We start from the raw sequence: 57,671 nt of genomic DNA, 5'->3' as shown, positions 1-57,671 counted from the left end.
GAATTCTACAGGCGAGATATGCCCCAACTTGGGATTATACCAACGTACCAATGCTTCAACCCCGTAAATAAGCCCTGTAGCGACATCGATTTGTGGCTGATATAGCACATCTAGTTCATTTTTTTCGATCGCTAAATGTAATTCAGATTCCAGTAACAGCTCGTGTTTAACCTGGGTATTGATGGCATTATTAAAGAATAAATAATTGCCCTTTTGCTGTGACTTGGATTTATACAAGACAATATCAGCCTTACTAATCAGTTGCTCACTAGCACTCCCGTCATCTGGGTACATTGCCACCCCGATACTGCAACTTGAATGAATCGATTTACCATTAATGACAAAATGATTTTTGAAAATTGCACATATGTGCTTAGCTTTTGTCTCAGCTTCGGCTAAATCAGCGAGCATCGGAAAGCAAAAAATAAATTCATCGCCACCAAATCGAGCCACACTGTCGCCGGGAGATAGCATTTGGTTGAACGTGATACCAAGTCTGGTGAGTAGTTGGTCGCCAACTGAATGACCATACAAATCATTTATTTTCTTAAAATCATCGAGATCGACAAACATAAGTGCTAATTTTTTATCGTTTTTCTTTGATAGAGCAATGCCTTTTTCTATGTAGGTATCAAACAATACTCTGTTAGGTAGTTTGGTTAATGAATCGTGCAAGGCTTGGAATTGCAGTTGTTCTTTAATTTGATTTAATTCAGAAAAGTCATCACTTATTTTATTTTCATATGAGGCAAATCGACGGCCTAAATAATTAGCGAAAAGAAGTGATAGCGCCACAAAAAAGACGGTAACAAATGAGCTCAGCCATAAAATTTTGGTTAGATCTTGCCTATTTTGCAGGCCAATCGCTGTTTCACGTGTGGTAAGGTAATCTTCAATTTCATTGACATACACACCTGAACCTATTGCCCATTGCCAGTCTGAGAATCCCATAATATAACTGATTTTTTCTGCAGGTCGGTTCGTGCTTGGCATCATCGCGCTAATATACTTAAGAAATCCACTGCCTTGTTCGGCTACGTCGATGATCTGTTTTGCGTTGGAACTACTCTGCTCATTAAGTGTATTGTATCTGTTGGTATTTTTAACTTCGTCGTTGTAATGGGATAAATAATTACCCTGATAATCGATGACAAAAATATAGCCATTACTGCCATAACGGATATTGGAAATGCGATGTAATAGACGCTGCTTAATGTCATTTTCGACATCAATAACATATTCACCTGTGCCTATAAACCAGTCGTAAGGTGCAAATCGCTTACTAAAACCAATTTTTTCAAATTCTTGATCTTTATTTTGCGGTTTCACAAACCACCACCGCGTAAACCCTTCACCTTTCGCGGTCATTAATTTCGCTATATCGCGAAGAATGTAATTGCCTCTTTCATCTTGGATATCAGATTTATCGGTACCCTCAAAGTTTGGCAGGGTAGGATGCATGACATTAAAGCCATTAGTTTTATAAATGAAATAATAACCACGTCCTTGGTTAAAGCGAATACTTCTTAAGGCGTCACTAATTAACTTGGTGACTTGCGCTTCAGGCTTATCTTTGTTTGCTTCATAAATCGTCGTGGCGATACGGTGAGCCTGATAAACACGTGCTTTAATGGATTCTTTTAATAACCTTTCGGTGTTACTTTTTTCGTAATGGATTTGTTGAAAAACTTGTTTAACTTGATATTTTGCCTGTTCTTGTTCTTTTTCTATAAAATCTTGGCGCAGGGACACGATATCTTTGTTCAGCTTGGTTTGGTTATTGTTAATGACAATAACGTTAACCAAAATAGCGAAAATAATGACAATAATAGGAGGGATTATTTTTATCAACCGCAGTATTTTTAGATCATGAGTCATTTATATTTAATAGCTTACGGTTAATTAGTTGAAGTTAGCAATATAATAAAAACACTGGGAGAAATAAAGTAGTACAGCCCCAAAAATACTTTAAAGCTGTATTTAGTTTGTTTATTTCGTTTCAAGTATTAAAAATAGCATTTTTATTATGGTAAACGATTGGATTAGACGTAGGCTAAGTCACCTTCGTCATTAGCATTTGTACATCATTACTACTCGGTTGCTGAAAAGCCTGCAGCCCGAAAGAAGGTAATACCGAAAAGATATGATCAAAGATATCAGCTTGTATGTCTTCATAAAAAGCCCAGCGGATCTCGTCGGTAAAGATATAGATCTCGATGGGCATGCCTTGCGTGGTAGGCGCTAACTGCCTTACCAATAATGTCATGTCTTTACGTACCTTGGGGTGCTGTCGTAAGTATGCTAATAAATAAGCTCTGAATGTACCGATATTAGTTAAACCACGGCTATTGACCGCGTGTTCGTCATCACTAAACGGTAGATTGAAGGTGTTGATATCCACGCTTTTATCAGCCAGGTAATTTTTTAATAAATGCACGTGGCTAAGACGTTGGGTATCTTCTTTGGTTAAAAAACCAATACTTTGGATATCGATAAAGACACTGCGTTTGATACGACGTCCACCGGACTCACTCATACCACGCCAGTTGGTAAATGCATCTGACACTAACGCGTAAGCGGGGAGCATGGTGATGGTTTTATCAAAATTACGCACCTTCACGGTAGTGAGTGATACTTCCTCTACTGTGCCATCTGCACCGTATTTATCCATTTGAATCCAATCGCCTCTGGTCACCATTTGATTCGTGGCTAACTGAATACCAGCGACAAAGCCTAAAATGGTGTCTCTAAATATCAGCATGATGAAACCTGTCGCGACACCTAAACCACTTAAAAAATAAATGGGTGATTGGTTGGATAAAATCGACACGGTGATAATGGCTGCAACAAAAAATAAAAACAGTTTAATTAGCTGGATGAAACTGGTGATAGGTAAGCGTTGAGTCGCGCTATGTTCATCGGCTATTTGCGCTATCGCATTTAACACGGAATATATCGCTCGTATCAATAAAATCACCAAAAGGGCGGTCAGCAGACGGCCTATGATTTCGGTGAAATAAGGTGACAATACGGTAAACAAAGGTCGCAGTATTTCTATGATTAATAGCGGAACTAATAAGGCGAATTTTTCTAATACGCCATGTGCAACAAAGGTATCATCCCAAGTAACTTTAGAGCGGATAGACATCAACTTCATCGCTTTAATCACGACGCGCTTGACAACTAAATAGGATATGCCTGCGAGCGTTAAACATAGCACTACTAATATAAGGTTGTAAGTATTTGAATCTGCCTTGTTTAATGTATCGCTATCTGCGAGCCATTGCGAGATGGCTAATCTTAATTCTTGATCCAATGTAAATATCCTTGGTTAATTCCAGTGTGAGGTCATGAAGTTAGTGCGTACTGATGGTAGGCAATCGACTCTTTTTTATCAAGTATTTATATTACCCTGTAGTTACTACTTAATAAATACAGCGCTATTTGGAGCTGGCTTGTGACTTATCGCCTAATTGATAAAGAACATAAAAATAGCTATTACTTCACTAAAAACAGTTTTGCTAATAGCAGAAAACAATTTTATAACATACATTAAACAGGTTTTTATCATTCTGAGAGGGAAGGCACATAACATGGCAATGAAGCTTATTTTAATTATTTTGTTTGGACTCGCACCTGCAACGTTTGCATTTGCGTCAGGTGGTGGGGAAATTATAGATCTCACTACGTCCAGAATAGGCTATTTTGCTATCATTATTTTTACCTGCGCATACTTGCTGGTAATGGCGGAAGAGCATTTACATTTACGAAAATCGAAACCTGTACTCGTCGCAGCTGGTGTCATCTGGGCACTCATTGGTTGGCACTATGCTAACCTTGGCATGTCCGATGTTGCTGAGGCCGCGTTTAGGCATAACCTGCTAGAATATGCAGAGTTATTACTATTCTTACTGGTAGCGATGACTTACATCAATGCGATGGAAGAGCGTCAATTATTTGATGCATTGCGCAGTTGGATGTTAAGTAAAGGCTTGGATTTAAGAGGACTGTTCTGGTTAACGGGTATTTTGGCATTCTTCATCTCGCCGATTGCCGATAACTTAACAACGGCTCTACTCATGTGTGCAGTGGTATTGAAAGTTGCAGGGGAAGATAAGAAATTTATTAATCTCGCTTGTATTAACATTGTTGTTGCCGCGAATGCGGGTGGTGCATTCAGCCCATTTGGTGACATTACAACGTTAATGGTATGGCAAAAAGGCATGGTTGCATTTAATGAATTTGCCGCGCTATTCTTACCTTCTGTGATTAACTTTATCGTACCAGCGACGATCATGACGTTCTTCATTCCTAAAAATGCCAAGTTATCAGGCGTACAAGAAACGGTTCATACTAAACGTGGTGCCAAGCGTATTGTGTTGCTATTTCTACTGACTGTTGCATCCGCAGTTGCTGCGCACAGTGTGCTACATATGCCGCCAGTACTAGGTATGATGACAGGTCTAGGTTATCTACAATTCTTCGGTTACTTCTTACGTAAAACATTACCAATTTCGTTAGAGCGTAAACGCGCTAAGGCAGAACTTGCTCAGGATGAAAAAGCCTTGCAGCAGCTTGGTAGTGTCGTGCCGTTTGACGTATTCCACAAAGTGGCTAAAGCGGAGTGGGATACCTTGTTATTCTTCTACGGCGTGATTATGTGTGTGGGTGGTTTAGGCTTTATGGGTTACTTAAGTCTGGCATCTGGCATCATGTATGGCACGTGGGATACGACGATGGCTAACGTGGCTGTGGGTGTTTTGTCGGCGATTGTTGATAATATTCCGGTGATGTTTGCGGTATTGAGCATGCAACCTGACATGTCATTAGGACAATGGTTGTTAGTGACGCTAACAGCGGGCGTGGGCGGTAGTTTACTGTCTATCGGTTCTGCGGCTGGTGTAGCGCTAATGGGTCAAGCACGTGGACTGTATACGTTTGCAGGTCACTTACGTTGGGCTCCAGTGATTGCACTGGGTTACATCGCTTCAATTCTTTGTCATCTATGGCTGAATAGTGCGTTGTTTTAACTAACACGTTTAAACACTGAGCTTGTTACGTAAGCAACAAGCTCAGTATTCCTTAATACCTACTTTTCATATTAACTTCTTAGATCCTCTTTACTATCCATTGTATTACCGGCTTATTGATATACCGCTCTATCCTCATATCAAGCTGCTCGCTAAACCAATGCGTTGCCAAATAGACATAGATCACACTTATTGAATAATTAATTTTATAGATATTTATATGAATGTTGCTATATTCCGGCCGGTCTATATTGAAAGGAAATTGTGATGAAGAAATGTTTTATTATTATATTATTGGCTTCCCAAATGTCTGGCTGTGTTGCGCTCGGTGTCATCACTGCAAACACAGTGATGGATTATAATGCTAGCCTAGACACTGGGAAGTAAACAATTACTAGCTATTTTTATCGAGTTCATCAGACTGCGTTTGCACGGCATATTGTAACTGCTCTTCAAGCTCATCATGCTCAGGTTTGTCTTTAATCGACGTGCTTAGTTCGCTGTCATCGAACACGTCTGAATCTTGTAAAATCTCAACCATATCAGAGGCGATATCGGGTACAGAATCAATCATCGTGGTGGCGATATCGGCAGCGTATTCAGGGATCGTTTCAGCAACTTGGGTGACGTAGTCATTTACCGCACTTTCAATGTTCGCTGTGGCATCACCTGATGTGGCTTGTTCGCTTTCAATTAGATTGCTCACGTAAGCTTCGGCAACTACATTTGATGACTCAGGGTATGCTTCAGATACAGCGAGGGCGAAGTCGGCTGATTGCGTTGGTGATACATCGGTTAAACGGCTGTATAGCTCGGTTGCTGTTTGCTCTGTGGCGGCCGCTGCACGATCGACTGGACGCATATCATCTAACGAATCAGATAAGCTTGTCATGTATTGGTCGGTCATTTCCAGCAATTCATCTTGGTGCTCTTCAACCATATTTTCGGCTGCGATCTCCATCATATTAATCCCGTTATCTGGCATTGAATTGGCGATGGCAACAATAATGTCAGTAAATTGGTCGGGGCGCTCCGTGGTGATCCAGTCAACTAATTCGTCCGCTTGTTCTGGTGAGGCATTGGTGAGAGCCTCGGCAATGTGTATGCTCATTTCTGGCGCGGCGGCGGTGATGGCGCGGTACAAACGGCTGATATCAATTTCGTCAATGGTACTGAGTGCCGCGGCTAAGTTTGAGGCGTCATTTGGGTCGCGCATCGCTAAGGTTTTGGCCATGTTCACGGCAGCTGCGGGATTGTTTGCTGCTAAACTAATCGCCACTTCAACTTCTGATGTTTGTTCAAAAGAAGGCTGGGAATATTGAGTTCGAGGATCCAGTTCAGATGCCACACCGGAAGGGGTTTGCATAATGAAATTTTCTTGCTCATCGCGTGGTAGCGCTGTCTGCTTAAACATATTACCTAAGATAAATACCAGTAGCGTCAGTGCCGTAATACTCATGAATGAGAATAATGCTGCACTGCCAAATATGTTCATCGCAATAGAGGCGAGATTGGGACCGAGAATACTACCCAGTGCATAAATCAGTAGTAAGGATCCCATTGCCGCTAAAATCTGTTCTCGCAATACTTTATCAAACGTTTCTGACATGCTCATTGGATAGAGGCAAGCGGTTAAGCCCATGACAACTGCAATGACTAATAAGGTGAGGTTAAATTGTGACGAATTAATTAACTGTGGCACTACTAGTGATAATGCTGCGATGGTTAATACCATGGCGATCATGGTTTTACGACGGTCGAAGCGGTCTGATAAATACGCGATTGGATATTGAAAAACAATAGCACCAAAAATAGATGCGCCCATAAAAATGGATAAGCTGAAACCTTGAATACCGTTGTCATTGGCAAAAATAGGCAGCATATTAACTAAACCCGCATAGAGAAAACCGCCGTAAAAACAACAGATAACTCCAAGTGGCGATAGTTTAATGATGGTCATTAAGGACATGGACTGACTGTCTTCAATCTGTGGCCCCAGTTGCTTGCTGATCACGATAGGGGTGATAGAAAGGCTAAATAAAATACCTGAGATAACAAACAGAGTCACATCGGTGATTGGCGCAACGTTTAATAAGAACTGCCCAGAAAACAGTGCCGACATGATCACCATTTGGTTAATTGATAATACTCGTCCACGGCTTTCTTCTGTGGCACTGTGACTTAACCAGCTATCGAGCGTGGCATTGGCGCAGGCCATGCAAAATCCGGTTAGCATCCGCATTGCTGCAAGCATTAACGGCTCAGGATATAAACCAGACAATAAGATGGCGACCGAGGTTAAGCTACCGCACATCGCAAATATACGGATATGACCAACTCGTTGTAATAATTTACGGCTATAAATCGCACCCAGTAGAAAACCCACAGATAGCATAGATAAGATGATACCGATGTTATCGACGCTGATACCGTCATTTTGCATGCGCACAGGCAATAAAATATTACTCAGACCGTAACCTAACATGAGTAAAAATCCACTGACGAGTAGTAAGATAAAAGGTTTAAGGGTTGCGGTCACAAGCGTATTCTCTTCTTTATTTAGTCTAAAATGGTTAATTCGTTATTCAGTTAGGCTTTATAACATATATTCAACAAATCATGATATCTGATCACACATTTGTATAAATATAGCCGCATATAAAGATATTTCGTCAGCGATTGGATTATGGTTGATTAATGAATGGATAAGCTTATTTGTATGCCATTTTCACATTTCTAAAAATGCTGTACACTTAACCAGTCTTACACTACTTTTTCTGGTTAATTTTGTCTGCTACATATCTGGGTTTTTTATTATCGCGCCATAGCCGTGATCGTAATGGTAACAACGAATTAAGTTACTGGTTAGCATCTGAAATGGGTGCGGTTAAACTGATCCCGGCAACCCAGCCGCTGGTGATGTTCATTCCTCAAGATCAACTGACCACTGCATTAGCGTGCTTAAGTGAGCTTAATCCACGCTTTAATTATAAAAATTTGCAGTTGCGTAGCTTTGATTTAGAGTTGATGAGCGCCTTTTATTTCCAGACGTCCCATGACTATCATCGCGCCCAAGAATTATTAAGACGTAAGCTGGTTACGGTATTAGAGGCGGATATTCGTCCAGCTGAACGTTACCTGATGGAGCGTTTCGTTAAAGGGGCTGTCGAATTTACTGGTACGCCAGTACAGCGCAAAGGCTATGTTGAGTTTCAACAAGCACAACTTAAACCTGCTGAATTGCCAGATAACTTAGTCGACAAAATTAAACAGATCTCACTGGATATCGAGTGTTCAGAACACGGTGAGCTTTACTCAATTGGTTTGTATTCATTAAGCCCTGCCTATTGCCCTGACGGTAAGCCTTTTAAACGGGTTTACATGATAGGCGAGCAGCTTGATAAAGATCTCGTTCAGGCACAAATAAAAGCGAATAAAAATTTAGCGCAAGCTCCTGATGATGAGCCGTTGATCCACTGGGTTGCTGACGAGAAAAGCTTGTTATTGGCACTGCAAGCATTCGTGATCAGCTACGATCCTGACATCTTTATTGGTTGGAACGTGATTAACTTTGATTTTCGGTTATTGGCTGTGCGCGCCACATTCCATAATCTTAAATTATCGCTAGGGCGTGGTGGTCAAAACCTGCATTGGCGTGATGGCCGCACACCGCAGCAGCCAGGTTTTTTAACCTTACATGGGCGCGTAGTGGTTGATGGCATTGATAGTTTAAAAACCGCCACTTATAGTTTCCCAAGCTTTAGTTTAGAAAATGTAGCACAAGAGGTCCTTGGTGTGGGTAAGGATACCGAAGACGTTGATAACCGCATGGAACAGATCAATCACGATTTTCACTTCAACAAACAGAAGTTAGCTAAGTATAACCTGCAAGATTGCGTCTTAGTGTGGGATATCTTTGTTAAAACGCGCTTGTTAGATTTCTTGTTATTACGTTCGCAATTAACTGGATTGGAATTAGATCGTAACGGTGGCTCTGTATTAGCATTTACGAATGTATATTTACCTAAGTTACATCGTGCGGGTTATGTTGCGCCAAACTTACGTGAGAGCGGAATAACAGCGAGTCCCGGTGGTTATGTCATGGATTCCTTTCCAGGCTTGTATGATCACGTGATAGTGCTGGATTTTAAGAGCCTGTACCCGTCGATTATTCGCACCTTTAAAATTGATCCGGTGGGCTTATTAGAAGGTGTGCAAAACCCAACAGAGGCGATCCCCGGGTTCCGTGGTGGCTTGTTTGATCGGGATAAACATTACCTGCCCGATATTATTACCGAACTGTGGTCACAGCGTGATCAAGCCAAGGTCGATAAAGATGCCGCACGTTCGCAAGCCATTAAGATCTTAATGAATTCGTTTTATGGCGTATTGGGATCTGGCGGCTGTCGTTTTTATGATACGCGTTTAGCATCTTCGATCACCATGCGCGGCCAAGAGATCATGCAGACAACTGCTGGCTGGATTGAAGCTAAAGGTTATAAGGTGATCTACGGTGATACTGATTCGACGTTTGTATTACTTGATAGCTCGAAATTTACTGATGGCGAGGGACATGACGAGCGAAGTGTGCAGGCGGATCGTATGGGCGCAGAATTATCAGAATATATTAACGCGCAATGGCAACGACACTTACGTGAAGACTACGACATTGATTGTTTCTTAGATATCGAATACGAAGTGCATTATCACAAGTTTTTAATGCCAACGATTCGTGGCCTAGATAAAGGCAGTAAAAAACGTTATGCCGGTTTAGTGAATACCAAAGACGGTGAGAAGCTGATCTTCAAAGGCTTGGAAACCGTGCGTACCGATTGGACCGATCTGGCGAAGATGTTCCAAATGGAGTTATACCATCGGGTATTCCATGGTTTGGCTGTTGAAGATTATGTACTGGAAATTGTCGAGAAGACCTTAGCAGGAGAGTTTAATGATAAGCTCGTTTATCGTAAACGCTTGCGCCAAGAATTGGCCTTATATGTGAAGAATGTGCCACCACATGTAAAAGCAGCACGTGCAGCGGATGAGAAAAATCGCCAATTAGGTCAGCCTCTGCGTTATCAACACAAAGCTTGGATCAGTTATGTGCTCACCTTGAGTGGCCCTGAAGCGGTTGAGCACCAACATTCGGTCTTGGATTTCGAGCATTATATTGAAAAACAATTGAAGCCGATTGCTGATGGTATCTTGCCATTTATCGGCTTGAGCTTTGATTTGATAACCGATCAACAAATGGGACTATTTTAATCATCGTGTTAATAACAGCTTTAATAATCGTTTTAATCGTAGCATTAACTGTATTCAACTTTAGTTGCGATTAAAACAATCCTCCTGACAATACTTTACCTGCATTTGTGAAACCTATCCTGACAACGCTAGCCAAACTGGTTTATCTTAATCAGTTACACATTTATCGCCTGTTGTCGCTATCATCACTTATAACAGCCTACTCGTTTGGCGCGTTATAAATAGTCGCTAATTGCTTTGACATTATGTCAGCGATTTTAGGCTGAGCGATACGGTTTGGGTGGATCCCATCGTTTTGCATTAAGCTTGGATCTATTGCGATCTGCTCCATGAAAAATGGCAGTACCGTAATGTCTTTTTCACTGCCAACTTGAGCAAATACATCAGTGAACATTTTACTGTAGCGTGGGCCATAATTAGGTGGAATACGAATATTCATGACATAGACTGGGATATTCTTTGCGTGGGCTAAATCAACCATTTTTTCTAGATTGCTTTTGATTAACGTAGGTGGAAAACCACGTAAGCCGTCATTACCGCCGAGTTCAATGATGAGCGTATCAATAGACTGTTTAGCCAAAATGCCAGGTAAGCGAGATAGACCGCCAGCGGTAGTCTCGCCACTGATACTGGCATTGATGATGTTATACGGGGCATTTTTCTCGGATAACTGCTGATTAAGCAGGGTTACCCAGCCTTCACTTTGTGTCATTCCGTAACTCGCGCTGAGGCTGTCACCCAATAACAAAATTTTATGATTAGCTGTAGCATGTGCTGCAGGTAACAAGATAACCATCAATAATAATACTTTAAAGGCATTTTTAAACATGAAGCTACATTCCGACGTTATATTAAAAGTAAGTGCCTTAACTAAATCAGTTAAAACAGAGGCTAAGACCTTGGATATTTTACATCCGATGGACTTAGCGGTAACCGCTGGTGACTCATTAGCGATTGTTGGTGCGTCTGGTTCAGGTAAGTCTACCCTATTGTCTATTATAGCGGGATTAGATTTACCTTCGAGCGGCGAAGTTTTTCTTAAAAACCAGCCATTGCACCAATTTAATGAAGAGCAACGTAGTGCTGTTCGCGCTCAACATGTTGGGTTTATCTTTCAGCAATTCTTATTGATCAACAGTTTAACTGCGTTGGAAAATATCATGTTACCGGCTGAGTTAGCGGGTATGGATAATCCTGAACAACTGGCACGTGAATTATTAGCTAAGGTTGATTTAGCCGATAGAGCGGAGCATTTCCCTTCACAACTCTCCGGTGGTGAGCAACAGCGTGTGGCAATTGCTCGCGCCTTCATTTCTAAACCCGCTATTTTATTTGCAGATGAACCGACAGGCAACTTAGATACTAAAACGGGCTCACACATTGCCGATCTTTTGTTTGAAATTAATAAACAACAAGGCACTACCTTGATATTGGTGACGCACGATCCGAAATTAGCCGCGCGTTGTCAGCGTCAAGTAACGATGGAAAGCGGTCAGTTAACAGAAAATAGCCAGTTAGCAAAAAGCAGTGTGCAGGCTGCTGTCACAGAATCTACGACTGAGCAATTTAAAGAAAAACAGATGAGTGAACAACAATGAGTTATTGGCATAAACATTCTCTGCGTTTATTGAAGCACGAGTTAAAACGCGGTGAGCTGACGATTATCTTGTTGGCTATCGTATTAGCCGTATCCGCGGTATTTGCATTGTCGGGCTTTTCCAGTCGAGTTAAGCAAGCGTTAACGGCCGAGAGCAGTACTTTTATTGCTGCCGATAGGGTGTTAGATACGGGCAGCGTGATAGATCCTGCCGTATTAGCCAAGGCCACCAGTTTAGAACTCGTTCAAGCTCAGCAGATACAAATGTCATCCATGGTATTCACGGATGAAAAAATGGCCTTATCGGCTTTGTCTGCAGTATCGGATAGTTATCCATTACGTGGTGAGCTATTGGTGAGTCCATCATTAGATGCCACGCAAGCAGTCGCGTCGAATGCGCCAAAATCAGGTGAAGCTTGGTTAGAAGCGAAAGGGTTAAGGCAATTAGATCTCACGCTTGGCGACAATATTGAAGTCGGGGTTATGCGTTTCAAAATCACCGGAGTGATCACCCAGATACCGGATGCATCGTTTAGTGTATTTAGTTCTGGTCCTGTGGTGTTTATTAACAGTCAAGACATACAGAAGACAGAATTAATTCAACCGGGAAGCCGATTAAGCTATAAATACCTGTTCGCAGGAGAAGCCGACAATATCGCTGCTTTTGAGCAATGGTTCAAACCACAGTTAAGTGATAACCAACGTTGGTATGACATTAAATCACAAAACTCACCGTTAGCCAGAGCCCTAAGTAAAGCGGATAAATACTTATCACTCGCCAGTATGCTCGGTATTGTTTTAGCCTCTGTTGCGGTGGCCGTTGCAAGCCGTCGTTATAGTCAGCGTCATCAATCCGTTGTAGCCGTGTTTAAAGCCATGGGCGCATCTAAGCGTTATGTGTCGAAACTGTATTGTCTACATTGGTCGTTACTCAGTGTATTAAGTATTAGCCTAGGTTTAGTGGTTGGTTATCTGATTTTAAATCTCGGCTTGTATGCGATGCGTGATTATCTTGATACCTCTACCACGGGGAATATGGCGTATCCTTTCTTAGTTGCAATTGTCACCGGGATTATTTGCGCCTTTGCATTTGCTATTACGCCTTTACGAGAGTTAGTGCAGACTTCGCCTATGACGTTGTTGCGTGGCCGTGGTAGTCATGCTGAAAACAGTTTGTTGAGTAAATTAATGAGTCCACTGCCGTCAGTCGTCGCTATTTTTACTTTATTGTATTTATTTAGCCAAGATGCAGTGCTCAGTGCTGCGTTGTTAATTGGTGGTGTGCTAGTGGCATTAGTGCTGCTGGTTATTGGGCGCTTATTTATGCTTGCCGGGCGCTCAGCTGGCAGTAAAGCTGGTAAGTCTTGGCATCTAGCGTTAGCTAACTTAAAACGTCGTGCTAATGAAAATGCGGTGCAGTTGATTAGTTTCACGATTGCCATTCAATTACTGCTTATTATCGTGGTGATGAAGAATGGTTTGATTGATGATTGGCAGCAGCAATTACCTGATAACAGTGCCAATCGTTTTTTAGTCAATATTACTGCAGAACAAGTTGAACCGGTGAACAACTTTGTTGATTCGTTAGGTATTGAGTCCAGTGGACTGTTTCCTGTGGTTCGCGGTCGTTTAACCAAAATTAATGATGACCAGGTGACCAAGCGAGTCAGTAAAGAAGACACTAAATCAGCGGATAATGGCCGTCGGGGTGTTGGCCGCGAGCTAAATATGACTTGGCGTGATGCCTTGCCTTATGAAAACAGCTTAATGGCGGGGAGTTGGTGGCAACCTGAAGATAGCCGCGCACTGGTATCGATTGAATCGACCTTAGCTGAAAAGTTAGATGTTGATATTGGCGATAACTTAACGTTCCAACTTGGTAGTGAAGAAGTGCTGGTGATGGTCAGTAATATTCGCAAGGTAAACTGGCAAACATTGCAGCCTAATTTCTACATGATTTTTAACCAACATGTACTGGCTGATTTCCCTGCAACGTATATTTCATCGTTATATGTACCGGATGATGCCACTGATGCACTGCAAGATTTCTTAACGCAATATCCGACTATTACCTTAATTGATGTCGATGCCATTATCACCCAGTTACGCAGTGTGATAGGGCAGGTGTCTATCGCCATTGAGTTTATTCTGTTGCTGGTGGTACTAGCGGGAAGCTTAGTATTAGTAGCTCAAGTGCAAGCCAGTATGGAAGAACGTGAACGTGAGCTAGCTATTTTGAGGACGTTAGGCGCAAGTGGACGCTTACTTCGAAATAGTGTGTTGTTTGAATTTGTTGCTTTGGGTGCACTTGCTGGACTCATGGCGAGCATTGCCATGGAGCTGGGCGTGTATATTTTACAAAGCCGTATTTTCGATATGCCAGGTGCATTTCATTTTCAATATTGGCTATTAGGTATAGGCGCAGGTGCGAGTTTTGTCGGACTGATAGGCTTACTGAGCTGTTGGCGTTTATTGAACATGTCGAGTGTGACGTTAATTCGACGAACAATGTAGTTATCAATGTAGCCGTGAATGTCAGTATTTATGTTACAGACAGTATTGCAGGCAGTATTGTAGACAAGGTTACTCGCTAGGAAGTGTGCGGTGTTATGGAAGTATCATGGAGTTGCTTCATGGCACCGCATCTGGAAACATGATCTTTACTGCAAAATCGAGTTAAATACTCGTTATTTCTGAATTAAGCCTACAAAACTAACCAATTGTTGGTAGTGTTTGATGTGCGAAAAGATTTAGCATTTTATTTTAAATACTAGCAAAAGAGGACCTTATGGCTTTTTATTATTATGCGTTATTGGCTATTTTTGTAATGATTATACCCTGCATGTTTTTTATTAACAGTATTGTCAGGTATAGCCGCCATTCAACCAAGCTTGTTAAAAAGTAATATCGTTAACCGAATTAATGTGTATCAGCTCCATCCGACGAAGGTTTGTTCATAACTATTAACTATTAATAAATCATCATTAATTATGATGAATAATAGATTATTCGCCGCTAAAGAAGTGATTGATATTCACTTATCTCCTTGCGGTCGGTAGACTATAGCCCTTAATGATTATAAATTTATGATGGCTAACGATTACTGAAATTGCAGTAAACGCGAACCAGGGGGAATAGTTTGCTAGTAATTCGACCGATGGTATTTCGCTTTGTTATTATTTTAACGATCGCATTGCTCCCCGCGTTAGCATTGATGTCCTATAATATTTGGCACGATTTCAGTGCAGAAAAGCAAAAGATACGTAATAACGCATTTCAATTTGCCGAAAAAGTAATTACTCAGCAACAAAACAAGATTAATTATACCAAGTCGATCTTGTTTAAATTAGCCCAAGAAAGTGCTCTTCAAGACCCTAAAGATCCACTTTGCTCTGTTTTTGTTGCGCGTGTGCAACGTATGAATCCACTTTTTACTAATATCGGCGTGCCATTAGCCAATGGTGATCTGCTTTGTAATGCACTGCCACTAGCAGAAGGTGTTAATGTCGGTGACCGAGCCTATTTTCGTAATACCATTGAAAATGGTGTGTTTTCAATGAGTCAATTTCAGCACGATAGAGCCAGTGACTTACCTTCAATGAATTTTTCGGTGCCTGTTTATGGTGATGATAAAAAAATAATTGCTGCTGCAGTCGCGGTTGTATCACTTGAATGGTGGGGGAGGCAGCTCGCGGATGATTTTTTTCCAAAAGATGGCGCTGCATTTATTGTTGATAATAATGCCAACGTTATAGCCTCGCATTATGATATTACCAGAGCGAAAGAGACCTTGGCGCTAATCATGAGTGAGAGACTGCCAGAACAACAAGGAGTTTATGAAGTCACCTCGGTAGGCGGTACTCCTTATTTAGTCGCTTATAAACCGATGTTTTATCTACAAAGTGCTACGAATACATCGGTAATCATTGCGCTACCGTTAAACAGTGCTTATGCCAATGCTTATAGAAAATTAGAACAGAGTATATTCACTTTATTATTTAGCTTTATCACGTTAACGACAGTGTTGTTTTGGGGGTTAAGGGTTAAAATTATTACGCCTATTTATCAACTTCTCGATAATGCGAAACGTTTTATCTCTGAGCATTTTGAACATACTGATTCGGTCAAAGGTAAGCAGGGGAATGTGAATAAACCTCGTTTCGATAATGAGCTATCGGATTTATCGGAGCATTTTAATCTGGTTATTGCAGAACAAAAGAAACAGCGCAAAGAACTAAATTCATTAGTTTATCTTGATCAATTGACACAATTACCTAACCGTAATGCATTATTAAATAGTATTGAACAACGCCTTTCGGAGCAGCATGGCCCCTTTGCTGTCGTGCTGGTTGATATTGATAATTTTGGTGTGCTGAATGATAGGTTCGGTCATGACATTGGCGATGAATTATTAATTGAGATAGCTAATCGCTTAAGCGTTTTATGCTTAGAAGGTGAAGAAGTAAGCCGTTGGTGTGGCGATGAGTTTGTGCTGATTTTACCTTACCGCAAGCATGCACTACTAGAAAATAGAATTAATTCTATTTTAGATTCAATCTGTAAACCAGTTCAAATCGGTGCGATTACGCATTCATGCCAGGCCCGTTGTGGTGTGGTCATAAGCCAAGAACATACGGTTAAAGATGCCAGTAAGTTAATGCATTTTGCTGATCTAGCGGTGGTAAAAGTTGGTGATATGGCTTGTAAGATTAGTTACTTTAAACCTGCGATGGAAACGGCCGGTCATGAACTATTTGCACTAGAAGCTGAGCTACGTAATGCGATATCACATGATGAGTTACGCTTACATTATCAGCCTATTATTAATTTAAAAACGGGTCATTATGGATTGGCTGAAGCCCTGGTGCGTTGGCAGCATCCAACGCGCGGTTTAGTTCAACCATTCCAGTTTATTGAATTAGCTGAGAAGACTGGACTGATCATCGAGATTGGACGCTGGGTTGTGTGTGAAGCTATCCGTCAGCTCGCAGTGTGGCATGCTGATGAAAATATCGATATAGATGAAGTGGCTGTTAACCTGTCGCCGATACAGCTACAAGATACGCGTTTCATTGGTATTATCGAAGATGCATTAAGAAAATATGATGTTAGCCCTAAACAATTGACGTTAGAGATCACCGAATCGGTATTGCTTGATGGCGGAGAGTCTGCGTTGGATAAAATTGCGCAATTTAGAGCCATGGGTATTAAAATTGCTTTGGATGATTTTGGTACGGGTTATTCAAGTTTGAGTTATTTGTCTCGTATTCAGCTCGATAAAATTAAAATAGATCGCTCATTCGTCAATGAAATTGGTCATACGCGTGATGATATTTTAATTGAAACAATTATGACAATGTCACACAGCATGAATTTAGATGTGGTGGCAGAAGGTATTGAGACCCCATCTCAATTGGCATTCTTACAACAACATAACTGTGAATATGGACAAGGTTATTACTTTAGTAAGCCGATAGAAGTGAGCGAAATAACGGCCTTTTTTAATAACCACAATAAGCAAATTTATGTTTAACTGTTACTTTGTTTAAGTGATATATATCACGTCACAGGCTATAGTTGATGTATTAATATTCATTAACGGGTGATGTTTTGAAATTCATTAAAGTTTCTGTACTGGTATTGTCATTATTGCTCACTGCTTGTGGTGGCGATAATGATGATAGCGCATATTTCACGGTTTCTTTTTCTGTTTCCGATGCACCAGTTGATAGTGCTGATAATGTGGTTATTGCATTCGACCAGTTAGAGTTTATTAAAACCGATGGCACACGTATCATTGTCGCTGTGGATGACGACAGCGCTGGTCATCATTATCAACAAATAGACCTACTTGATTACCCCGGCTCTAATTCCGCTTTAATTTTGACTGACCAAGTATTACCTGTGGGCGATTACAAAGAATTAATTATTCATATCGAGGCTAATAAAACTTTAAGTTATGTGAATGATAGTAATGGCACCAATGAGTTAAAGCAGCCGAGTAATAAGTTAAAGCTGGGCAGCTTCACTGTCAAAGACGAAACCGTACAAAGTTTTACTATCGAATTCGACTTACGTAAATCTCTCGTCATGCGTGGCAACACTGGTAATAATAATGGCTATATCTTAAAACCACATGGGGTGACTATCGTTGATAATGATACTGCTGCATCCTTGAAGGGCACGGTAGATAGTGATTTATTTTCTGCAGGTAGTTGCATCAATGACACGGGTAATTATGTGTATTTATATGCAGGTCATGATTTAGATAGTAGTAAGTTGGTAGATAATTTTGATGCCGACGATGATACATTTAATGATGTTCCACCTGATATAGGCTCATTTTCGCCATACACATCAACATCGGTGGATTTAAGCACTGGTGATTATGCTTTTGGCTACCTGCCACCAGGAAAGTATACCGTTGCGTTTAGTTGCAGTGCGATTGATGATGATCCGGTGCAGTTTGATGCATTGACTATTCCAGATCCAATATCACAATTTCAAAACGTTACTTTGCTGGACTCGCAAGAAGTGATTCATAACTTTAATCTGTGATTAAACCTAGATAACGTTGAGGTAAACTCTGTGGCATATTAAAACAAACGAGATGAACCAAATCTGAATTGATAAATAATTAAGTTATTGTTGTGATCATTATTAAATTTTAAAGGTGGCGATAAATAAGATTGGATTTTATGGCTTATATTGTTGTCATAAACCGAGATATTTATAGCAAATTTAATAAGGGAACATAATGAATAGCAAAGTAATTAAATACGGCCTTATATTAGCGGCTTTGGTTAATATTGCAGGTGTACTGACATTCTCAAAATTATTTAGTAATACCGCCATTAATGAGGCTGACCCAGTTGTCATGTCTAACTTTGGTTTAGTGATGATTATGGTATGGGGACTGGCTTACTTTGCTGCGGCTATGACGAAAGGCAGTATTCGTTTGTTAGTGTCAGTTTTTGCCGTCGAAAAGTTGGTGTATGTATGTGCGTGGGTATATTGGTTAGCAACAAATAACTTATTCACTCTATACGAAACAGATTTATTTGCTGGTATTTTCTATACGATTTATGGCTTAAATGATTTGTTGTTTATGGTGTTCTTTATTAAAGTTGCTATGCATAAAATAGGCAAGGCTGAGACGACTCTTAATGTCGACAGTAAGCCTAATTCCGAGTCTAACACTGAGCCTAAAGCTACCGCTGGTAGCAACATACCAAGCGCAACCAACTAATTTAATCATCCAGCTTTATGGCTTAGAATAAGCAGCCAGAATAACGATTAAAAAGGCACTGTAGGTAAGCTACAATGCCTTTATCTATTCACTTACCTTTTGTTATCTTTTAGCTTACTTGTTCTAACAGTGCATTACGATAAGTCACAATATCTTCAATCGTTAATACTGGTAAATCGTGCTTTTCACCAAAGGTAATGATTTCAGGTAAGCGCGCCATCGTACCGTCAGGGTTCGTTACTTCACATAATACGCCAGCAGGTTTTAACCCTGCTAGTTTCATTAAATCGATAGTGCCTTCGGTATGCCCGCGACGTGTTAATACACCGCCAGGCTGCGCGCGTAATGGGTAAACATGACCTGGACGTGCGAGATCGCTTGGCATGGCGTTATCAGCAATCGCGGCTTTAATCGTTGTTACACGATCCGCAGCAGATACACCCGTTGTCACCCCTACAGCAGCTTCGATACTTACCGTAAACGCAGTACCGTATTGGCTAGAGTTATTCTCAACCATAGGAGCGAGTTCTAAATGTTTAACACGTTCATCTGGTAGACAAACACAAACAATACCGCTACCTTCACGGATCAGTAATGCCATTTGTTCATTGGTCAGCGACTCAGCCGCATAGACCATATCACCTTCATTTTCGCGGTCTTCATCATCAACAACTAAAACCCCTTTGCCTAAACGTAATGCAGTTAGTGCTGTTTCAACACGTGTTATTGCGTCGCCAAAAGGGGAAAGTAAAGACTGATTCATGGTTTTAATCCTTAATATACAACTATAAAAATATTGGGTTCCAGAATCAGGGCGTGCAGAATTAGAGGTACGTTATTAGCCATCTACCAAGGCAGACGTTAACGTATCTTATATTCTCTCTCATCCGGACTTAGACACACTCGATGAATATGTTCATTACCGTCGGCTCTGGACTAGGCTATATGGCATAGCGTTCACCAGATCTGCTGACCCTAAGTGGTAAGTTTATAAATCAGTTGATGTTATAAATAGTAACCACTTAGGCGCTCGCGGGCTGAAATAGGCTACGACAAGTCGCATACCTGATTATTACCGCCGGTGGGGAATTACACCCCGCCCTGAGAATTTAATCGTACAGTGGATCATCCGATCACTGCCGACAAGGTTATGGTGCCTTGATTTGATAAAAATGACAAGTCTTTAAAGGTGTATAGAGGCGTGCTGTTAGAGTGACGGCTATCGTTGTTGGAGCTATAGTTAATTTATAATTGATTCATCGTTAGTAGTATGGGCAATAATATGAGGAGTGAATGATGAAACTTATGATGATAACTATTGTGATGTTCGGCTTTTTGTCCGGTTGTAGTAATACTGGTGAGGAGCCTGATTGGCCTGATGATCACAGGGGCGGCGGGCATTATTTTGATGGTCAAATAGACAATAATGCAATGCCGTATTTATATCCCCTGCCACTGGGAAATTCGAATACGTATATAGAATGGCAGCATGAAGTAGAGATATCTACAAGTAATCATACTGCGTTTAACTATCTAGGTGGTAACTCTGGGCCCTACCTAAATGATTAGAGGGTCGTAAATACTGGCATTATCAACGTTCTATCATGTTTGCATCTAGCGCATTGATAATTGCCTTTACTGCTCGTTATATTAGTCTATCGCTATTATTGCTCACGATAGTACTTAACCGCCCGCGAGTTTCACTGTATAGCCTTTTTTCTCTAAAAATTCTTTAGCCATGTCACGTTGATCACCTTGTATCTCGATGATGAAGTCTTTAACGCTACCGCCTACGCCACTTTTCTTTTTTAATTCTTTAGCGAGTGCTTTTAAGTCTTTCTCGGGTAAGTCGATACCACTAATTGTCGTCGCGCCTTTGCCTTTTCGGCCTTTAGTTTCACGGCGAATACGCACGATACCGTCACCTTCAGGTGCCACTTCAACTTGTTTTTCTTCTTTAATACGGCCAGTTTCGGTTGAGAAAACCATGCGGATATTGTCATCAAAATGCATATCGATACTCATTAATAGTCAATAAAGGGATGTTTCAGCAGCGCTGAATAAAGTGGATTATAACAAATAAAAGTAATAATGATAAGCTGTGGGAGAAGGTAGAACCCAAACGCACTGATGTCATTTGGGGGGATTATTATTTACGAATGCTGGGCTACACAGAACGATACTTAACTAAATAGAACTAGATTAAGCGTCTTGTTCATTGATGATATAGCTTAGTAAGGTACCTTCTAATAGTGATTTACGCACTAACGCAACACCAGCCATTGATGGTTCATTTTGAAATTCAGCTTCACTTATTACGAGATTCGGTACGAAACTGCCTAAAGCATGTTGTTGTACGCTGTGTTCAATAATAGGGAAAATAAGTGCTTTTGCTGCGACGATCTCGCCTTTAATTAACACCTTTTGTGGGTTAAATAGGTTTACAATAATAGCGATTGCTTGGCCGAGTAATTTACTCACACGCTGCAATACTTGCACGGCTAATTCATCACCGTTGTTTGCTGCGCTGCAAATCGCTTCAATGCTTAACTCTTCAAGCGTTAATGAGGTTTCATGACCTTGCTTAATTAACCCCGTTACCTGTTTCAGAATTGCTTCATTAGAGGCGATGGTTTCTAAGCAACCATGACTACCACAGTGACAAGGCAAACCGAGTGGGTCAATGCGAATATGTCCGATTTCACCGACTTGGTTGTTGTAGTTCGTAAAGATTTTACCGTTATTTATAATGCCAGAGCCAACACCATCATGTACCGACAGTAAGACGCTGTCTTCGCAATCTTGCGCGGCGCCAAAATATAGCTCAGCCAAGGATAACGATTGGGTATGATTGGCAATAAAAGCGGGCACATTAAATGTTTCAGTGAGCATGCTACCGAGTTTGATATCTTTCAAGTTGTGCTTCGGTAAATACACAATAGTGCCAGACTCTCGGTCGATTAAACCTGGAGATGTCACTGCAATGGCGATCAGAGTTTGTTTTGCTGAGTTGATATTAGCGCTAATAAAATCAGCTATGTGTGCTAATAAAAACGGGATCACATCGTTGTTTGGTGCAGTGCTTAACGCAACACGATAATCGTTCAGCTTAGTCCCTGCAATATCATGCAAGGCGATAGTTAAATTATTACGACCAAGTTTACAACTAAGAAAGACAAATGGATCTATCTCGCAAGTTAGTGAGATGGCTGGTCGACCGCCTGTAGAGGCTTGTTGTGCAACCTCTTTAATTAACCCAGACGCCATTAATTGGCGTGTCATTTTAGTAATACTAGCAGGCGCTAGCTCGCTAAGTTTTGCTAAATCAACACGTGAAATTTGCTTTTGCTCATCGATAAGGCGATAAACAGAGGCGGTATTCACTTGTTTTATAAATTCAATATTGGCGACTGGGCTATGTTTCATAATTAGAAGCTTTTCACTTGTCCGTTGACGATCGTTTTGATAACAGTGAAGTCCGCATCAAAGGCTGTTAAATTGGCCACTTTGCCTTTTGCAATGCTACCAAGTTTGTCTTCTACACCGATTGCTTTCGCTGGGTATAGATTTGCCATGCGCAGTGTTTCGTCTAGCGGTAAGCCAACGTGTTTCACTGTATTTTCAACTGCTTCGATCATAGTTAATGCTGAGCCGCCTAGTGTACCATCGGCACCAACACATTTACCATCACGATAGAACACTTCTGTGCCCACGAAGTCAAAAGATTCGATGTTAGCACCCGCTGGCGCAACAGCATCGGTCACTAAGACTAATTTTTCACCCATCAGCCTATGGCTCATACGCACATTGGCGTAATCAACATGATGGCCATCAACGATGATACCGGCGTAAACGTCTTGATGATCGTAAATCGCACCAACCACACCAGGATCACGACCTGTAATAGATGTCATCGCGTTAAACAGGTGAGTAGCAAAGCGCGCCCCCGCATCAAAACCTTGCATACATTCAGTATAAGTCGCGTTGGAGTGACCAACAGATACTAATACATCTGCTGCAACTAATTGTTCAATGTGTACAGGGTCAGTATTTTCTGGTGCTAAGGTTACTTTGCTAATCACGGCACTGTTGTTGCTGATGTGGTCGATCATCGCTTGTTCACTACGGCGAATAAGGTCAATGCTGTGAATGCCTTTTTTCGCTGTGGACAGGTAAGGACCTTCTAAATGCAAACCCAGCGCTTGGTTACTGTGCTTCGCTAAATATTCCGTCATCGTTTCGATAGCCGATTTCATTGCATTATCGGTAGCCGTAATTAATGTTGGTAAGTAGCTAGTACAACCAAATCGTTCATTGGTTTCTTGCATGATTTCAAGGGTTTTAACACTGATGTTAGTGTTAAATAAGACCCCACCACAACCGTTAAGCTGTAGGTCAATGAAACCAGCTGTTAAGCTTGCGCCTGCAAGGTCAATTTTTTCAATATCTGCAGGGCAACTAGCAAGTGTAACAAGGTCATGAATGTATTCACCATCGACAATTACACAGTGCTCAGTTAACACACTATCGTTTGTGTAGATAGTACAATTAGTGAGTGCATACATAGACTTACTCCGAAATAAAGCTTTGAATGTTTTGTGCTTCTAGCTCTTTAAAGTAGCGTACCGTTTTCACTTTTAATTCCATCGTCGCTGGTTCATCACAAGCAATGATTGATTTAGCATGTAGCTGTAGTGCAGAGATAGTCCAAAGGTGATTTACGCTGCCTTCAACAGCAGCTTCAAGTGCTAATGCCTTGTTGTGGCCTGTGATTAACACTAAAATTTCTTTTGAATCTAATAGTGTACCAACACCAACAGTCAGTGCTAATTTTGGCACCTGGCTAATGTCGTTGTCGAAGAAACGTGAGTTAACGATACGCGTATCTTCGGTTAGTGTTTTAACGCGTGTACGTGAAGCCAGTGATGATGCTGGTTCGTTAAATGCGATATGACCATCAACACCTACGCCACCCATGAACAGGTTAATTTGACCGTAGCTTTTGATTTTATCTTCGTAACGCTGACATTCAGCTTCTAAATCTTCAGCTTGACCGTTTAGTAGGTTAACGTTCTCTTCTTGAATATCTACGTGATCGAAAAAGTTACTGTGCATGAATGTGTAGTAGCTTTCTGGGTGATTTTTATCTATACCTACGTATTCATCCATGTTGAAAGTAACTACGTGTTTGAAGCTAACGTCACCCGCTTGGTATAATTTGATTAGTTCTTTATACGTAGTAAGAGGAGTACCGCCAGTTGGTAGACCTAAAACAAACGGTTTATCTGCTGTTGGGTTAAACGCGTTAATTTTATTAACGATATAAGCAGCGCTCCAGCGACCGACTTGAGCAGGGGTAATTAAAGGGATTAATCTCATGCGATACTCTCTATAGTTTTTAAGTGATAATTGATACTTTTTTTTAATTGTAAATTAAGTTTTCGGATCCAGCCATCAAAACTTGTCTTTTTATGCTCAAATGGTTGAATTAGATCACAATGCAGTGAATTAAAGGTGAATTTGGTTTGTCATTAACGCGCTCTTACTTTACATTACGAAATAAGTTGTGAGGTAAGTACAAAGTCTGTTCTTTTAATGGAACTGCTACAGTTTCATAACAAGAACAAAACATTTAATTGGATTTTAAACTTAAGATAAGGATGATGGCTGTATGTTTAGCTATTTACAAAAAATTGGTCGTGCACTGATGGTTCCAGTGGCAGTTCTACCTGCTGCTGCTGTATTAATGGGTATTGGTTATTGGATTGACCCTGTAGCATGGGGCGGTGAAAGCATGCTTGCTGCATTCTTCATTAAATCTGGTGCTGCAATCATTGATAACATGTCTCTTCTATTTGCTGTTGGTGTTGCTTATGGTATGTCAAAAGACAAAGACGGTTCAGCCGCGCTTGCTGGTCTTGTTGGCTTCCTCGTTGTGACAACGCTACTTTCACCGGGTGCAGTTGCTGCTATCCAAGGTGTTGGCGCTGACCAAGTTTCTGCAGCCTTCGGTAAAATCAACAACCAATTTGTTGGTATCCTAGTTGGTGTTATCTCTGCTGAACTTTACAACCGCTTCAGTGAAGTTGAGCTGCCTAAAGCACTTACCTTCTTCAGTGGTCGCCGTCTTGTTCCTATCGTAACTTCTTTCGTAATGATGGGTGTATCATTTGTACTTATGTACATCTGGCCAATGATTTTTGATGGTCTAGTAACGTTCGGTACTAGCATTAAAGATATGGGTCCTACAGGCGCTGGTATCTATGCGTTCTTTAACCGTATGCTTATCCCTGTTGGTCTTCACCATGCATTAAACTCAGTATTCTGGTTTGACGTTGCTGGTATTAACGATATCCCTAACTTCCTTGGTGGCGCACAATCACTAGAAAACGGCAACGCAACTGTTGGTGTTACTGGTATGTACCAAGCTGGTTTCTTCCCAATCATGATGTTTGGTCTATTAGGTGCAGCGTTAGCGTTCATCCATACAGCTAAACCTGAAAACAAAGCGAAAGTAACATCTATCATGATGGCTGCTGGTTTTGCAACATTCTTCACAGGTGTTACTGAGCCACTAGAATTCTCATTCATGTTCGTTGCGCCTGTATTATTCGTACTACATGCATTCCTAACGGGTGTGTCTGTATTCATCGCTGCTTCAATGCAGTGGATTGCAGGTTTCGGCTTCAGTGCGGGTCTGGTTGATTTAGTATTATCATCACGTAACCCACTTGCAACTCAGTGGTATATGCTACTAGTTCAAGGTGCTGCATTCTTCGTAATCTACTATGTAACGTTCCGTACTATCATCGTTAAGTTTGACCTTAAAACTCCGGGTCGTGAAGACGCAGGCGAAGAAGCAGCTGCTCCAGCTAAAGCTGGTAAAGCTTCACATGTTGAAGTTGCTGCTAAAGTTTTCGAACTTGTTGGTGGTAAAGACAACTTAGTACACGTTGATAACTGTGCGACACGTCTACGTCTTGATGTTAAAGACTCATCTCTAGTAAATGACGCTGAACTTAAGCGCCACGTACCAGGTGTAATCAAGCCAAGTAAAACTGCTGTTCAAGTAGTGATTGGTCCACAAGTTGAATTCGTTGCTAACGCACTTAAAAAACTTGTTTAATATCCTTACCGTGAGGTTAGCTACTCAGTAGTTAACCGCTAGGTACAAAAAGGGCGATACAGTTAATGTATCGCCCTTTTTTTATCATCATATAAATTGGATAACAAAGGTCTAAATAAAGAACTAAAAATAACTAATAGGTATGACCTGACAATTTCTTACATACTGGACGTATACAGCAATCGCACAAGGGTATATATTTCACTTCACTAAATTGATCTAGATCAATTTAATAATTTAAATTAATAGTACTCATTTAATTAAACGGATAAAAATATGACTCAAGTTACTTTTCAAGGTGATGCTGTAAACATCCTAGGCTCTATTCCAGCGGTTGGTTCACTAGCACCGGCATTCTCATTAACAGCTGGCGACTTGTCTGATTTAACACTTGTTAGCTTACAAGGTAAGAAAGTTGTACTAAATATTTTCCCAAGTATCGATACGCCTGTATGTGCTGCTGGCGTGCGTAAATTTAACGAAGCTGCAGCAGCATTAGAAAATACTGTTGTTGTATGTATTTCTGCAGACTTACCATTTGCGACAGGTCGCTTTTGTGAAGTTGAAGGCATTGCAAACGTGCAACACGCATCAACATTCCGTAGCCCTGAGTTTGCTGAAGCTTACGGTGTTGCTATCCCTGATGGCGCATTACGTGGTTTAACAACACGTGCTGTAGTATGTATCAATGCTGAAGGTGTTGTGACACACAGTGAATTAGTAGCTGAAATTACTGACGAAGCTAACTATGAGCTAGCACTTCAAGCGCTATAAGACGTTACGAATAACTAGCTGCTATGATAAATAGTGGTTAAGCGTTGCAAGTTTAGTTTGCAACAATGAATTGAAAATAGCGCTGCAGTATCTGTAGCGCTATTTTTTTATGCGGAAGTAAAATTATTGTTGGTTAGTAGCGTTAGTATTTGCTGGTAAGGGTAAGCTTGCAATGCTGCAAAGTTACTGATCTTCTTTGCTTTCATCTTCATGAATAATGGTGTGCTGATACCGCATAAGAAACGTGTGATTAATACGGGCGTAGGGCGTTTATCACAAGCACTAATAAACGCTTGGCTTAGCTCTGTGACGTGTTCTACGGATAATGCTGGCATACTTGCTGGTTGTGGCAGCTGTGCAATACGCCCCTGACAGACAGAGCACGTGCCACATTGGAGTGGTGCTTTATCATCACCAAAGTAAGTTGATAGGCCTTTACTTAAACATTGCGCACTTTGAATGTATTGACCAACCGCATGCACACGTTTAATTTCACTTTGCTCTTTATTAGCAAATTGCTTATGCAAGTTAGTGGCTAATTGTTGACTATCAAAACGTGAGTTTAATATTTGATATACATCGGTCATCAATTTACTCTCCAACACGATGTTATTGCGTTCATGCAAAAATTCTAGCGCAGTGATCACGCGACTACGCTGTTCTTGATAACCTTCGCTCATGCGCTCAAAGTTAACGGTTGCCCAAGTTCGTTTCGCTGGTGATGCGTTAAATATTTCTTCAATAAAGACACGTTTTTCATCAGTGAATTGATTCAGTATTTGCGCAGGGTCTTTTAAGAACTTAAAACGGTATTCAGCGAAGTAAGAATACAGAGGCTTGATGATGCCCTGCATTTCTAAATACACAAGCAAGGTTTTTAACGGTGCTTGGCGCAGGTTGCTGCTCATTGATAGTCCGTATAAAGTATGTTCCCACTCTGTGCCCGCAGATTGGATCTCGCTCAGTACAGCTTCAATCCCATTCAGCTCAGGTGTATCACCATAAACAAAGTTTTCGAGGATGCTTTGGTTGTCTAAGTTGGCTAGTACTAGGCATTGCGAGTCGTTGCCATCACGGCCTGCACGACCAATTTCTTGGCTGTAGTTTTCAATCGATTTTGGTAAATCAAAATGTACGACATTGCGGATATTGCTTTTATCAATACCCATACCAAAAGCGATCGTCGCAACAATACAGTCGATACCATTGCGCATAAATTTTTGTTGCACTTCTTCACGGATATCAGTGGGCATACCAGCATGATAAGCGACCGCTTCAATACCAAACTCTTGCAAGGCACCAGCAAGCTCTTCTGCGGTTCTCTGTAGAGTGACGTAGACAATAGAGGCTTGTCCAGACTTCTTACCTAGCCAGCGCGTTAGTGCGTGAAGCTTTTTGTCTTGAGCGATAGGGTGCATTAACAAGCTAAGGTTAGCGCGATAGAAACCGGTTTTAATAATATTTTCAGGGGCGATATTAAACTTGGTTTCCATGTCTTTAATAACAGCAGGTGTTGCTGTTGCGGTTAATAGCAAGGCTTGTTTAATATTCAGTTCTTTTTGGTATTGCGGTAGTTTCAGGTAATCGGGACGAAAGTTATGCCCCCACTCTGAAATACAATGCGCTTCATCGACTACTAACAATGAGATTGGAACTTGCTTGATGAATTTTCGAAAGCGTTCGTTCTTCAAACGTTCTACCGAGATCATCAAGATCTTCACTTCGCCTTCACGTACTTTCGACATGGTATCGCGGGCTTCATCAACGGACATGCTCGAATCGATTTTAGCGGCAGCGATATTGTGCTTTTTTAAGAATAGCAGTTGATCTTGGATCAAAGCTAATAACGGTGAAATAACTAAGGTCAGATTAGGCAGATGTAATGCGGAAACTTGATAGCATAACGATTTACCCGATCCCGTTGGAAAGATGGCTGCACTTGAATCGCCTTTGACGATATTGTTAATGACAGCTTCTTGGCCTTCTCTGAATTGATCATAACCAAAGTAGTGTTGTAACGTCTGATGCAGCATATCTGTCTCTCGAATGATGAAACCAAGGGTGGTTAAGCAGGGGAGTATATAGTTTTTTGTTAAAAAATGATCCCGTTTATGTAGTTAAACTTGTTGTAGTGCTATATTTTTAACAGTCAATCACGTTATTACAGGATGTATGATGAAGTACAAGCAAAGACTTAGCGTTAGCCTGTTGGCTATGAGTGTGTTGATGCACTCTGGGAGCGTGGCCGCAGAATCATTTGTCGCGCCGTTTGGTGGTTACGCTTTTGGAACCAGTGACTTTTCTACTGTAGATAGCACCAGCCAAGCAGAAAGCTCGGTTAAGATTGCAGAGTCTGAGCATTGGGGGGTGATGGCTGGCGTGACAACGTCAGATCCGGGCAGTATTTATTTACTTTATAGTCATCAATCGACAGAATTTAGTATTGGCGATAATTTAAATCAACCTGAAATAACTAAGCTAGACATTGACTACTTACATTTGGGGGGGGCATTGTACTTCCCCCAAGGTAAATTTAGACCTTATATTACTACCAGTGCTGGCTTAACGCAGATGCGCCCAGATAATGGCTTCTCTAATGAAACTAATTTCTCTATGAGTATTGGCGGTGGCGCTGAGTATCAATTTACTTCAAATTTTGCGCTGTTTGCGGATGTGCGTGGGTATGCCACGTTTATTAGTAGCTCGCAGTCGCTATTTTGTAATAGCGGCAACTGTAAGTGGCTGGTTGATGCGGATTTAATGTGGCAAGGACAAGTTAGCATAGGCGCAAAACTGACGTTTTAATTATTTTAATCGATGTCACAGAACGATAAATTGTGAACTAAGCTAAATGTAAATATTAAAAGTGTTAATATTTAAACGCTTGGTAAGCACTGGTTATTTTATTGTTGTGCGGTGTTTATTTATGTATTTCAAATAGGTGCGATCACCCACTTGATCAATTACGTTGTAGAATGATAGTTTCGAATGAAACTACTTTCAATGATGATAAGTGGTAATGAAAATATATAAGGAAATAAATAATGGCATTAACAAAAAAGCTCGGTGCTGAGTTTATTGGTACATTTTGGTTAGTCCTTGGTGGTTGTGGTAGTGCGGTATTAGCAGCGGCATTTCCTGATGTGGGCATTGGTTTATTAGGTGTGTCACTGGCCTTTGGTTTGACAGTATTAACAATGGCATTCGCGATTGGCCATATCTCAGGTTGTCATTTAAATCCAGCTGTTTCAATCGGACTTTGGTCTGGTGGTCGCTTTTCTGCAGCTGAACTTGGGCCTTATATTTTAGCACAAGTGCTAGGTGGCATTGCCGGTGCAGCAACTTTATATGTCATTGCCAGCGGTCAAGCTGGATTTGATGCCAGTGCTGGTTTCGCCTCGAATGGTTATGGTGAACATTCTCCGGGTGGTTATACCTTAATTGCGGCATTAGTGACTGAAATCGTCATGACGTTTATGTTCTTGATTATTATTTTAGGCGTAACGGACAAACGTGCTCCAGCTGGCTTTGCACCGATTGCCATTGGTCTTGGTTTAACCTTGATCCATTTAATTAGTATTCCTGTTACCAATACTTCAGTTAACCCTGCACGTAGTACTGGGGTGGCTATTTTCCAAGGTGATTGGGCTATGTCACAACTGTGGTTATTCTGGGTTGCCCCAATTGTTGGTGCGATATTAGCAGGTCTTGTTTACCGTTGGTTTGAATCCGATGAGCAAGAGCAGCAAGCTTAATAACATGTATTAATTTATAATTAAGTTTATAAAAAGAGGGGAACGTAATCACAATTACGACCCCTTTTTAGTTGCAAGCAATGCTGTGACTGAGATGGTGACTAATCCTGCAACAACCCCCCACAATGCCGATCCTATATTCCATAAGGTAAAGTCTGACGCGGTGACTAAAAAGGTCATCAGTGCGGCTTCTTTATAAGGTGATTCAATAAAGGCATGCTGTAAACTGCCACCAATAGTGGAAAACAGGGCTATCCCCGCCAACGCCATGATTAAGGCTGTAGGCATTGCTTTGAACAAGGTCATCAGACTTAGCGCGCATAACCCCATTAATAGATAAAAAGCCCCCGCACTGGCTGCTGCCCAGTAACGTTTTTTGGGGTCTTTATCGGCATCTTCTGACATACATATTGCGGCTGTGATCGCGGCTAAATTAATACCAAAACCACCAAAAGGCGCGATGAGGATATTGGTTACGCCCGTTACCGTCATTAATTTGGATACCGGCGCGTGGTAACCGTGGGCTTTCAAAATTGCAATGCCGGGCATATTTTGGGTTGCCATCGTGACTAAAAATAGCGGTAAACCGATATTGATGAGTGCTGCAATATTCCACTCAGGTTCGACATAGACCAGTTGTCCTAAGCTCCACGATAACTCAGGTATGACAAACAGTCCTTGTAACCATGCAGAGGCTATCCCGACAATTAAAATAGTCAACATGGCAAAACGAGGCGCAAGCGCTTTGCTTATCAAAAAGCTGATAAACATTAGACCGACGAGTAGCGGAGACTGATTCATGACATTGAATACCTCAATACCAAAAGACAGTAAGATCCCTGCTAACATGGCACTGGCTATTTGTAATGGCACGCGGTTCATTAATTTTTCAAATAACCCTGATATGCCCGACAGTGTAATCAAGCTGGCTGAGAAAATAAAAGCGGCGACAGCTTCGTTAATACTAAAACCTTGAGTACTGGTTATGAGCAATGCCGCTCCCGGTGTAGACCAGGCGATTAATAGCGGCGTGCGATAATATATAGATAAGCCAATAGACGTGATGCCCATACCAAGTCCTAGCGCAAAAACCCAGCTTGAAACCATGACTAAGTCAGCACCGAGGTTGGTGGCAGCTTGATATATAAGGGCAATAGAACTGGTGAAACCGACCAAAGCTGCAATGAAGCCCATGTTTACGCGGTTTAAAATGACACTATTCATTCGTTCTACTTCTCCTTGATGAAATCCATATTGGTGTTGCATTGACAATTCACTGTGCGTTATAGCGCACGACCTGTGTCTGCAAAATAACACTGTATGTTATAACGCACAAGGGCTATTATTAATGTCATCATTGTTTAGTGCCATTAATCGCAGTTTCTATCGTGATTGGTATCATTACTATTATCGCTATTTCATTCACAAGAGGCATTATTATTAATATTCATGCATCGCTCGGTTCTCGTCTTAAAGCCGCGCGCAGTAATAAAGGTTGGAGCTTAGATAAAACCAGTCAGCATACTGGTGTATCTAAAGCGATGCTCGGACAAATCGAGCGCGGCGAATCGAGCCCAACGGTGGTGCGATTATGGAATATAGCTAATGGTTTTGAGTTGCCGCTGTCTTATTTTTTAACCGACTTAGGGCTGGCGACAACTCAGACGTCTGTATCTACAAATACGCTAGAAAATAACGAGCATGATATTAAGATTGTGACGCTATTTCCTTATGATGCGGTGACTAAGATTGAAGTGTTTCAGATAACGTTAGACCCGCAACGTCAGCATATCTCGGCGCCACATAATGCGGGTGTGATAGAGCACATCATTGCAGTTGATGGCGCGATGGAATATTACTTAGCGCGAGCTGCGGATGGTACTGAACAAGAATGGCATCGCTTGCAGCAAGGCGAACGTATTAAATTTAACGCAGACCAGCATCACGGTTATCGTAATATGACTGATAAACCGATGACCATTCATAACATCATCTGTTATACCTAAATTAATCATACCCAGAGTGACTCATCGTGTAGTTAGCTTTCAAGCAAAATATGTTTATGTTATATATGTGATCGGCTACCTTGTTTGGGGTATTAGTAAGCTTTAGTATGAAAGTATATAAATTATATTAAGGAGTGCTAATGTTTACACTAAATATTGGTCCTGATTTACAGCTAGCTATCATACAACCGTCATTTGCGGGACGTTATTTAGATATCGTCACTGAAGAGCGGGCATATTTATCTAAATGGTTACGATGGGCGACACATGCCCATAATGAAGCCTTCTTTCTTGAATTCGTGCGTAAGTCATTGCAAGGTTATGCTGAGGGGAAATCAATGACGTGCGCGTTGATTTATCAGCATACTGTGGTGGGTAATGTCAGTTTTAATAATATTGATGAAGAATTAAAAAAGGTCGAAGTAGGCTATTGGTTAAGCCAAAAATATCAAGGTATGGGCATCATGACCAAAGCGGTCAGTTTTTTAATCGAATACGCATTCTCTGAGTTAAATATGGATAAAGTCGAGATATGCACGGCAGCTGAAAATACCGCCAGTCGCAGAGTATGTGAACGTTTGAATATGAGCTTAGAAGGCATCATCAGTAATTATGAAAACATCAATGGCGACATCATCGATCACGCTATTTATGGCATCCACCGTACCGATTTGCGCTAACACGTTCATTGTATGGGATAGATAGTATAGGAATAATAGATATGGAAGTGGTCGCATATTCACCTGAATATTTACCGGCATTACGTGCGTTGTATATGGTGACGAGAACGTCAACATTTACGTGGCTAGATAGCAGTGGCTACCAGATAAAAGATTTTGATGAACATATCACCGATGACACTCTTTATTTAGCTATAGCGGATGGCAAGTTGCTGGGCTTTATTGCCGTTTATGAGCCAGATAATTTTATTCATCATTTGTTTGTGGCAGAGGATTCACAAGGCATTGGTGTGGGAACGAGATTGTTAACCATGCTGAGTAAATTAAATGGCAGACCGCAGATATTAAAATGCATGGTGAAGAATGAAAAAGCGCTGCAATTTTATCTGCGAAAAAGCTTTGTTGAAGTGGGTAAAGGCACGGGAAGTGTAGGGGATTATTTGGTATTGAAAAGTAAAAGTAAAAGTAAAAGTAAAAGTAACAGGATTAAAGTAGGCCGTAGCCAACCTTAATCCATCATACAAGTTAAGTACTAACCACAATAGCACTTAACTCGTATGATTAACCTACTCGCTTCTCACTTACCTTATCTACCAGATACAAGATAGAGCGATACTCAATGCCACTGTGCTCGGATAAGCCAATCTCACAAGTTCGGCTATTGGAATAACCTTCGCTGCAATTACTCGGGACTTGGCGCGCTAATGGTGATAGTGCCGATGCGTTTAACTCGGGCGTCGTAAAGCCTTTGTCACCAGCAAAACCACAACACTGGATGTCTTCTGGAATAATTACTTCTGTTGCACAGGCGCGACTGACTTTCTCCATCACGCTAGCTAAACCTTGCTTACGTGAAGTACAAGTCACATGTAGCATCACAGGCTCTGCTTGTGGGGTAATATCCACATGTTCCATTACAAACTCTGCCACAAAGCGGAAAGGTTCATAGATGGCAATGTCTTTGGTCATCAGCTCAATACTAGTGCTAGCACATGGACTGGTATCCATTAACACAGGTAATTTACCTTGCTCTGACGCTTCCCAAAGCGCTGCTTCTAACTGCTGTGATTTACTCAGTGCAGTGTCCACAAATCCTTTACTCTTATATGGCATACCACAGCATTTTTCAGATAGCTTACTTGGCATAATGACTTCGATACCAGCTTTCTGTAGAACAGCTTGAGTCACGTCAGCCAGTGGGCGGTTATCCATGGCATTTTTGGCTGTGCCCATATTACGTGCGGCGCAGCTAGGGAAGTAAACAACCTTTTTATGTGCCAGAGCTAGCTCATTATTGCTAGCTAATCGCTTCACTTTACCTGCTGCTCTCGGCATGCTTGGTGTCCATAATGGCACCGCACCACCGCTGAGCTTGTGAGTTGCTTTGGTCACAGTGCGCATGGTTTTAGTCCCTAATACACTGTGAATACCGTTAGCGACGGTTAAGCTAGCTTGGGTTGCACTTGTTAGTCCGGCGAAATGATCACTACTCCAACGAGCTATCACGTTAGCGATAGGAGAATGCTGTTGGCGTAATTTACGGATCAAGTCGCCAGTATTTATATCAACAGGGCAACGCTCTGCGCATAACCCTGTTGCGGCACAGGTATCAATGCCGAGATATTTAAATGACTTTTCTAACTCAGCAAGGCGCACAGGATCTTCTTGGCTGCGTTGCAAACGGCTGATTTCACGGTATACGGTATTACGTTGGCGTGGTGTCAGCGATAACTCCCGTGATGGACAAACCGGTTCACAAAAACCACATTCGATACATTTATCAATAATATCATCTGCCGCAGGCATCACTTTTAAATCAGTGATGTGACTGTCTTTATTATCATTTAAGATCACGCCGGGATTTAAAATACCAGTTTTATCAAAGATACGTTTGATGTCTTGCATCAAGGCATAACCTTCACTGCCCCATTCAAGCTCGACATACGGCGCCATATTACGGCCTGTACCGTGTTCTGCTTTTAGTGAACCTTGATATTCAACAGCAACAAGTTGCGCCACATCATCCATGAAACCACTGTAACGAGTTATTTCCTCTTCTGTTTCAAAAGCCTGGGTGAACACGAAGTGCAAGTTACCCGCGAGGGCGTGGCCGAAAATGATCGCTTCATCGTAATTATATTTCTTAAATAAAACTTCTAGGTCGCGTACTGCTGGTGCGAGCTGTTCGATAGGGAAGGCGACATCTTCGATTATCACTGTCGTGCCGACTTCTCGCACGGCACCGACGGCAGGGAATAACTCTTTACGGATCGCCCACAGTTGGTTATATACCTTGGTATCCGTACTAAACTCGACTGCTTCGGTTGGATTCAGTTGGTCAATTAAGGTGTTAACTTGGATCACTTGCTGGTTTAAATCTGCATCACTTTCTGCGTGGATCTCAATGAGTAGCGCAGCTGCTTCGGTATTATTGTCAGCAGCAAGTTGAGTAATAAAGCTTGGCATACCCGGTTTATCTGCAACCGAGTTTAAAGCGCGATTATCCATTAATTCCACAGCCGCAACACTGGTATTAGCAAGTTCGCTCACGGCTAAGCAGGTTTGCTCAATATCTGCGAACAAGTACAGACCTGTAGCTTTAAAGCTATGGTCGATCACCGTATTGTAAGTAACATCAGCAATGAAGCCTAACGTGCCTTCTGAGCCAATAAATAAATGCTGTAATACATCAATCGGATCGCTGTAATCGGTTAACGAATTAAGGCTATAACCTGTGGTGTTTTTAAGGCGGTATTTGTGGCGGATCTTATCTGCTAATACGACGTTGTCTTTACAGGCTTGGGCAAGTTGGGTTAGATCATCGAGCATGTCTTTATGACTGATTTTAAATTGCGCGACGCTATAGCTGTCTAACGTGTTTAGTACTGTGCCATCAGCCAATACCACTGTCATACCCGCTAAGGTTTGATAGCTGTTTTGCGCTGTACCACAGCACATACCGGATGAATTGTTTGCTGCAATACCACCAATTTTACAGGTGTTGATAGAAGCTGGATCGGGCCCGATCTTACGTTGATAAGGGGCTAATATCTTGTTGGCCTCAGCACCGATAATACCCGGCTGTAGCCAGATTTGTTTACCATTGTTGAGTACTTTATGTTCGCGCCAATCTGATGTAAGCATAATAAGCACAGAGTCTGACAGTGCTTGCCCTGATAAACTGGTACCTGCTGCGCGAAATGTCACTGGAATAGCGAGGTCATAACAAGCCTTGATGACCAATACCACTTCGTCTAAATTAGCCAGTTGTAAGATCAGCTTTGGTATTAAGCGATAAAAGCTGGCATCCGTTCCATAAGCTAAAGTTAGCGTAGGGTCGGTGATAATACATTTATCATCGATGGACTGGCGTAATTTGCTAATTAATACGTGATACGGGTCAGACATTATAGGCTCCTGATAATGCAGCTATGTTATTTTTATTTTGTCGTTAATGTGCCACATTATGTTTATTTAAATTTAGTAATGATGCGAGATTAAACATAGTATTTATACTGTTTGTATATAGTACCGATCTAGCACTGTTTGATATACTAGCCCGATTACACATGACTGTTTCATAAAGTGGACCAATAATGCGAAGTACCGATGATTTTTTAATTTTTTATCACCTAATAGAGCAAGGTTCTTTTAGTAAAGCGGCTGATATTGTTGGTTTAACGAAGTCAGTGGTGAGTAAACACATCACCCGTTTAGAAAAAGAGATGGGTGTACAGCTGATCTTCCGTACCACGCGTAAGTTAACATTAACGGAAGCGGGCAAAGTATTTTTTGAACATGCCAGAACCATTTATCAATCTGTGCAAGGTGCCGTTGATGCCATGAATGGGCTAGGGGATAGCTTATCGGGTTCAATTCGCTTAACTGTGCCGACCGTGTCTGGCGAAATAATATTAGCGGAAGCGATTGCAGATTTTAGTGCTAGTTATCCCGATATTCATATCCACATGGATTTAGATAATAGCTTTGTTGATTTGATTGATAATAACTTTGACTTGGCTATCCGCACTGGTGCGCTGCAAGACTCGAGTTATATTGCGCGGCGTCTGGTGCAAGCGCAGTGGGTGATCTGCGCATCACCAACCTATTTAGCTAAAAACGGCACTCCAAAACGTCCTCAAGATTTAGATAAGTACAATTGCTTGGCTTATAGTCAGCAGGAAAGTGGCGCGAATGAATGGCTATTTAAAGGCCGAGAAGCAGACTACAGCGTTAAGATCTCGGGTAATTTCAGTGCCAATAATTCGGCGGCATTACGCAAAGCGGCGTTGTTTAATTTAGGCCTGATATATGTCCCTAAAGTGCTGGTGGCCGATGATTTACAATCGGGTACTTTAGTTGAGGTATTACCGCAACAAGTGGCTAAATCATTGGGCATTTACGCTATTTATCCGTATACCAAATTACAGCCATTAAAAGTGAAACTGTTTATTGAACATATCTATCAGTTTTATCAACGCCAAGCTGACAATTTTAGTTAAATTACGGTTCATCGAAAAGCAAACAGGCAAGGAAGATTATAATGCTTAAATATACTGAGATGTTACTCGACCGTGCATCGAATCAACGTAAAAGCCCTGAGTGGCTAGCAAGCCAAAAGAATAATGATAGCCGTTGGGTATTAATTCATACAGACCAAAACTATTTTAGCCAAGCTGATAGTTCAGCACTGTTTTTAACATTTGATGCTGTTCAACATCTTGATTTAACTGACGCTGTATTTTTAGGATTGGATGAAAGAACTGCCAGTACGCCTTACTTTGCGTTGGATTTGACCCATGTGGATGAAGCGTTAGTTGCAGTATTTTTGCTTGAAGGTGAGTTTCGCGATCTACGCAAAATGACGGTGATGTTAGATAATCCATCCGCTTCATTAATGGCGCTAGCTCGAGGTCTCGCTTTTTGGCATCGTTCACATTGTTTTTGTGGTCGTTGTGGCATCGTGAACAAGCCTGTAGCGGCAGGGCATGCACGTTTATGTACTAATCCTGATTGCCAGCATCAAACTTTTCCGCGTACCGATCCTGCTGTGATCATGGTGGTGCGTAAATTATTTGCCGATGGAATTGAGCGTTGTCTACTAGGACGCCAAGTTGAGTGGCCAGAAGGTGTATATTCAACGCTAGCGGGTTTTGTTGACCCAGGTGAAACATTAGAAACAGCAGTCGCGCGTGAAGTGATGGAAGAGTCGGGGATCAGGGTCACTAATGTGCAGTATTTAGCATCACAACCTTGGCCGTTCCCGTCATCTATCATGCTCGGTTTTATTGCTGACGCCTGTAGCGATGATATCCAAGTCGATAAACATGAAATTGATGATGCGCGCTGGTTCTCCCGAGCAGAATTACAATCGTTTGGAGAGTGGGGTGATGACGCGCCTGGTTTTAAAGTACCTAGAGTTGATTCGGTTTCACGTTATTTAATTGATCACTGGGTTAGTTTAGGCGAGTAAGCACCGATCATTCCCCGCATTTTCGTATTTTTATGGTATTTGACTGCAGATATTGGTGACTATCAGGTATTTTTACGAGTTATACGATATTAGCTTAGCTAATATAATGACGGCGTATTAGCAAGATACACCTGCCATGCAGGCGAAAGTCTAAATCATAAAAGAAATTCATTATCTTTTGTGTGAAATCCCACTTATTTGCAGTAAGTGGGATTTTTTTGATCGTTTAATATTAAGCCTTACTCTTTTCATACCCCTCCTTTCTCATTCTTCTTATATAGCGCCATACACCGTTGTAAAATCCGTGCTGTGTAATTAAATGCAAAGGTACCACTAAAGAGTTGTCTCACTGTTGTGTTCATTCAAAAGGGTTATAGAATAAAGGATGTGTTTTTTCGTGTTAAGGCCACTCAATGAATAAAAGTAGCATATTATCCATCCTCGTTTTATTAGCTTTAAGCTACCTTAGTTACAATAAATTTTATGCCGAACCTAAGGAAGTGGCTGCGTCAGCTAAAAGTGTCATGTTACAGATGGCGGTAAAGGAAAAGTGGATTGATGCTTTTGATTTAATGGCTGAGGTTGGTGTTGGAAGTGGTGATTTACAAAGTAAAATAGTGGTTACATCGAATTATGATAATGTCGTGCATGCGACAGGAAAAATAGCCTATTCATCGTCAACGCATGCAATGTGTAAAGAGGTCGACTTTTCATTTAAAACGGGTGCGTTAAATACATATAACATCACGAAAGAAAGTGATTGTTAGTGCCCTCTTAATTCATTATTACCTTCTACTTATCTCTAGATGTTTCACATGCATACTAGTGTCAAAGAACTGGAAATTATTACGGCCACAATTTTTGGCTTTATAAAGGGCTAGATCGGCATATTTCAGTAATGTTTTCGATTCATGGGAATGTAATGGAGCGATGCTAATCCCGATGCTACAGGTGATGTGAAAGGTGTATGGTTCAATGTTGATACCACGACGAAGAGACTTCAGGATCTTTTGTGCAACAGGTTTAATAATCTCTGGCGCAAATACATCCTGCAGTAAGATCATGAATTCGTCCCCACCAGGGCGAGAAACGGTGTCTTCTGAACGCACGCAGTCAGTGAGCCTATGCGCAACCTCTTTTAACAACTCATCACCCACGTCATGACCATAGGTATCATTAATGGTTTTAAAGTGATCTAGGTCAAGCATGATGACTCCGATCCCCGCGTCTTTTTGGCGATGTAAGATCTCAGCTGATTGATTTAGGCGATCATACAATAAACGTCGATTAGCTAATCCTGTTAACGGATCGTATAGGGCAATTTTCTCTATCTTAATCTGCTGATCTTTTTGTGTGGTGATGTCTTCACTGACACTAATAAAATGGCTTATCTCACCTTGATCATCCATCACGGGAGAGATCGACATCAGTGACCAGTAATACGCACCGAGTTTAGTCCGATTAAAGGTTTCACCATGCCAGTTTTTACCTGCAAGTATGGTGCTCCATAATTCTTCATGGCATGCCGGTGGCGTTTCTTTGGTACTGATAATACTCGGGGTCTGCCCAATAGCCTCTGATTCACTGTAGCCCGTTACTTCGCAAAACCGCGGGTTAATGTATTCAATGATGCCGTGTTTATCGGTGATCATAATAGAACTGGCGCTGTGTTCGACAGCTCTTGAGAGCTTTTGCAGTTGTACTTCTGCTTTTTTATGGGCGGTAATATTGCTAATGAAAGCAGAAAATCCACAGCCATCATCCATAGCTGTCGCTGTCAAACGTACATTTAACGGCTGGCCATGTTTATGTCGAATGATAAAATCTTCATGCCAATGCCGTTGAATACCTAGCTTGTTCAAAGATGGTGTAAAAATATGTTTGAATTCAGGGGTTATGTAATAAATGAGAGAGTTGGCTTTTAATTCAGCGAGTTTATACCCGGTTAACTGGCACAGAGCATGATTGGCAAAAGTGATATTGAAGTGATTATCAAAGATCAAAAAACCTTCCGATGTCGTTTCAATCGCGGTTCTAAATTGCTGTTCACTTTTGACTAAGGCTGCCTCGGCTTGGCGCTGCAGGGTTTTATCATGGACGATAGAATACAATATAGTGTGGTCGCCAGGCTTAAGGACGCCGGAATAAACACATACATCTCGGATTTCACCGCTATGGGTGATGATTCTATAATCTTGTTTAAACGATTCTGTATTAGCTGCTAATAGAGTATCCGCTTCTGCAGTTATACGCTTTCTATCATCGGGATGGATAATGTCGGAAAACAGATATAATTTAGACTGGAATGACGCAGCGGTATAGCCAAACTGCTCAATATTTTTAGTGACAGATAAGACTGGCCATTCAGCTTCAAAGCGCCAGGTAAAACATATTGGCTGCTCTTGTGTCTTTAATCCTTTATCTGATAATCCCATCAGTTATTCCTTTTCAAAATAATATTTTGTCCATCGTTGCGACTATGATAGAACTTATATCTACCATTGAGCTATTTTATCAGTCGGTGGACGTAACTAAATTGACTAATGTCAGTTGGTTACAATTATATTTGACTGTTTAATGGTGCTTAAATAACGATGTCTATTGTGGTTTGTGTTGATAATTGAAGCATACTTCTTGTTTGCTGACTTACACTCAAGTTTTGATATTGAGACATTAACTCTACAGCTTCCAATCTTATGGCTGCTTGTTGTAATTGTTGCGTCATCATTTCTGTTTTATGGGTTGCTAAGCGCAGCTCTTCTTCGCGATGATATGCGCGCATTCTCATTGCTTCTTTTGTTTTATTTTCAGCATTTGAATTGAATAAATCTATTAATGTCCTAGTCATAGAAACCTCACCTTTAGTTTGTATTATTAATTAATGCTAAATCGACCTCTTATAAATATTTGCTGATGAGGTTAATCTTCAATGTTACACACTGTTCCATTTTCCATTATTACTGAATGAATATTGTAGCTCTTCAATATATTAACTATTTCTTTGGGTAATTCGATTTCATCATCAATTTCAAAGGTATTGAATTCATGTAATAAAGCATTACACTCTTCCTTTGTTAGTTTATTTGTCATATCCCATCCATGTATTTATGCTGTTTAAATTATGATAGAGGCAGCTTATGTTCGACCTCACTAGTGCTAATGGAATAATCATAACGTGGTAGTTAACTGTAGAACACGTGAATCAATAGACCGTTTTCACATTCGAACTTGATGAGCGAAGCAGGTTTAGCTGTGTTAATAAAATACGTAAGTATGAGGATGGTCGGTGGGAATAAATCGGGATATTAATGGATGGGCAGAAATCACCCATGCATTTTAAAATATGATACAAATAGTATTATTTTATGAGTTCATTGGAGTTACTTGCTTTAATTAAAATAGCTTTCAATTTGACTAACGCATCAATCTCGTCATTTATTTCTTTCTTAATTTTTATTATCTCAGTAGGGCTAATTTTATTATTTTTTAGGGCTTCATGTATTTCATTGGATACATCACCGTGTTCTTTACTTGTTCCGACTAATGCATTTGAGATTGATTTATAATTTATACAGACATTCGGTTCTACGTAGTGTTTGTCACACTTCAAGTTGAAAACTTCTAACATATCTGTAAATACACTGACATGACGCCCACTATCATCTAATTCTAAAACTTTCATTACCGACATGAACTCTGTTAGCGTTAATTTATGTTCTTTAGATGTCGGTGTGAATTTATTACTGAATGTACCTGATGAGACTTTCGTGCCATTCATTTTTAATACTTCATTGTAAATCTTAGTGATCCCTATGTCTTTTGAATGTGCATGTAATGTGGTTAAAAAATTGTCCATCAAATTACTATCCATTTCTAACGTCCTTTTTGATATTTTAATTTCAATATGAATACTTTTATTCGCTTAAACTCGTCTTTTATAGACTAGTTCTAAACTAGAAAGGTATTACTTTTTAAGACGCTAACGGATATTTCTGATTATTAAAAGCATGTAGACGTTTTGAGTTATAAAACATTTCAATATAGTTAAATACGTCACCTTTAATCTTATGCCCTTAAATATATACCCAAAAAAACCAACAGCTCTCACTGTTGGTTTTCATTTAAAAAAATTATCAAGCAGGGCGATGCCCCCCACTCATTAACCTACAAGCAATGTCACACGTTACCGTTAAAGTAGCGTACTCATTACTGCTGCAATCAGACCGTAGATAATCATCGGAATAACTGTACGTTTAATGATGTAACCTTCTTTGTTCGAGATACCCAAGATAGTCGATACTGCGATGATATTGTTAATACAGACCATGTTACCCATCGCACCACCAACAGATTGTAGGGCTAGAATAGTTGTTTCTGGTAAACCAACGGTTGTTGCAATCGTTTGTTGAATGCCACCAAATGTGAGGTTTGATACCGTCGCTGAACCTGAGAAGAATGCACCTAACGCGCCAAGGTAAGCGGAAGCAAACTGCCAGTTAGTACCCATCAAATCAGAGAACGCCATACCGATGATTAGGATAGGGGAGTTTTCACCGCCAGCCATCATCAGCTTAACCATAATCAATGCGCCAATCAGGGTAATGAAAGGCATTTTAATACGGCTACCCGTTTCGCTAAACACTTGCTTAACCATGCTGCTTTTAAGCTTAAACAATGGGATAGAAATAAGTACCACTAATAAGAAAGGAACAAGTGCTGGTACATAAAGCGCTTTATAAGCCCAAGCTACGTTAGTACCAAGGATGTTGCTTAACTTGAAGATTAACGCTTGGCTAACACTAAAGTCGCCAAAGCTACCAAACGATACCGAGAATGCTTCAGTCGCATCAGTCAGCATTGATTTAATACCAAGCTGTTTAATACGCGTCACAATTAAGATAACGATTAACAGAATTGTCGGCGTCATGGCTTTGAATATCTGGCCACGGCTGATCACTGTTTTCGCTGTATTGTTATCGTCAGCACTTGCGGCTACTTTACCTAGACCAACGTTTAACTTGGCTAAACCAATCGAGATAGTCATACCAATCGCGCCGCCTACTAGCGCTGGGAATTCATAGTTCCATTGTGCGAACAAGAAATACGGGATAGTACAAGACAATGTACTTAATAGAATGAAGAAGTAGTTACGGCGGATTTCAGCCCATGATGTGACAAAACGCAGTGCTAATACAGGAATAACAAACGCGGCGACAAAGTGGATCATCGCTGTTTGCTGGCCAATTTCAAGCAGTGCTGAATCAGTTAAACCTAAGTTTGAAAAACCAAACCAGGTTGGCGTACCCACTGCACCAAACGATACTGGTACCGAGTTCATCACGAGCGCTAACATAGCAACTTGTAATGGTGGGAAGCCTAAGCCAACTAAGATAGGTGCGGCAATCGCTGCGGGTGTACCAAAGCCTGAAGCACCTTCAATCATAAAGGCAAACGCCCAACCAATGATCATTAACTGAGCAACTTTATTACGGCTGATGCCTTCTAACCAGCGACTGATAGTATTTTCAGCGCCTGATAAACACATCATGCGGTTCATCAAAATTGCCCCGGCAATAATCGATATTGGGGTAATAGCTGACAAACTGCCGGCAATCACGTTTGCCCAAATAAGTGTCAGGTCAGTTTGGAAGTAAAAAATCTGCAGTGTTGCCACAAACAAAGCTGTTACTGGTAGTGCAATGTACGAAGGTACACCATTCTTTTTTGTCATCATCCATATAAGGACGAGAATTGGCATCATAGCCAAGATTAGGGATGTCATTGCTACCCACTCCATGTGTGCTCAAACTATCAATCTATCGGATTACCTAAATAGCGATGCATGAGTCTATTTATAATATTGTATAAATGTATTGTTGATAAAGTACAGTTAACTAAAATCCTGTGTTTATCGAATACCCGTGTCTTGTGGGGGATGGATTGTAAGAGCTTGAGCCACAAACTCCACCCCTCTTTTGAGGTATGTAATTAGGCGTATAGGCGACAAATGTGACATAAACAATGACGTGTAAAAAAGTGTAAATCATCAAATGATATATAATCAATGACTTAGCTTTATCACTATAATGTTCAATAAATGATTGTAGCGGTATTAGAAACAGTGATTGTCATAATACACGGTAATAAAATGGTGCGGCATTATCGATAAATTAAGCGGTTCATGGATTTGATACAATTAAGTAAATAACTTTGATGAAATTCAACTACAAAAAATAGAGTTTATCTATTTATAAGTAATAATACGTTATTTTCTTACGATATCATTGCCTGCTTAAATCCCTTGTCCTATCTATTGCTAAGCACTTTCTTTAAGTACTCGGTTTAGCATTCTGTTGAACATTATTTTTAGTATGGTATTAAGCTCAATAACTGCTGACTAATTGCACTAAACCAAAAATAGCGACATTACTATTAATGTCGAACTTCATTGTTTCCATATTTGATCTAATGACACCTCACTTTCTAGCTATATAAAAATATAACCCATTGTTTTAAATTAAATTGTTATTTCTAACAAAAAGTTAAGATCACACCGCATAGCCAATTGACATATTTATGGGTGCTAATCACGTTCGTTTTTTACCATGCTTACTTATATCATGCCCAAAAAAATAAGCTCGGTGAGCAAGGTGAGATGATGAAAGTTAATTTTTTTGTAACCTGTCTATGTGACGTCGTTAAATCGAACGTAGCTAAAAAAACAGTGCTATTACTAGAACAGTTAGGCTGCGAAGTAATATTCCCGAAAGAGCAAGGCTGCTGTGGTCAACCGTCATTAAATAGCGGGTATATCGAATCAAGCAAGCCAGCGATGAAATCACTAATCCGTGCTTTTGAAGGTAATGACTATCCAATCGTAACGCCAGCGGGTTCATGTGCGGCAGCGGTAAAGAAATACCCAGAGTATTTGGCTGATGAGCCAGAATGGGTTGCGCGTGCGCAAGCGGTATCGGATCGTTTGTTCGAGTTAACCCAGTTTATTGTTAACGAGCTGAATATAGAAAATGTTGGCGCTAAATTACCAGGCCGCGGTGTCTACCACCCTTCTTGCAGTCTTATCCGTAAATTAGGTGTGCGTGAGGAGCCACTTAAATTATTGAGTAATGTAGAAGGGCTAGAATTAGTCGGTATTAAAAATCAAGAAACCTGCTGTGGCTTTGGCGGTACCTTCTCAATCAAAATGGCCGAAATATCTGGCGAAATGGTAAAAGAAAAAGCAGCCAATATTACTGCTGTCACACCTGATTATTTAATTGGTGCAGATGTGAGTTGTCTAATGAACATCGCCGGACGTTTATCGCGTGAAGGTAAAACAGTCAAAGTGCTACATATTGTTGATGTGCTAATGAGCAATGTTGTTGATAGCCTTACCGTGGAGGTTAACTAATATGTCGATGAAAACCAGTGATGTGATCTTTAAACAGCGTATTAAAGATCAAATGCAAGATAGCTTTATGCGTAAATCAGTGGCGAATGCCCAAGAGCGTATGTTCACTAATCGTCAATTAGCGGCCGACAAACTCGGTAACTGGGACGAGTGGCGTGAAAATGGCATGGAGATCCGTAACCATGTATTAGACAACCTTGATTATTACTTACATCAGTTAAGTGAAAACGTGCAAAAGACGGGCGGTCATGTTTTCTTTGCCGAAACTGCGCAACAAGCGACAGACTATATTGAAAATATCATCAAAGAAAAAGACGCTAAAAAAGTCGTTAAATCTAAATCCATGGTAACCGAAGAGATCGGTTTGAACGCCGTTATTCAACGTAACAACTGCGAAGTGATTGAAACCGATTTAGGTGAGTACATTTTACAAGTTGATGATTGTGATCCGCCGTCACATATCGTGGTGCCTGCGCTGCACAAAAACCGTGAACAGATCCGTGATGTATTCGAAGATAAGATTGGTTATAAAGGTAGCTCTGATCCGGAAGAAATGACGCGCTTTGTCCGTGAACACATTCGTCATGATTTTATCGAAGCAGATATTGGTATTACCGGCTGTAACTTTGCGGTTGCCGAGTCAGGTTCAATTAGCTTAGTGACCAATGAAGGTAATGCACGATTAGCGACTTCATTGCCAAAAACGCATATCGCCGTAATGGGGATGGAGCGTATTGTTCCGACATTTGAAGAGCTCGATATTATGGTCAGTTTGTTGTGTCGTAGTGCGGTTGGCTTGCCATTAACAGGCTATGTCACCGCAATTACCGGTCCACGTGAAGCCAATGATATGGATGGCGCTGAAGAGTTTCATTTAGTGATCTTAGATAACGGTCGTTCAGACATTCTAGCCTCAGAATTTAAAGACATCTTACGTTGTATCCGTTGCGCAGCCTGCGTGAATACGTGTCCTGCTTATCGCCATATTGGGGGCCAGTCTTACGGTTCTATCTACTCCGGTCCAATTGGAGCGGTATTGTCACCACTGCTGGGTGGTTATGATGACTTCCAGGATTTACCGTATGCCTGTTCGTTATGCCAAGGGTGTAATGATGTCTGTCCGGTTAAGATCCCACTATCAGATTTAATTTTAAAACACCGTGAAAAAATGGTGATTAAAAAGATCACACCTTTGGCGGAACGTATGACGGTATCGGCATTTAACTATCTTAATTCAAGCCCTAAGTTGTGGAACATGGCGATGAAGGTGGGCGGTAAAGTTGCGCCGAAAGTGATTAAAGATGGCAAGTTACCGATTAATGTTGGCGCAGTTGCTGAATGGACTGAAGCCCGTGACCTACCGCAACCTGATGGCGAGTCATTCCGCAGTTGGTTTGCTAATCGTGATGCTGCTACTTCTGTTTCAGACACAGTTACAGGTATCGTTAACCCTAACTCTAACAAGGTTGAGAAATAATCATGCAAGGTAAGATACATAATCGCGATAGTTTTTTGGGTTCATTGGCATCTAAACTGGGTCGTGAACTTAATACGCAAGGCGTTATTCGTCCGCCATTACCGCATAACCCGCACCATGATGTGATGGCGGGGTTTAGCCAACAGCAACTTGCTGATGCATTTTTAGAGTTTACTAAAACCAATTTAAACTCGTTAGGCGTGAGCTGTAATAAAGCTGAATTACATGAAACCTTAATTAGTATCTGTACTGGCTTCCGCGCTGGTAAAATTGTCGTCTCAGGTGATAACCGCCTAGTTGAACTCGGCGTTGCTAATAGCTTGAAATTGCAGTTTGATGATGTCTATACTTGGGATGTTGACCAGGCTCAAGCTGTTAATATTAAACAAGCAGAGCAAGCTAAAGTCGGTATTGTCTTCGCTGAGCAAGCGTTAGCAGAGTCGGGCACCATGGTATTGCATAGCGCTGCATCGCATGGCCGCTCGATCAGTCTATTACCTGAAACATCGATATTCTTGGTACCACAAAGCCAAATTGTACCGCGTATTACCCAGGCTGCTAAAGTGCTGCATGATAAAGCCCAAACAGGTGAGCGTTTACCGTCTTGTGTTAACTTTATCTCAGGCCCTAGCTCAACAGCTGATATCGAGTTAATCAAGGTGGTGGGTGTGCATGGTCCGATTCATGCCGCATATGTTGTGATTGCTGATATGTAACCCACTCAGTAATAAGTAGTAAATTGACGAGGTTGTGTTAGGTGTGAATGCTGCATTGCGATCTAGCCTCGTTATATTTGATAAATTCAGTATATAATTAAACAATACCCCCCAAAAAAATTAACCGAGAACTGCATGCCGCAAATTGATGATTTAGTGTTATTTACCCAAGTGATAGAACAAGGTTCGTTTAGCAAAGTTGCACAGGCGAACAAAGTCACTAAGTCCGTGGTGAGTAAACGTATCAGCCGGTTAGAAGAAGACTTAGGTGTGCAGCTCATCTTTCGGACTACCCGTAAACTGACATTAACTGAAGCCGGTGAAATGTTGTTCTATCGGGCTAAAGGCATTGCACAAACGGCCAAAAATGCCTTTGATACCGTGACCAGTTACAGCGAAACCTTAGCTGGCCATATAAAAATGTCAGTACCCACTATCTCGGGTGAGCTTTTATTAGCGAGGGCGGTGTCTGAGTTTTGTGAAAAGCATCCGGGGCTGACCGTCGACATGTCGATGAATAATGACTTCGTCGATTTGGTTGCCGATGGTTATGATTTGGTGATCCGTACTGGTCATTTAGAAGATTCAAGTTTGATTGCTCGTCATATCTTTAACTCGCGTTGGATGATTTGTGCGAGCCCTGAATACTTAGCTCAACAAGGCGAACCACAGTTCCCTGAGCAACTCGCACCATACAATTGCCTCGGTTATACTTGCCAAACCAGCGGCGCATTCAATTGGTTATTTACCCATGATGACGCGCCTTACAATGTCAAAGTATCGGGTAACTTTAGTTCCAATAATGCGGTGGCGTTAAAACAAGCTGCATTAGCAGGGAAGGGCTTAGCCTATCTGCCAAAGTGCCTGGTTTATAATGAACTAGATAGCGGCAAGCTGGTGGAAGTGTTATCACAACAAACAGCGAAGGTGATCGGTATTTATGCTGTGTATCCGTACACCCGGAAACCAGCGAAAAAAGTGCAGCTGTTGATTGAGCATATCCGTACTTGTTATTTGGAAATGAAAGAAAACTTTTAACTGCTGCTTCACTTTAATCACTGCTGATGTAAATGACTTATCACTTATGAATGGCTCATCACGCGTTATTTTTTCATTAATGTAGCGCGATGTTTTAACTCCAGCCTGTTAAGTGGTTATTGATTTCACTTTTAGATTAAAAAGTAGGTGATTATATTAATAATTGTATTACAATCCAGTTCCTTTTTTTGTAATGCGAACCCTTCATGATTGATTTCTCTATTTTACCCGTCTATTTAACTGCTGTTGTAGCGTTATTACTTATTCCAGGCCCTGATATGTTGTTGATTGCCAGCTCAAGCTTAAGTTATGGCCGCAAGGTAGGATTATTTGCCAGCTTAGGTAACGCAACATCAGGTATTATCTTGACGTTATTAGCGGCGATGGGTGTTTCTGCGATGATCGCCATGAGCCCGATAGCCCTTAAAGCGCTGCATTTCTTGGGTGGTTTGTATTTATTAAAAATGGGTTGGGATTGTTTACGCACTAGTTCGGTTGTGGCACCAGAAGTAAATCAAACCAGTAAAATGGCGCGTTCATTGTATCGTAAAGCGGTATTCAGCAATCTATTAAATCCAAAAGCATTGTTATTCTTTGTTCTGTTTTTACCGCAGTTTGTGTCATCAAATATCGAGACGTCATCTGGCGAGCAGATGTTAGCGCTAGGCTTACTACTTAATATACTAGGCTTATTGTTTAACTTATTGCTAGTGGTTACTGTAGGCACATTAGGTAAATCATTATTAACCAACGAACGCTTTCATATCTATCAGCATAAGATTATGGGCTCAGTGTTTGTATTACTTGGCGCATGGTTATTATTCTCGCAAGTACCAACTGCGGTCGTTTAGCGCCCTCATATAAATAGCGATTTACCAAAAAGCAGTTAAAAACACTGCTTAGATTGCAAGGATGCAGTCAGTTCATTCGTCAAATAAGCCCCAAAGTAATATTTTCAGTTATTCACTTCTTTTTACTAATCAGACTACGTGATTTACATCACATTAGGTGATATACTCCGCCAACTTAAAATTCAGTAATCTATATTTTAGTCCATTTTCTGGACAGGAGCGTTCCCTATCATTAGCACAGCAAATATTACAATGCAGTTCGGTGCCAAGCCACTTTTTGAAAATATCTCAGTAAAATTTGGTGGCGGTAACCGTTACGGTTTAATCGGTGCTAACGGTTGTGGTAAATCAACATTCATGAAAATCCTAGGTGGCGATTTAGATCAAAGCTCTGGTAATGTGAAACTTGATGAGAACGAACGCCTTGGTAAATTACGTCAGGATCAATTCGCATTCGAAACTAACACGGTAATTGATACTGTGATCATGGGCCACGCAGAAATGTGGACTGTGAAAGAAGAACGCGACGCAATTTATGCTAACCCAGATATGTCTGAAGCAGATGGTATGCGTGTTGGCGATCTAGAAAGTGAATTTGCAGAGATGGACGGCTACACAGCTGAATCTCGTGCGGGTGAACTATTAATCGGTGTTGGTATCCCAGTAGAACTACATTATGGCCTAATGAGCGAAGTTGCTCCAGGTTGGAAACTGCGTGTACTACTAGCACAAGCACTATTCTCTGATCCAGATATCTTACTACTTGACGAACCAACGAATAACTTGGATATCGCAACGATTGACTGGTTAGAAGAAACACTAAACGCACGTCAAAGCACAATGGTAATCATTTCGCATGACCGTCATTTCTTAAACAGTGTTTGTACTCACATGGCTGACCTAGATTTCGGTGAACTACGCGTTTACCCTGGTAACTATGATGACTACATGTTTGCTGCTGCACTAGCACGTGAACAACTACTAACAAGCAACTCGAAAAAAGAAGCGCAAATTACGGAGCTTAAAGCATTCGTTGCGCGTTTCTCTGCAAACGCATCAAAAGCAAAACAAGCATCATCACGTGCTAAACGTCTTGATAAAATTGAGCTTGATGAAGTTAAAGTATCTAGCCGTCAAACGCCATTTATTCGTTTCGAGCAAGAAAAACAGCTTTACCGTAATGCACTAGAAATTCAAGGTTTAACAAAAGGCTTTGATGAAGGTCCGTTATTCTCTAACTTCAAGAGTATGGTTGAAGTTGGTGAACGTATCGCAATTATCGGTACCAATGGTGTTGGTAAAACGACATTAATGCGTATGTTAGCAGACGAACTTACTCCAGATGCGGGTGAGTACAAATGGTCTGAAAACGTAAACATCGCTTATTATGCTCAGGATCACGAATCATACTTCGAAGAAGATCTAACGCTAATGGAGTGGATGAACCAGTGGAAAGAAAAAGGCGATGACGATCAAACTGTTCGTGGTTTCCTAGGTCGTTTACTATTCTCTAATGATGACATTAGCAAGAAAGTAAGTGTGTTATCTGGTGGTGAAAAAGGTCGTATGCTTTACGGTAAATTGATGATGCAACGTCCTAATGTATTGTTAATGGATGAACCAACAAACCACATGGATATGGAATCAATCGAAGCATTGAACATGTCTCTTGAGAAATATGAAGGTACATTACTGTTCATCTCTCATGACCGTGAGTTCGTATCTACAGTTGCGACTCGTATCTGGGATATCACGCCAAACGGTATCGTTGATTTTGACGGTACTTATGAAGAATACCTCGCAAGCAAATAATAAGCATTAGCCGAGTAATCGGTGCTTGTTTTCAGTGAGTGAATGACTGAGTAAAAATAGAAGGGCCATCATATAATGTGATGGCCCTTTTTTGTGCCTGGCTATATATTAGTTATAAGGCGAATTAATTTGAGTTTTAATATGACGATTTTGTTGTACAAATATCCTGATGTGATCGTAAGTTAAATTGAACATAAACGCATAAATAGTAATAAAAATGGTAACGCCGAGATCCATGACAAAGGCTTGCCAAAGACTCACTTCTAAAAGATAAGCCATGACGGGAATGGTGAAAAACAACAAGCCAGCCTCAAATAAAATAACGTGCACTATGCGCAGTGAAAATGAGCGTTTATCTCTGTCTCCCTTAGCAAAGCGGTCAAAGAACCAATTGAAGCAATAGTTCCATATCATCGCGATGGTTGCGATAACGAGCATTGTTCCTGATAGTGAGTTAATATCGTGATCTGTAAATACAGCCAAACCTGTGATTGATAGGATCAAAGCCAATACTTCAAATAACGCGGCATGAAAAACTCTTTCTAACGTACTCATAAATCTCTCCAATAAAACATTGTTAACACATAATTAAGTGGCAATTATGGCAGGGGAAATGAATAGATAAAGTTAACAGCTATCACGAATCGTGATAGCCTAAGTCAAATATCTTCAGTCATCGAGTTGCTATGTATAGCTTTGAGCAGTTAAAGGTTTTTGTTACTGTATGTGAAAGTGGATCCTTTTCGGCAGCGGCACGTAAATTGAAACGTGCACAGTCAGGCGTAAGCCAAGCGATTTCAAATCTAGAAATCGCAATCAATCAGCCACTATTTAATCGTGAAAAAAATACGCCGGCGTTAACTGAAAACGGCAAAGCACTACTACCGATTGCTAAATCATTACTGCATCAACAGAAATACTTTGATCAGAAGGTCGAGGCTTTGGCCAAAGAGTATGAGCATGAGCTGGTGATTGCGATCGATGAGAGTTTAATTAGTGATGATTTTTTACAAATACTGGCACCGCTAGCAAACCAGTTTCCGATCACTAATTTTGAAATAATCACCGCTTCAACGTTTGATATTGAAGAATTAGTTCGCTCTGGACAAGTCCAACTTGGGATCGTTTACGCTGATGGCGAATTGAAAGTGGATATGGATTTCTTTCTTCTTGGTCAAGCTCGCTTTCTCACAATCTCATCGCCCGAGCATGAGTTAACTCGACTATCTATAGTTCAAGATGCTGATTTAAAAAGATACCGTCAATGTGTGCATCGCAGTGCCAAACAGAAAGAACTTTGGTTTAGCTACGGCATTAGTGCCATGACTTGGTATGCTAATACGCATCAAATACTTGTAGGACTCGTACAGCAAGGCATTGGCTGGGCTAATGTCCCAGAACTGCGAGTAAAAGAGAGTATTAACCAAGGTAAAATAATCTCTTTACCTGTTGCTCACGAATATCATGGCTGGTTAACTTCTGTTGGCTGCTTAGTCTCTCGAAGTCATGCTGGAGGACCTGTATTAGAAAGCTTGATTGAGTTGTTACAGCGTTATCGTTTTATTGATGAACGCTGGGAATTAAGAGATAAATGAGAACGTGTTGTAGCGTTAGTTGCCGTTACTCATCATCAAACTGCGTTATCGTTCACGCTTGATTCTGATTTGTACGTCACGGGTACAAAACGGCTTAGTATTAAAGATAAGCAAGCAATAGCGGCACCTGCGTAAAACACTAACGACGGATCATATAACCAGATCAAGCCGAAGATAACCGGAATAACCACAGCAGCAATATGATTAATCGAGAAACTTACGCCCATGCTGCCGGCAATATCTTTCGGGTCGGCAATCTTTTGGAAGTAGGTTTTAAGCGCAATAGCCATGGCAAAGAACAGGTGGTCAACGACATACAGTACTGCTGCCCACTCGGCTGACTCCACTAAGGCATAACCAACAAAGACACAGATAAGACCTGTGTATTCAATGGTTAACGCGCGCCGCTCACCGACACGGCCAATCCAAGCGCCAATTTTAGGCCCTAAATACAGATTGATGACATGGTTAAGCATGAATAAGGTCGTTATCTCTGCAACGCCGTAACCAAACTTCTCCACCATTAAGAAGCCGGCGAATACGACAAAGATTTGACGACGCGCACCAGACAAAAATGTCAGTAAATAATACAAGCTATAGCGCTTACGTAAAATCAGTTTTTTGTGTTGTACTTCGACATGGCTGACTTCTGGTTTATGTGTCGCTAACCATGCTGTGATCGCTAAACCGAGTAGACCACAGATCATGTAAACAGTAATGTAATCGGCTTCAAACACCGTAAATGCGAGCCAGATACCCGCAAAGGTAAAGAGGGCGGCAAAAGATTTAATCGCGAGCAGACGGCCTAGCTGTGCAGGTGCTTCGGCTTTACTAAACCATTGCAGGCTTAACGATTGGTTGATGGTTTCGTAATAATGAAAACCCACAGACATCAGCACCGTCGTGGCATACAAGCCATACACCGACGGGAAAAATCCGGTTATGGCTACACCAATACAGAGTAACGATAAGGCGATAATTGCAAATACCTGCTCGGTTAATATCAGTAATACAAACGCGGCAGTGAAAGCCAGTAACCCGGGTATTTCTCGAATTGATTGTAGCGTGCCTATTTCGGCGCCAGTAAACGCGGCATTCTCGATCGCAAAGTTGTTTACAATAATTAACTGATAAAATAAATCTTCACAAATAACTTTATAACATGAGAATATACCTGTACTGTTTAAATATACAGTTATATACGTGAGATTACTATGTCAGTTGAATCAAATACAAATAAGGCGCTTAATCGATTTGAGGTGGAGATCTCAATAATACCTAATTATACGTACCAGAAACCTCTCGTTTATATTGATGATAATGGTGAGCCTCAAGTTAAATATCGAGACAATGGTAAGCGTACCACTATCAAGAAGCTCTCTTTACTCTATGTCGCTGAGTATGACGATACTAATAAGTTAATCAGCTACACCTCATTGGATGAGGTGAATGAATTTTTAATGGCTAAAACTATTGATGATGGTGTACTTGAGTTGGCAACCGATGCTCAAGGTCTCGCTCACTATTTCACCTTTATTTTAGACAAGCAAGCAGCTTGGGACGCAGAATATGATGAAGCTGATTTTGACCCACTATACGATGCCCCTCGCCCCGCTTGGAACTACTTTCCACGTAATAAATTCGATAAGTTAACTTATCAGTATCGTGACGGTATGAAACAGTTAGCGACTGATGGCGTATTAGCAAAAACAACTGTTCGTCAATACATGAGCAGTGTTGTTGGTTTCTATAAACATTTATTAAGACAAGGTATTCGCTTTAACAATCCTCCATTCCAGTTTGAAATCATATCAATTCATTTTGAAGGTTCAGCTTCTAGCATGAAGGCTTATCACTCTAAGCAAGTTCATACCACTGATATGCGGATTAAGTTTGCCAAACCTTCTCGCAGTGGTGGTACAAAGCTCAGTCATCTTCGTCGTGACCTTAAGCCTTTTATGGATGGTGAATGGAAAATTTTACAAAATATTTTGATGAAATCGCGCAGGGTTATCCGTCACGGCGACGATAATAAATTGCACTCTCTTCCTATTGAGTTTTGCTTGCATCCGATGATATGCCGCAATACGGGCTTACGCCGAGAGGAGGCGGCTAGTCTCCATTTAGGGCAAGTTGTCAAACCTGAAACTCAGATTGTAGACGGCAAAGAGGTCTTTAAAAAGCTAGTTCTAGATTTGGGTGTCGGTGATAAGTATGGCTCTCTTACTAAAACAGCTCAGGGGAATGCTGAAAAAAATAAAAGTCGAGTTACCATTATTCCAGCCTTAATGATGCAAATGCTTTATGAGTACACACAGTCGGATAGATATAAAAAACGTTTAAAGAAATTCAAAGCGTGGTGCAAGGAACAAGCAGAACAAGATCATACTCATTGGTTTGAAGGTGATGATGCGATCAATCCAAACCTTGATTATTTATTTATCACTCAGTCGGGAAAACCGATGTTTACACGGCTGCAAGACTTTACTAGCCGTTGGGTTGAGGTGCGTAATACGGCAAATTTTTCAAAAGGATTAGAGCACCCTATCGCTGGTTCTCTTCATAATCTCAGATCTACATTTGCGGTAAATATTTTCCGTCATTTGCTCAATAAAAAGGATGAACACGGTAATCCCGTTATTACACCTGATGATGCGCTCGATAGAGTCTCAGCATTGCTTGGACATGAAAATATTAGTACGACGATGCTATATTTGAAAATTGCTCAAGATATCCCGTCTGCTGATGAAATTTACGAAGATGTGCTTGATTATATTGGTGCATTTGATTCATTGGAGGATTTGAAATGAGCCAAGATGAAGATAAGCGTATTGGTAAAAAAGGTCGGAAGCGCACTAAGGTCTCCATAGAGAAAAAAGCTACCTCTCCAAAGGTGCTGCATATTGAAAATATGGTGCTAAATGATGGCAAAGGATTGAATGTATATTTCAAGCGTTTGCGCTATTTTAATGTACCTACAGTTAAACAAATCGCCACTCAAGCTCAAACGCTTGCCAATCGAGATATCGTTGTTAGAGCCATTTATGAAGCTGTGCAGACGTTAGGTAACTCTAAAACAATGAATAGTATATTTAATGGGCTTGTTAGCTATTTTAGATATATCGATAACATTCAGTTTCAAGGTGACATTTTTGATAATAATGTTATGAAAGGCTGCATTCGACACTATAACTCACAGAAAGAAAAAGGTCAGGAGATATCAAGATCACAATTTATTCGGAGAACTTTAACTTACCTACTCCGTCAATGGGGCAGAGACGCTGATGGCTATGCCTTGCCATCAGTAAAGGTAGCTAGCCCATTAACTGGACAAGCTTTCCACGTTGAGAATGAATTAAAGCACATTTCAACTGTTTTGATAAAAGGCGCGGTCGCTTTTAAAGAGGCCATTGAAAAAGGTGAGTTTCTTGATACTCACCCTTTTTATGATGAGGTCGCTTTTGCTGAAGTTGTTAAAGGCAAGGGGTGGTCAAATCTTAAGATAGCATCGGCGAGATCAGGTTTCAAAAGCTGCATGAAATCCCGGTTTGAAAAAAAAGCACAAATACCGTCTGAGAAGTTAAATAAGATAGTGTTTTTTAATCATGCCTCCCGAAATTGGTTCTTTGTTTTTTCCATGCTAACAGGAATGAATAAAACTCCTCTCGCCTCTGTTACTTTTGCCGATGTGAAATTTAAAGACATTGGTAGTGGTCGATATGTTTTTGATTCTGTAAAACACAGAGCTAATGATAAAGAAATAGATAATAAAGCAGGTTTCAGTAAGCGCACCAAAGCACTAATTAGTGCTTGGGTTAA

The 57,671-nt window shown here is 40.9% G+C and carries 45 protein-coding genes, 1 pseudogene and 1 riboswitch (2 of these 47 running past the window's edge); of the genes and pseudogenes, 27 read left to right on the top strand and 19 right to left on the bottom strand.

What is annotated here, in order from left to right; translation table 11 throughout:
* Both JFU56_RS04140 and JFU56_RS04135 read right to left on the bottom strand, forming a co-directional pair.
* Positions 1-1,878 carry the 5' portion of a cache domain-containing protein gene (locus JFU56_RS04140; RefSeq protein WP_198436022.1) on the bottom strand. 627 nt of this gene lie to the left of the window's left edge, so 1,878 of the gene's 2,505 nt are visible here — the first part of the coding sequence; it begins with the start codon at positions 1,876-1,878; its stop codon lies off the left edge, out of view.
* A 175-nt stretch (positions 1,879-2,053) separates the two neighbouring features.
* Positions 2,054-3,316 (bottom strand): mechanosensitive ion channel family protein, encoded by a 1,263-nt coding sequence (locus JFU56_RS04135; RefSeq protein ID WP_198436021.1) that lies wholly within the window; start codon positions 3,314-3,316, stop codon positions 2,054-2,056.
* A 277-nt stretch (positions 3,317-3,593) separates the two neighbouring features.
* Here JFU56_RS04135 and nhaD point away from each other — a divergent pair, with 277 nt between their 5' ends.
* The gene (gene nhaD / locus JFU56_RS04130) at positions 3,594-5,030 is read left to right on the top strand and encodes a sodium:proton antiporter NhaD (protein ID WP_198436020.1); all 1,437 of its coding nucleotides are present in this window, start codon (positions 3,594-3,596) and stop codon (positions 5,028-5,030) included.
* Between the two features lie 394 nt (positions 5,031-5,424).
* On the opposite strand, the gene JFU56_RS04125 is transcribed toward nhaD, so the two are convergent.
* Positions 5,425-7,569, bottom strand: coding sequence for an MFS transporter (locus JFU56_RS04125; RefSeq protein ID WP_198436019.1), 2,145 nt, complete (start codon positions 7,567-7,569; stop codon positions 5,425-5,427).
* 248 nt (positions 7,570-7,817) lie between these two features.
* Here JFU56_RS04125 and JFU56_RS04120 point away from each other — a divergent pair, with 248 nt between their 5' ends.
* On the top strand, positions 7,818-10,295 hold the full coding sequence (locus tag JFU56_RS04120; protein ID WP_198436018.1) for a DNA polymerase II: 2,478 nt from the start codon (positions 7,818-7,820) through the stop codon (positions 10,293-10,295).
* 199 nt (positions 10,296-10,494) lie between these two features.
* On the opposite strand, the gene JFU56_RS04115 is transcribed toward JFU56_RS04120, so the two are convergent.
* A complete protein-coding gene (locus JFU56_RS04115) occupies positions 10,495-11,124 on the bottom strand; it encodes an arylesterase (protein ID WP_198436017.1) in 630 nt (209 codons plus the stop codon).
* Here JFU56_RS04115 and JFU56_RS04110 point away from each other — a divergent pair.
* The 5 genes from JFU56_RS04110 (at position 11,123) to JFU56_RS04090 (ending at position 19,141) form a co-directional block, all read left to right on the top strand.
* A complete protein-coding gene (locus JFU56_RS04110; RefSeq protein ID WP_242065844.1) occupies positions 11,123-11,893 on the top strand; it encodes an ABC transporter ATP-binding protein in 771 nt (256 codons plus the stop codon). The two genes, JFU56_RS04115 and JFU56_RS04110, sit on opposite strands and share 2 nt — an antisense overlap.
* Complete coding sequence (locus JFU56_RS04105; protein WP_198436016.1) at positions 11,890-14,406, top strand: ABC transporter permease; 2,517 nt, start codon at positions 11,890-11,892, stop codon at positions 14,404-14,406. The genes JFU56_RS04110 and JFU56_RS04105 overlap by 4 nt, the downstream gene beginning before the upstream one ends.
* A 625-nt stretch (positions 14,407-15,031) precedes the next feature.
* On the top strand, positions 15,032-17,425 hold the full coding sequence (locus JFU56_RS04100; RefSeq protein WP_242065843.1) for an EAL domain-containing protein: 2,394 nt from the start codon (positions 15,032-15,034) through the stop codon (positions 17,423-17,425).
* 77 nt (positions 17,426-17,502) lie between these two features.
* Positions 17,503-18,450 (top strand): DUF4382 domain-containing protein, encoded by a 948-nt coding sequence (locus tag JFU56_RS04095; RefSeq protein ID WP_198436015.1) that lies wholly within the window; start codon positions 17,503-17,505, stop codon positions 18,448-18,450.
* Between the two features lie 199 nt (positions 18,451-18,649).
* Complete coding sequence (locus JFU56_RS04090; RefSeq protein ID WP_198436014.1) at positions 18,650-19,141, top strand: hypothetical protein; 492 nt, start codon at positions 18,650-18,652, stop codon at positions 19,139-19,141.
* A gap of 109 nt (positions 19,142-19,250) precedes the next feature.
* On the opposite strand, the gene ribB is transcribed toward JFU56_RS04090, so the two are convergent.
* On the bottom strand, positions 19,251-19,904 hold the full coding sequence (gene ribB / locus JFU56_RS04085) for a 3,4-dihydroxy-2-butanone-4-phosphate synthase (protein ID WP_198436013.1): 654 nt from the start codon (positions 19,902-19,904) through the stop codon (positions 19,251-19,253).
* A gap of 108 nt (positions 19,905-20,012) precedes the next feature.
* Positions 20,013-20,254, bottom strand: a riboswitch (FMN riboswitch).
* Between the two features lie 192 nt (positions 20,255-20,446).
* Between ribB and JFU56_RS04080 the strand changes: the two genes are divergently transcribed.
* Positions 20,447-20,710 carry a hypothetical protein gene (locus JFU56_RS04080; protein WP_242065842.1) on the top strand — a complete coding sequence of 88 codons (264 nt, stop codon included), beginning with the start codon at positions 20,447-20,449 and terminating at the stop codon, positions 20,708-20,710.
* Positions 20,711-20,824: 114 nt separating this feature from the next.
* On the opposite strand, the gene yciH is transcribed toward JFU56_RS04080, so the two are convergent.
* From yciH to nagB, 4 genes are all read right to left on the bottom strand, one after another.
* A complete protein-coding gene (yciH, locus tag JFU56_RS04075) occupies positions 20,825-21,166 on the bottom strand; it encodes a stress response translation initiation inhibitor YciH (RefSeq protein ID WP_242065841.1) in 342 nt (113 codons plus the stop codon).
* Between the two features lie 177 nt (positions 21,167-21,343).
* Positions 21,344-22,567, bottom strand: coding sequence for an ROK family protein (locus JFU56_RS04070; RefSeq protein ID WP_198436012.1), 1,224 nt, complete (start codon positions 22,565-22,567; stop codon positions 21,344-21,346).
* 2 nt (positions 22,568-22,569) lie between these two features.
* Entirely contained in the window at positions 22,570-23,706 is a 1,137-nt protein-coding gene (nagA, locus tag JFU56_RS04065; RefSeq protein WP_198436011.1) for an N-acetylglucosamine-6-phosphate deacetylase, read from the bottom strand.
* Between the two features lie 4 nt (positions 23,707-23,710).
* Positions 23,711-24,520, bottom strand: coding sequence for a glucosamine-6-phosphate deaminase (gene nagB / locus JFU56_RS04060; RefSeq protein ID WP_198436010.1), 810 nt, complete (start codon positions 24,518-24,520; stop codon positions 23,711-23,713).
* A 292-nt stretch (positions 24,521-24,812) separates the two neighbouring features.
* On the opposite strand from nagB, the gene nagE reads away from it, so the two are divergent.
* Together nagE and tpx are read left to right on the top strand one after the other, a co-directional pair.
* Complete coding sequence (gene nagE, locus JFU56_RS04055; RefSeq protein WP_198436009.1) at positions 24,813-26,267, top strand: N-acetylglucosamine-specific PTS transporter subunit IIBC; 1,455 nt, start codon at positions 24,813-24,815, stop codon at positions 26,265-26,267.
* Positions 26,268-26,543: 276 nt separating this feature from the next.
* Complete coding sequence (tpx, locus tag JFU56_RS04050) at positions 26,544-27,041, top strand: thiol peroxidase (RefSeq protein WP_198436008.1); 498 nt, start codon at positions 26,544-26,546, stop codon at positions 27,039-27,041.
* 107 nt (positions 27,042-27,148) lie between these two features.
* Here the strand turns inward: tpx and JFU56_RS04045 are convergent, their stop codons facing one another.
* Complete coding sequence (locus JFU56_RS04045; RefSeq protein WP_198436007.1) at positions 27,149-29,074, bottom strand: ATP-dependent DNA helicase RecQ; 1,926 nt, start codon at positions 29,072-29,074, stop codon at positions 27,149-27,151.
* A 142-nt stretch (positions 29,075-29,216) separates the two neighbouring features.
* Here JFU56_RS04045 and JFU56_RS04040 point away from each other — a divergent pair, with 142 nt between their 5' ends.
* Positions 29,217-29,846 (top strand): outer membrane beta-barrel protein, encoded by a 630-nt coding sequence (locus tag JFU56_RS04040; protein ID WP_198436006.1) that lies wholly within the window; start codon positions 29,217-29,219, stop codon positions 29,844-29,846.
* Between the two features lie 239 nt (positions 29,847-30,085).
* Positions 30,086-30,796, top strand: a complete 711-nt coding sequence (aqpZ, locus tag JFU56_RS04035) for an aquaporin Z (RefSeq protein ID WP_198436005.1) — start codon at positions 30,086-30,088, stop codon at positions 30,794-30,796.
* A 54-nt stretch (positions 30,797-30,850) separates the two neighbouring features.
* Here the strand turns inward: aqpZ and JFU56_RS04030 are convergent, their stop codons facing one another.
* Positions 30,851-32,020 (bottom strand): benzoate/H(+) symporter BenE family transporter, encoded by a 1,170-nt coding sequence (locus tag JFU56_RS04030; protein WP_198436004.1) that lies wholly within the window; start codon positions 32,018-32,020, stop codon positions 30,851-30,853.
* Positions 32,021-32,160: 140 nt separating this feature from the next.
* Here JFU56_RS04030 and JFU56_RS04025 point away from each other — a divergent pair, with 140 nt between their 5' ends.
* From JFU56_RS04025 to JFU56_RS04015, 3 genes are all read left to right on the top strand, one after another.
* Positions 32,161-32,802, top strand: coding sequence for a helix-turn-helix domain-containing protein (locus JFU56_RS04025; protein WP_242065840.1), 642 nt, complete (start codon positions 32,161-32,163; stop codon positions 32,800-32,802).
* 140 nt (positions 32,803-32,942) lie between these two features.
* Entirely contained in the window at positions 32,943-33,482 is a 540-nt protein-coding gene (locus tag JFU56_RS04020) for a GNAT family N-acetyltransferase (RefSeq protein ID WP_198436003.1), read from the top strand.
* A gap of 41 nt (positions 33,483-33,523) precedes the next feature.
* A complete protein-coding gene (locus JFU56_RS04015) occupies positions 33,524-33,994 on the top strand; it encodes a GNAT family N-acetyltransferase (protein WP_198436002.1) in 471 nt (156 codons plus the stop codon).
* Positions 33,995-34,043: 49 nt separating this feature from the next.
* Here the strand turns inward: JFU56_RS04015 and JFU56_RS04010 are convergent, their stop codons facing one another.
* On the bottom strand, positions 34,044-36,890 hold the full coding sequence (locus JFU56_RS04010; protein WP_198436001.1) for an FAD-binding and (Fe-S)-binding domain-containing protein: 2,847 nt from the start codon (positions 36,888-36,890) through the stop codon (positions 34,044-34,046).
* A gap of 188 nt (positions 36,891-37,078) precedes the next feature.
* Between JFU56_RS04010 and JFU56_RS04005 the strand changes: the two genes are divergently transcribed.
* From JFU56_RS04005 to JFU56_RS03995, 3 genes are all read left to right on the top strand, one after another.
* A complete protein-coding gene (locus JFU56_RS04005; RefSeq protein WP_198436000.1) occupies positions 37,079-37,984 on the top strand; it encodes a LysR family transcriptional regulator in 906 nt (301 codons plus the stop codon).
* 41 nt (positions 37,985-38,025) lie between these two features.
* Positions 38,026-38,955 (top strand): NAD(+) diphosphatase, encoded by a 930-nt coding sequence (gene nudC, locus JFU56_RS04000; protein ID WP_198435999.1) that lies wholly within the window; start codon positions 38,026-38,028, stop codon positions 38,953-38,955.
* Positions 38,956-39,368: 413 nt separating this feature from the next.
* A complete protein-coding gene (locus JFU56_RS03995) occupies positions 39,369-39,722 on the top strand; it encodes a hypothetical protein (protein ID WP_198435998.1) in 354 nt (117 codons plus the stop codon).
* 18 nt (positions 39,723-39,740) lie between these two features.
* Here JFU56_RS03995 and JFU56_RS03990 read toward each other — a convergent pair whose 3' ends face one another.
* From JFU56_RS03990 to JFU56_RS03970, 5 genes are all read right to left on the bottom strand, one after another.
* Positions 39,741-41,390: a bifunctional diguanylate cyclase/phosphodiesterase gene (locus tag JFU56_RS03990; RefSeq protein WP_198435997.1), complete on the bottom strand. Its 1,650-nt coding sequence runs from the start codon at positions 41,388-41,390 to the stop codon at positions 39,741-39,743.
* A gap of 149 nt (positions 41,391-41,539) precedes the next feature.
* On the bottom strand, positions 41,540-41,803 hold the full coding sequence (locus tag JFU56_RS03985; protein ID WP_198435996.1) for a hypothetical protein: 264 nt from the start codon (positions 41,801-41,803) through the stop codon (positions 41,540-41,542).
* A 71-nt stretch (positions 41,804-41,874) separates the two neighbouring features.
* A complete protein-coding gene (locus JFU56_RS03980; RefSeq protein ID WP_198435995.1) occupies positions 41,875-42,045 on the bottom strand; it encodes a hypothetical protein in 171 nt (56 codons plus the stop codon).
* A gap of 268 nt (positions 42,046-42,313) precedes the next feature.
* Positions 42,314-42,826 carry a phage regulatory CII family protein gene (locus tag JFU56_RS03975; RefSeq protein WP_198435994.1) on the bottom strand — a complete coding sequence of 171 codons (513 nt, stop codon included), beginning with the start codon at positions 42,824-42,826 and terminating at the stop codon, positions 42,314-42,316.
* A 318-nt stretch (positions 42,827-43,144) separates the two neighbouring features.
* Positions 43,145-44,737 carry an L-lactate permease gene (locus JFU56_RS03970; protein ID WP_198435993.1) on the bottom strand — a complete coding sequence of 531 codons (1,593 nt, stop codon included), beginning with the start codon at positions 44,735-44,737 and terminating at the stop codon, positions 43,145-43,147.
* Between the two features lie 876 nt (positions 44,738-45,613).
* On the opposite strand from JFU56_RS03970, the gene JFU56_RS03965 reads away from it, so the two are divergent.
* The 6 genes from JFU56_RS03965 to JFU56_RS03940 all read left to right on the top strand — a co-directional run bounded on the left by JFU56_RS03965 (position 45,614) and on the right by JFU56_RS03940 (position 52,257).
* Positions 45,614-46,363, top strand: coding sequence for a (Fe-S)-binding protein (locus JFU56_RS03965; protein WP_198435992.1), 750 nt, complete (start codon positions 45,614-45,616; stop codon positions 46,361-46,363).
* 1 nt (position 46,364) lies between these two features.
* Positions 46,365-47,840, top strand: a complete 1,476-nt coding sequence (locus JFU56_RS03960) for a LutB/LldF family L-lactate oxidation iron-sulfur protein (RefSeq protein WP_198435991.1) — start codon at positions 46,365-46,367, stop codon at positions 47,838-47,840.
* A 2-nt stretch (positions 47,841-47,842) separates the two neighbouring features.
* Entirely contained in the window at positions 47,843-48,556 is a 714-nt protein-coding gene (locus tag JFU56_RS03955) for a lactate utilization protein C (protein WP_198435990.1), read from the top strand.
* Positions 48,557-48,691: 135 nt separating this feature from the next.
* The gene (locus tag JFU56_RS03950; RefSeq protein WP_198435989.1) at positions 48,692-49,594 is read left to right on the top strand and encodes a LysR family transcriptional regulator; all 903 of its coding nucleotides are present in this window, start codon (positions 48,692-48,694) and stop codon (positions 49,592-49,594) included.
* Positions 49,595-49,800: 206 nt separating this feature from the next.
* Positions 49,801-50,445, top strand: a complete 645-nt coding sequence (locus JFU56_RS03945; RefSeq protein WP_198435988.1) for a LysE family translocator — start codon at positions 49,801-49,803, stop codon at positions 50,443-50,445.
* A 228-nt stretch (positions 50,446-50,673) separates the two neighbouring features.
* Positions 50,674-52,257, top strand: coding sequence for an ABC-F family ATPase (locus JFU56_RS03940; RefSeq protein WP_198436408.1), 1,584 nt, complete (start codon positions 50,674-50,676; stop codon positions 52,255-52,257).
* 108 nt (positions 52,258-52,365) lie between these two features.
* On the opposite strand, the gene JFU56_RS03935 is transcribed toward JFU56_RS03940, so the two are convergent.
* Complete coding sequence (locus JFU56_RS03935) at positions 52,366-52,812, bottom strand: PACE efflux transporter (protein ID WP_198435987.1); 447 nt, start codon at positions 52,810-52,812, stop codon at positions 52,366-52,368.
* A 131-nt stretch (positions 52,813-52,943) separates the two neighbouring features.
* On the opposite strand from JFU56_RS03935, the gene JFU56_RS03930 reads away from it, so the two are divergent.
* Positions 52,944-53,852: a LysR family transcriptional regulator gene (locus JFU56_RS03930; protein ID WP_198435986.1), complete on the top strand. Its 909-nt coding sequence runs from the start codon at positions 52,944-52,946 to the stop codon at positions 53,850-53,852.
* 35 nt (positions 53,853-53,887) lie between these two features.
* On the opposite strand, the pseudogene JFU56_RS03925 reads toward JFU56_RS03930, so the two are convergent.
* Positions 53,888-54,973: pseudogene (locus JFU56_RS03925) on the bottom strand (MFS transporter); the annotation flags it as partial.
* Between the two features lie 93 nt (positions 54,974-55,066).
* On the opposite strand from JFU56_RS03925, the gene JFU56_RS03920 reads away from it, so the two are divergent.
* Together JFU56_RS03920 and JFU56_RS03915 are read left to right on the top strand one after the other, a co-directional pair.
* Positions 55,067-56,662: a site-specific integrase gene (locus JFU56_RS03920; protein WP_198435985.1), complete on the top strand. Its 1,596-nt coding sequence runs from the start codon at positions 55,067-55,069 to the stop codon at positions 56,660-56,662.
* On the top strand, positions 56,659-57,671 hold the 5' portion of the coding sequence (locus JFU56_RS03915; protein WP_198435984.1) for a hypothetical protein. It continues 874 nt past the right edge of the window; only the first 1,013 of its 1,887 coding nucleotides appear in the window; the start codon lies at positions 56,659-56,661; its stop codon lies beyond the right edge, outside the window. Before JFU56_RS03920 ends, JFU56_RS03915 begins: the two co-directional genes overlap by 4 nt.

Source organism: Moritella sp. F3 (assembly GCF_015082335.1).
Lineage (GTDB): Bacteria > Pseudomonadota > Gammaproteobacteria > Enterobacterales > Moritellaceae > Moritella.
Note: the sequence above shows the minus strand (reverse complement) of the source record. Positions and strands in the feature narration are given on the sequence as shown.

What these genes read in the sequence shown, in the direction of transcription:
- nhaD (WP_198436020.1), top strand. Translation starts at nt 3,594, where the DNA reads ATGGCAATGAAGCTTATTTTAATTATTTTGTTTGGACTCGCACCTGCA.
- JFU56_RS04110 (WP_242065844.1), top strand. Translation starts at nt 11,123, where the DNA reads ATGAAGCTACATTCCGACGTTATATTAAAAGTAAGTGCCTTAACTAAA.
- JFU56_RS04115 (WP_198436017.1), bottom strand. Translation starts at nt 11,124, where the DNA reads ATGTTTAAAAATGCCTTTAAAGTATTATTATTGATGGTTATCTTGTTA.
- JFU56_RS04105 (WP_198436016.1), top strand. Translation starts at nt 11,890, where the DNA reads ATGAGTTATTGGCATAAACATTCTCTGCGTTTATTGAAGCACGAGTTA.
- JFU56_RS04090 (WP_198436014.1), top strand. Translation starts at nt 18,650, where the DNA reads ATGAATAGCAAAGTAATTAAATACGGCCTTATATTAGCGGCTTTGGTT.
- ribB (WP_198436013.1), bottom strand. Translation starts at nt 19,904, where the DNA reads ATGAATCAGTCTTTACTTTCCCCTTTTGGCGACGCAATAACACGTGTT.
- JFU56_RS04080 (WP_242065842.1), top strand. Translation starts at nt 20,447, where the DNA reads ATGATGATAACTATTGTGATGTTCGGCTTTTTGTCCGGTTGTAGTAAT.
- yciH (WP_242065841.1), bottom strand. Translation starts at nt 21,166, where the DNA reads ATGAGTATCGATATGCATTTTGATGACAATATCCGCATGGTTTTCTCA.
- JFU56_RS04070 (WP_198436012.1), bottom strand. Translation starts at nt 22,567, where the DNA reads ATGAAACATAGCCCAGTCGCCAATATTGAATTTATAAAACAAGTGAAT.
- nagA (WP_198436011.1), bottom strand. Translation starts at nt 23,706, where the DNA reads ATGTATGCACTCACTAATTGTACTATCTACACAAACGATAGTGTGTTA.
- nagB (WP_198436010.1), bottom strand. Translation starts at nt 24,520, where the DNA reads ATGAGATTAATCCCTTTAATTACCCCTGCTCAAGTCGGTCGCTGGAGC.
- nagE (WP_198436009.1), top strand. Translation starts at nt 24,813, where the DNA reads ATGTTTAGCTATTTACAAAAAATTGGTCGTGCACTGATGGTTCCAGTG.
- tpx (WP_198436008.1), top strand. Translation starts at nt 26,544, where the DNA reads ATGACTCAAGTTACTTTTCAAGGTGATGCTGTAAACATCCTAGGCTCT.
- JFU56_RS04045 (WP_198436007.1), bottom strand. Translation starts at nt 29,074, where the DNA reads ATGCTGCATCAGACGTTACAACACTACTTTGGTTATGATCAATTCAGA.
- JFU56_RS04040 (WP_198436006.1), top strand. Translation starts at nt 29,217, where the DNA reads ATGAAGTACAAGCAAAGACTTAGCGTTAGCCTGTTGGCTATGAGTGTG.
- aqpZ (WP_198436005.1), top strand. Translation starts at nt 30,086, where the DNA reads ATGGCATTAACAAAAAAGCTCGGTGCTGAGTTTATTGGTACATTTTGG.
- JFU56_RS04030 (WP_198436004.1), bottom strand. Translation starts at nt 32,020, where the DNA reads ATGAATAGTGTCATTTTAAACCGCGTAAACATGGGCTTCATTGCAGCT.
- JFU56_RS04020 (WP_198436003.1), top strand. Translation starts at nt 32,943, where the DNA reads ATGTTTACACTAAATATTGGTCCTGATTTACAGCTAGCTATCATACAA.
- JFU56_RS04015 (WP_198436002.1), top strand. Translation starts at nt 33,524, where the DNA reads ATGGAAGTGGTCGCATATTCACCTGAATATTTACCGGCATTACGTGCG.
- JFU56_RS04010 (WP_198436001.1), bottom strand. Translation starts at nt 36,890, where the DNA reads ATGTCTGACCCGTATCACGTATTAATTAGCAAATTACGCCAGTCCATC.
- JFU56_RS04005 (WP_198436000.1), top strand. Translation starts at nt 37,079, where the DNA reads ATGCGAAGTACCGATGATTTTTTAATTTTTTATCACCTAATAGAGCAA.
- nudC (WP_198435999.1), top strand. Translation starts at nt 38,026, where the DNA reads ATGCTTAAATATACTGAGATGTTACTCGACCGTGCATCGAATCAACGT.
- JFU56_RS03995 (WP_198435998.1), top strand. Translation starts at nt 39,369, where the DNA reads ATGAATAAAAGTAGCATATTATCCATCCTCGTTTTATTAGCTTTAAGC.
- JFU56_RS03990 (WP_198435997.1), bottom strand. Translation starts at nt 41,390, where the DNA reads ATGGGATTATCAGATAAAGGATTAAAGACACAAGAGCAGCCAATATGT.
- JFU56_RS03985 (WP_198435996.1), bottom strand. Translation starts at nt 41,803, where the DNA reads ATGACTAGGACATTAATAGATTTATTCAATTCAAATGCTGAAAATAAA.
- JFU56_RS03980 (WP_198435995.1), bottom strand. Translation starts at nt 42,045, where the DNA reads ATGACAAATAAACTAACAAAGGAAGAGTGTAATGCTTTATTACATGAA.
- JFU56_RS03975 (WP_198435994.1), bottom strand. Translation starts at nt 42,826, where the DNA reads ATGGATAGTAATTTGATGGACAATTTTTTAACCACATTACATGCACAT.
- JFU56_RS03970 (WP_198435993.1), bottom strand. Translation starts at nt 44,737, where the DNA reads ATGACATCCCTAATCTTGGCTATGATGCCAATTCTCGTCCTTATATGG.
- JFU56_RS03965 (WP_198435992.1), top strand. Translation starts at nt 45,614, where the DNA reads ATGAAAGTTAATTTTTTTGTAACCTGTCTATGTGACGTCGTTAAATCG.
- JFU56_RS03960 (WP_198435991.1), top strand. Translation starts at nt 46,365, where the DNA reads ATGTCGATGAAAACCAGTGATGTGATCTTTAAACAGCGTATTAAAGAT.
- JFU56_RS03955 (WP_198435990.1), top strand. Translation starts at nt 47,843, where the DNA reads ATGCAAGGTAAGATACATAATCGCGATAGTTTTTTGGGTTCATTGGCA.
- JFU56_RS03950 (WP_198435989.1), top strand. Translation starts at nt 48,692, where the DNA reads ATGCCGCAAATTGATGATTTAGTGTTATTTACCCAAGTGATAGAACAA.
- JFU56_RS03945 (WP_198435988.1), top strand. Translation starts at nt 49,801, where the DNA reads ATGATTGATTTCTCTATTTTACCCGTCTATTTAACTGCTGTTGTAGCG.
- JFU56_RS03935 (WP_198435987.1), bottom strand. Translation starts at nt 52,812, where the DNA reads ATGAGTACGTTAGAAAGAGTTTTTCATGCCGCGTTATTTGAAGTATTG.
- JFU56_RS03930 (WP_198435986.1), top strand. Translation starts at nt 52,944, where the DNA reads ATGTATAGCTTTGAGCAGTTAAAGGTTTTTGTTACTGTATGTGAAAGT.
- JFU56_RS03920 (WP_198435985.1), top strand. Translation starts at nt 55,067, where the DNA reads ATGTCAGTTGAATCAAATACAAATAAGGCGCTTAATCGATTTGAGGTG.